The sequence below is a fragment of the Massilia mucilaginosa genome (assembly GCF_011682145.1).
Classification (GTDB): domain Bacteria; phylum Pseudomonadota; class Gammaproteobacteria; order Burkholderiales; family Burkholderiaceae_D; genus Telluria_A; species Telluria_A mucilaginosa.
Window position 1 is genome coordinate 1 of the sequence record NZ_WHJH01000036.1, and the last position, 57671, is coordinate 57671.

General features: G+C 65.5%; 49 protein-coding genes, 1 tRNA gene and 1 pseudogene (1 of these 51 running past the window's edge). 22 read left to right on the forward strand and 29 right to left on the reverse strand.

The window, feature by feature from the left end:
• Nucleotides 1-100: 100 nt before the first annotated feature.
• The 8 genes from F2P45_RS23105 to F2P45_RS23140 all read right to left on the reverse strand — a co-directional run bounded on the left by F2P45_RS23105 (nucleotide 101) and on the right by F2P45_RS23140 (nucleotide 5359).
• On the reverse strand, nucleotides 101-472 hold the full coding sequence (locus F2P45_RS23105; protein WP_166880320.1) for a contractile injection system protein, VgrG/Pvc8 family: 372 nt from the start codon (nucleotides 470-472) through the stop codon (nucleotides 101-103).
• Between the two features lie 408 nt (nucleotides 473-880).
• The gene (locus F2P45_RS23110; protein ID WP_166880322.1) at nucleotides 881-1621 is read right to left on the reverse strand and encodes a DUF4142 domain-containing protein; all 741 of its coding nucleotides are present in this window, start codon (nucleotides 1619-1621) and stop codon (nucleotides 881-883) included.
• Between the two features lie 299 nt (nucleotides 1622-1920).
• Nucleotides 1921-2283: a response regulator gene (locus F2P45_RS23115; RefSeq protein ID WP_166880323.1), complete on the reverse strand. Its 363-nt coding sequence runs from the start codon at nucleotides 2281-2283 to the stop codon at nucleotides 1921-1923.
• The gene (locus F2P45_RS23120; RefSeq protein WP_166880324.1) at nucleotides 2267-2725 is read right to left on the reverse strand and encodes a hypothetical protein; all 459 of its coding nucleotides are present in this window, start codon (nucleotides 2723-2725) and stop codon (nucleotides 2267-2269) included. Before F2P45_RS23120 ends, F2P45_RS23115 begins: the two co-directional genes overlap by 17 nt.
• A gap of 39 nt (nucleotides 2726-2764) precedes the next feature.
• Nucleotides 2765-3106 (reverse strand): Hpt domain-containing protein, encoded by a 342-nt coding sequence (locus F2P45_RS23125; protein ID WP_166880325.1) that lies wholly within the window; start codon nucleotides 3104-3106, stop codon nucleotides 2765-2767.
• A gap of 113 nt (nucleotides 3107-3219) precedes the next feature.
• Nucleotides 3220-3489: a response regulator gene (locus F2P45_RS23130; RefSeq protein ID WP_229505250.1), complete on the reverse strand. Its 270-nt coding sequence runs from the start codon at nucleotides 3487-3489 to the stop codon at nucleotides 3220-3222.
• Entirely contained in the window at nucleotides 3486-4652 is a 1167-nt protein-coding gene (locus tag F2P45_RS23135) for a sensor histidine kinase (protein WP_166880326.1), read from the reverse strand. The genes F2P45_RS23130 and F2P45_RS23135 overlap by 4 nt, the downstream gene beginning before the upstream one ends.
• Nucleotides 4649-5359, reverse strand: a complete 711-nt coding sequence (locus F2P45_RS23140) for a GAF domain-containing protein (protein ID WP_166880327.1) — start codon at nucleotides 5357-5359, stop codon at nucleotides 4649-4651. The genes F2P45_RS23135 and F2P45_RS23140 overlap by 4 nt, the downstream gene beginning before the upstream one ends.
• A gap of 314 nt (nucleotides 5360-5673) precedes the next feature.
• Here F2P45_RS23140 and F2P45_RS23145 point away from each other — a divergent pair, with 314 nt between their 5' ends.
• From F2P45_RS23145 to F2P45_RS23175, 7 genes are all read left to right on the forward strand, one after another.
• A complete protein-coding gene (locus F2P45_RS23145; protein WP_166880328.1) occupies nucleotides 5674-6261 on the forward strand; it encodes a hypothetical protein in 588 nt (195 codons plus the stop codon).
• A gap of 124 nt (nucleotides 6262-6385) precedes the next feature.
• Nucleotides 6386-6459, forward strand: a tRNA-Cys gene (locus F2P45_RS23150).
• A gap of 35 nt (nucleotides 6460-6494) precedes the next feature.
• On the forward strand, nucleotides 6495-7643 hold the full coding sequence (locus tag F2P45_RS23155) for a DUF1565 domain-containing protein (RefSeq protein WP_166880329.1): 1149 nt from the start codon (nucleotides 6495-6497) through the stop codon (nucleotides 7641-7643).
• A 368-nt stretch (nucleotides 7644-8011) separates the two neighbouring features.
• The gene (locus F2P45_RS23160; protein WP_166880330.1) at nucleotides 8012-9898 is read left to right on the forward strand and encodes a carbohydrate-binding module family 20 domain-containing protein; all 1887 of its coding nucleotides are present in this window, start codon (nucleotides 8012-8014) and stop codon (nucleotides 9896-9898) included.
• Between the two features lie 122 nt (nucleotides 9899-10020).
• Nucleotides 10021-11325: a cation:proton antiporter gene (locus tag F2P45_RS23165; protein WP_166880331.1), complete on the forward strand. Its 1305-nt coding sequence runs from the start codon at nucleotides 10021-10023 to the stop codon at nucleotides 11323-11325.
• 133 nt (nucleotides 11326-11458) lie between these two features.
• Entirely contained in the window at nucleotides 11459-12115 is a 657-nt protein-coding gene (locus F2P45_RS23170; protein WP_223164813.1) for a hypothetical protein, read from the forward strand.
• A 37-nt stretch (nucleotides 12116-12152) separates the two neighbouring features.
• Entirely contained in the window at nucleotides 12153-12593 is a 441-nt protein-coding gene (locus tag F2P45_RS23175) for a hypothetical protein (RefSeq protein WP_166880333.1), read from the forward strand.
• Between the two features lie 53 nt (nucleotides 12594-12646).
• On the opposite strand, the pseudogene F2P45_RS23180 reads toward F2P45_RS23175, so the two are convergent.
• Together F2P45_RS23180 and F2P45_RS23185 are read right to left on the reverse strand one after the other, a co-directional pair.
• Nucleotides 12647-12922: pseudogene (locus F2P45_RS23180) on the reverse strand (transposase); the annotation flags it as partial.
• Nucleotides 12923-12977: 55 nt separating this feature from the next.
• Complete coding sequence (locus tag F2P45_RS23185; RefSeq protein ID WP_166880337.1) at nucleotides 12978-14369, reverse strand: thioredoxin family protein; 1392 nt, start codon at nucleotides 14367-14369, stop codon at nucleotides 12978-12980.
• Nucleotides 14370-14479: 110 nt separating this feature from the next.
• On the opposite strand from F2P45_RS23185, the gene F2P45_RS23190 reads away from it, so the two are divergent.
• A complete protein-coding gene (locus F2P45_RS23190; protein ID WP_166880340.1) occupies nucleotides 14480-16348 on the forward strand; it encodes an AsmA family protein in 1869 nt (622 codons plus the stop codon).
• A 114-nt stretch (nucleotides 16349-16462) separates the two neighbouring features.
• Nucleotides 16463-17281 carry a hypothetical protein gene (locus F2P45_RS23195; RefSeq protein ID WP_166880341.1) on the forward strand — a complete coding sequence of 273 codons (819 nt, stop codon included), beginning with the start codon at nucleotides 16463-16465 and terminating at the stop codon, nucleotides 17279-17281.
• A gap of 160 nt (nucleotides 17282-17441) precedes the next feature.
• Here the strand turns inward: F2P45_RS23195 and nudC are convergent, their stop codons facing one another.
• Nucleotides 17442-18254, reverse strand: coding sequence for an NAD(+) diphosphatase (gene nudC, locus F2P45_RS23200; RefSeq protein WP_166880343.1), 813 nt, complete (start codon nucleotides 18252-18254; stop codon nucleotides 17442-17444).
• Nucleotides 18255-18470: 216 nt separating this feature from the next.
• Here nudC and F2P45_RS23205 point away from each other — a divergent pair, with 216 nt between their 5' ends.
• On the forward strand, nucleotides 18471-19472 hold the full coding sequence (locus F2P45_RS23205; protein ID WP_166880345.1) for a glycosyltransferase family 9 protein: 1002 nt from the start codon (nucleotides 18471-18473) through the stop codon (nucleotides 19470-19472).
• Between the two features lie 128 nt (nucleotides 19473-19600).
• Here F2P45_RS23205 and F2P45_RS23210 read toward each other — a convergent pair whose 3' ends face one another.
• The 4 genes from F2P45_RS23210 to F2P45_RS23225 form a co-directional block, all read right to left on the reverse strand.
• Complete coding sequence (locus F2P45_RS23210; RefSeq protein WP_370663301.1) at nucleotides 19601-20689, reverse strand: glycosyltransferase family 9 protein; 1089 nt, start codon at nucleotides 20687-20689, stop codon at nucleotides 19601-19603.
• On the reverse strand, nucleotides 20686-21492 hold the full coding sequence (locus F2P45_RS36370; protein WP_166880346.1) for a glycosyltransferase family 2 protein: 807 nt from the start codon (nucleotides 21490-21492) through the stop codon (nucleotides 20686-20688). The genes F2P45_RS23210 and F2P45_RS36370 overlap by 4 nt, the downstream gene beginning before the upstream one ends.
• Entirely contained in the window at nucleotides 21489-22106 is a 618-nt protein-coding gene (locus F2P45_RS36375; RefSeq protein ID WP_166880348.1) for a DUF4254 domain-containing protein, read from the reverse strand. The genes F2P45_RS36370 and F2P45_RS36375 overlap by 4 nt, the downstream gene beginning before the upstream one ends.
• Nucleotides 22107-22263: 157 nt before the next feature.
• The gene (locus tag F2P45_RS23225; RefSeq protein WP_166880349.1) at nucleotides 22264-23490 is read right to left on the reverse strand and encodes a pyridoxal-phosphate-dependent aminotransferase family protein; all 1227 of its coding nucleotides are present in this window, start codon (nucleotides 23488-23490) and stop codon (nucleotides 22264-22266) included.
• A gap of 780 nt (nucleotides 23491-24270) precedes the next feature.
• Between F2P45_RS23225 and F2P45_RS23230 the strand changes: the two genes are divergently transcribed.
• The 3 genes from F2P45_RS23230 (at nucleotide 24271) to F2P45_RS23240 (ending at nucleotide 29952) form a co-directional block, all read left to right on the forward strand.
• The gene (locus tag F2P45_RS23230; protein WP_166880351.1) at nucleotides 24271-25623 is read left to right on the forward strand and encodes an FAD-dependent oxidoreductase; all 1353 of its coding nucleotides are present in this window, start codon (nucleotides 24271-24273) and stop codon (nucleotides 25621-25623) included.
• A 198-nt stretch (nucleotides 25624-25821) separates the two neighbouring features.
• A complete protein-coding gene (locus F2P45_RS23235; protein ID WP_166880353.1) occupies nucleotides 25822-29061 on the forward strand; it encodes a DEAD/DEAH box helicase in 3240 nt (1079 codons plus the stop codon).
• A gap of 357 nt (nucleotides 29062-29418) precedes the next feature.
• Nucleotides 29419-29952 carry an isochorismatase family protein gene (locus F2P45_RS23240; protein ID WP_166880355.1) on the forward strand — a complete coding sequence of 178 codons (534 nt, stop codon included), beginning with the start codon at nucleotides 29419-29421 and terminating at the stop codon, nucleotides 29950-29952.
• Nucleotides 29953-29960: 8 nt separating this feature from the next.
• Here F2P45_RS23240 and F2P45_RS23245 read toward each other — a convergent pair whose 3' ends face one another.
• Nucleotides 29961-30815, reverse strand: a complete 855-nt coding sequence (locus tag F2P45_RS23245; protein ID WP_166880357.1) for a DUF2306 domain-containing protein — start codon at nucleotides 30813-30815, stop codon at nucleotides 29961-29963.
• 141 nt (nucleotides 30816-30956) lie between these two features.
• Here F2P45_RS23245 and F2P45_RS23250 point away from each other — a divergent pair, with 141 nt between their 5' ends.
• The gene (locus tag F2P45_RS23250) at nucleotides 30957-32000 is read left to right on the forward strand and encodes a sensor histidine kinase (RefSeq protein ID WP_166880358.1); all 1044 of its coding nucleotides are present in this window, start codon (nucleotides 30957-30959) and stop codon (nucleotides 31998-32000) included.
• Nucleotides 31997-32773: a LytR/AlgR family response regulator transcription factor gene (locus tag F2P45_RS23255; protein WP_166880360.1), complete on the forward strand. Its 777-nt coding sequence runs from the start codon at nucleotides 31997-31999 to the stop codon at nucleotides 32771-32773. Before F2P45_RS23250 ends, F2P45_RS23255 begins: the two co-directional genes overlap by 4 nt.
• Nucleotides 32774-32811: 38 nt before the next feature.
• Here F2P45_RS23255 and F2P45_RS23260 read toward each other — a convergent pair whose 3' ends face one another.
• From F2P45_RS23260 to F2P45_RS23280, 5 genes are all read right to left on the reverse strand, one after another.
• Complete coding sequence (locus F2P45_RS23260; protein WP_166880362.1) at nucleotides 32812-34080, reverse strand: type II toxin-antitoxin system HipA family toxin; 1269 nt, start codon at nucleotides 34078-34080, stop codon at nucleotides 32812-32814.
• A gap of 2 nt (nucleotides 34081-34082) precedes the next feature.
• Entirely contained in the window at nucleotides 34083-34613 is a 531-nt protein-coding gene (locus F2P45_RS23265) for a helix-turn-helix domain-containing protein (protein WP_166880363.1), read from the reverse strand.
• Between the two features lie 125 nt (nucleotides 34614-34738).
• Nucleotides 34739-35101 carry a glyoxalase superfamily protein gene (locus tag F2P45_RS23270; protein WP_166880365.1) on the reverse strand — a complete coding sequence of 121 codons (363 nt, stop codon included), beginning with the start codon at nucleotides 35099-35101 and terminating at the stop codon, nucleotides 34739-34741.
• Between the two features lie 54 nt (nucleotides 35102-35155).
• A complete protein-coding gene (locus F2P45_RS23275; protein ID WP_166880401.1) occupies nucleotides 35156-36472 on the reverse strand; it encodes an aminopeptidase P N-terminal domain-containing protein in 1317 nt (438 codons plus the stop codon).
• Nucleotides 36472-37347, reverse strand: coding sequence for a DMT family transporter (locus F2P45_RS23280; protein WP_166880366.1), 876 nt, complete (start codon nucleotides 37345-37347; stop codon nucleotides 36472-36474). Before F2P45_RS23280 ends, F2P45_RS23275 begins: the two co-directional genes overlap by 1 nt.
• Nucleotides 37348-37444: 97 nt before the next feature.
• Between F2P45_RS23280 and F2P45_RS23285 the strand changes: the two genes are divergently transcribed.
• Together F2P45_RS23285 and F2P45_RS23290 are read left to right on the forward strand one after the other, a co-directional pair.
• A complete protein-coding gene (locus F2P45_RS23285; RefSeq protein ID WP_166880368.1) occupies nucleotides 37445-38311 on the forward strand; it encodes a LysR substrate-binding domain-containing protein in 867 nt (288 codons plus the stop codon).
• 109 nt (nucleotides 38312-38420) lie between these two features.
• Nucleotides 38421-38843: a hypothetical protein gene (locus tag F2P45_RS23290; protein ID WP_223164814.1), complete on the forward strand. Its 423-nt coding sequence runs from the start codon at nucleotides 38421-38423 to the stop codon at nucleotides 38841-38843.
• A gap of 120 nt (nucleotides 38844-38963) precedes the next feature.
• Here the strand turns inward: F2P45_RS23290 and F2P45_RS23295 are convergent, their stop codons facing one another.
• From F2P45_RS23295 to ssb, 4 genes are all read right to left on the reverse strand, one after another.
• Entirely contained in the window at nucleotides 38964-39416 is a 453-nt protein-coding gene (locus F2P45_RS23295; protein ID WP_166880372.1) for a hypothetical protein, read from the reverse strand.
• A gap of 308 nt (nucleotides 39417-39724) precedes the next feature.
• Complete coding sequence (locus tag F2P45_RS23300) at nucleotides 39725-40414, reverse strand: glutathione S-transferase family protein (RefSeq protein ID WP_166880374.1); 690 nt, start codon at nucleotides 40412-40414, stop codon at nucleotides 39725-39727.
• A gap of 247 nt (nucleotides 40415-40661) precedes the next feature.
• Nucleotides 40662-41192, reverse strand: coding sequence for a DUF6622 family protein (locus tag F2P45_RS23305; protein WP_166880376.1), 531 nt, complete (start codon nucleotides 41190-41192; stop codon nucleotides 40662-40664).
• A gap of 238 nt (nucleotides 41193-41430) precedes the next feature.
• Nucleotides 41431-41937 carry a single-stranded DNA-binding protein gene (gene ssb / locus F2P45_RS23310; RefSeq protein WP_166880378.1) on the reverse strand — a complete coding sequence of 169 codons (507 nt, stop codon included), beginning with the start codon at nucleotides 41935-41937 and terminating at the stop codon, nucleotides 41431-41433.
• 378 nt (nucleotides 41938-42315) lie between these two features.
• On the opposite strand from ssb, the gene uvrA reads away from it, so the two are divergent.
• From uvrA to F2P45_RS23330, 4 genes are all read left to right on the forward strand, one after another.
• Complete coding sequence (gene uvrA, locus F2P45_RS23315; protein WP_166880380.1) at nucleotides 42316-45162, forward strand: excinuclease ABC subunit UvrA; 2847 nt, start codon at nucleotides 42316-42318, stop codon at nucleotides 45160-45162.
• A gap of 10 nt (nucleotides 45163-45172) precedes the next feature.
• Entirely contained in the window at nucleotides 45173-45658 is a 486-nt protein-coding gene (locus F2P45_RS23320; RefSeq protein ID WP_166880382.1) for a P-loop NTPase family protein, read from the forward strand.
• A gap of 140 nt (nucleotides 45659-45798) precedes the next feature.
• A complete protein-coding gene (locus tag F2P45_RS23325; protein ID WP_166880384.1) occupies nucleotides 45799-47532 on the forward strand; it encodes a vWA domain-containing protein in 1734 nt (577 codons plus the stop codon).
• A gap of 11 nt (nucleotides 47533-47543) precedes the next feature.
• On the forward strand, nucleotides 47544-50792 hold the full coding sequence (locus tag F2P45_RS23330) for a VWA domain-containing protein (RefSeq protein ID WP_166880385.1): 3249 nt from the start codon (nucleotides 47544-47546) through the stop codon (nucleotides 50790-50792).
• Between the two features lie 67 nt (nucleotides 50793-50859).
• On the opposite strand, the gene F2P45_RS23335 is transcribed toward F2P45_RS23330, so the two are convergent.
• The 4 genes from F2P45_RS23335 to F2P45_RS23350 all read right to left on the reverse strand — a co-directional run bounded on the left by F2P45_RS23335 (nucleotide 50860) and on the right by F2P45_RS23350 (nucleotide 57280).
• Nucleotides 50860-52236, reverse strand: coding sequence for an efflux transporter outer membrane subunit (locus F2P45_RS23335; RefSeq protein WP_370663302.1), 1377 nt, complete (start codon nucleotides 52234-52236; stop codon nucleotides 50860-50862).
• A complete protein-coding gene (locus F2P45_RS23340) occupies nucleotides 52233-53423 on the reverse strand; it encodes an HlyD family secretion protein (RefSeq protein ID WP_166880387.1) in 1191 nt (396 codons plus the stop codon). Before F2P45_RS23340 ends, F2P45_RS23335 begins: the two co-directional genes overlap by 4 nt.
• Before the next feature lie 2 nt (nucleotides 53424-53425).
• Nucleotides 53426-55090: an MFS transporter gene (locus tag F2P45_RS23345; RefSeq protein WP_223164815.1), complete on the reverse strand. Its 1665-nt coding sequence runs from the start codon at nucleotides 55088-55090 to the stop codon at nucleotides 53426-53428.
• Nucleotides 55091-55414: 324 nt separating this feature from the next.
• Nucleotides 55415-57280: a phosphoenolpyruvate carboxykinase (GTP) gene (locus tag F2P45_RS23350; protein ID WP_166880388.1), complete on the reverse strand. Its 1866-nt coding sequence runs from the start codon at nucleotides 57278-57280 to the stop codon at nucleotides 55415-55417.
• A 381-nt stretch (nucleotides 57281-57661) separates the two neighbouring features.
• Here F2P45_RS23350 and F2P45_RS23355 point away from each other — a divergent pair, with 381 nt between their 5' ends.
• Nucleotides 57662-57671, forward strand: the 5' portion of a protein-coding gene (locus F2P45_RS23355; RefSeq protein ID WP_166880389.1) for a D-2-hydroxyacid dehydrogenase family protein. 1025 nt of this gene lie beyond the right edge of the window; 10 of the gene's 1035 nt are visible here — the first part of the coding sequence; the start codon lies at nucleotides 57662-57664; the stop codon falls past the right edge of the window.

Consider the following 57671-nt stretch of genomic DNA (forward strand, 5'->3'; position numbering starts at 1 on the left):
ACATTTCTGCGTCATCCGTTCTTGCCTCGATACCCTGCGAAAACAGGGCCACAACATGCTCGCAGTGCTACAGCGCGCATTTGTCGGCGCGCCTATCCCATCAGTTGCATAGCGGCTGAATAGTTACGTTATACCAAGGTCCCAGACGAGCTTCGTAGTACGACACACCGCCGTCCACCGTCTTCAGGCTGAACCCGAAAACAAGCCCGGTGAAATAGCGCATGCTGCCATCCTTGCGCACCAGCTGGACGCACAGCATCTTTCCCTGCACGCTTTTGAGAGGGATATTCGGTTCGTCCGACAGCAGCTCGACAATGTAGTCGAATGGCCGGGACAATCCTTCCGATGCCTCGATCGCGTTGACCAGCAACTGCGCCGCCGGTCCGTCGTCGTGCGGAAACGAGAGCCGCAGCAGGCGGTCGTGCTGGCGATCGCTGATGAGGTCGCGCAGGGTGTTCGGCGCTTCGCTCATGCCGGCGTCCTCCCCTGCGTCAGCTCATGGAGCGGGCTACGACAGGGAGCAATGATGATGGCGGCTGACATGAGTATCCCGAAAATGTGAACGATTGGCGATTGCTGATGTCTGACTTTAGTCTTCGCATTTCATCGTTCAGATGATCGAGCGCAACGTTTCTATATGGAATTTAAATTGCGCCTGCCGTACTTGCCAGCGGGACTCAAACAGGAGGGGGTTCGTGCGATAAATACGACAAACAGAAGGCGCGCCAAGCTTGGCGATGACACGCTTGGGGATGAAGTAAAGCGAACAACAGTGAGGAATGGTGAACGGAAAATAGTGCGTGCCAGCGTTGAGTGATGCAAACGGTCTCACAGCACGCACCGGCGCTTGCTGCACCGGCGCGCACTGATGGTCAATGCCTTAGCGCTTGCCCGCGTTCTGCTCGTTCGCCGCGCCCACCACCGGCGGCTTGACGCCAGCGGCCGGGGCCGGTGTTTTGGCGCCGACCTTGGCTGCGCCATGCCCCGCGCCGTGGGCTGCACCGGCTGGCGACGTGTGATCATTCGCTTCGCCCGTCACCAGGGCTTTGCTGCCTTTGGCGCCGCCCTTGGCGCCGGCGAGGTCGCTGGCGCTGTGCAGGTGCTGTTCGACCGTGGGCAGCATTTTGGCGGCCAGGGCTTTGACATCCGGATCCTTGGCCTGGGCTTCGAATTTTTTCAGCGCCGCATGTACGGCCTTGTGGTCGCCCACGCCGGCCTGGGCCATGTAGGCCTTGTCGAAGGCATCGCCCTTCAGCTTGGCCAGCTTGGCCGCCATCGCCTTGTGCTTGCTGTCGAGTTCGGTTGGGAGCGTGACGCCTTTGGTTTGCGCCAGTTGCGTCACATCGTTCAGCGCCTTGGTGTGGTCGTCAATCATTTGCTGGCCGAAGCTGATCACTTGCGCATTCTGGCTGTTGGACAGCGCCAGCTTGCCTGCTTCGATTTCAGCCATGTTGGCACGTGCCATGTCGGCCACGATTTTCTGGTCCGCCTTGTTCAGCGCGCTCGCTGCGGGGGTGTTCATGGTCGCCGCACCCGTCTGGGCGTAGCTGCTTACCGGCATGGCGAACGCGGTGGCAACGGCGGCGCCCAGTACACATTTGATCAACGTCGTTTTCAGCATGGGATCTCCTCGAATAGATATAGTGTCATTGAAACAATAACGCTGTGAAGCCAGTCTAGCCGTGTAGGCGTTTTCCGAGCGCTCGGTAGCCAACACGCAAGCTTACTTTCTGGCTGGCGATGAATCGCAGCGAGCGCTATGTTCGCAAGGGGACAAACGCAGAGACGACGAAGAGATGAACAGCGAGAATGGGATGAGAGACGGTGCGCGCTGGCGGTGATGAAAGGTCTGCGCTGCCGCGCGCGGGTGACAAGCCGGCCGGCCCGCCGTGGCGGCAAGCCGGCCGTTTTTTGGCAGCCTCAGATCCCGACCACGCTCTGGATGCAGGAATACAGCGTTTCCCATTTGAAGGGTTTGAAAATGTAGGCATCGGCACCGGCCTTTAAGCCTTTCATGACCTGGTCGTCGGAGACTTCCGAGGTCACCATCACCACCGGCGCCTTGGCCCAGCCCTCGTTGCGGCGGATCGCGGCCAGCAGGTCGAAGCCATCCTTGCCCGGAAGACCGGGCAAGACGATGTCGAGCAGCACCAGATCGGGCGCCATCGCGGTTTGCACCACCGCCAGCGCATCGTTCATGTTGCCGGCCGCGTGCACGGTAAAGCCCTTCTCGCTCAGCAGCACCACCAGCAGTTCCGCCAGTTCCTCATCGTCTTCGACCACCAGGGCGGTCAGCGCATGTTTGCTTTCGCCTAATTGCGCCTTGTTCCCGTACGAATAGAAGCCGGTATTTTTCAACTCGGCCGCGCCGCGCCTGGGCCCAGTCTTCCACGCTTTCTTGCGGGCTCAGCTCGGTCACTTCGAGGGTCGGCAGGGTTTCCGAAAAGTCGAACCCGTCATCGTGCAAGGCCACCTGCTGCCGGGCCGCGGGCAGGGTTTGCTGAGAGCCGCCGAACACGCGCACCAGGCACTGCCTGGTGCGCGCGTCGAGTTCGCTGACGAGCTTGTCGAGCGGCATCCCGCCGAGCGCGAGAAAATCGCGCACGCTCGAGCGTCCGTTAATCATCGATAGCACGCGGGCCGGATCGCGGGACAGATTCTTGCACCCGTTTTTCAGCTCCGTCATGCCTTTGGAAGTCTTGCTGTAAATCGTCGATGTATCCATGATGTCCCGGTCCTGGTCCTGTTACCGCCTGATCTGTCTTTACGATGCCGGCGCAGGCGGCGTCATTTGCACAAGGGCTGCCAGAGCGGCGCCGATGTCATTCAGATTTTCAATGCTGCAATCGTTTTGGGCAAGCACCGTTTTGATTTTTTCTTCGATGCGGCGCGCCGCCAGACCCATGTGGGGCGCGCCGAAGGTGCCGGCCGCGCCGCCCAGCGAGTGTAACAAGCGGTACAGTTCCTGCCAGTGCGCGCTGTCGGTCGCATCGTTCCGGCATAGCGCATAGGCGGCATGCATCTGCTCGAAACGGGCCGGCAGGCGCGTGCGGAATCCCTGCGCCAGCAAGGCCAGCTTCGCTTGCAGGTCGCCTGGCGTGCTCATGCCATGGCCTCGTCCCACAATGCGCGCACCTGCACCGGCAACTGCATCGGATCGAACGGCTTGGCGATCACGCCGATGGCGCCCAGCGAGCGGTAATGCGCCACTTCGCTGGCCTACACCTTGGCGGTCATGAAAATCACCGGGGTGGTGCCGGTATTGGGCAGCTTGCGCAATTCGGCCAGGGTCGTCGGGCCATCCATCCCCGGCATCATGACGTCGAGCAGGAGCAGGTCCGGCTTGCATTCGGCGGCCGCCAGCAGCGCTTCGCGCCCGGAGCCGCAGGTGCGCAAGGTGAAGCCGCCGACCATTTCGAGCGCCATCCGTGCCACGGTCTGGATATCGGCATCGTCTTCGACGTACAGGACAAGGGAGAGGTCGGTCATGAAAGGGGCGTCCTGGAAGAAGGCGCTGATGGCGCCGGCGCCGCGAGCGGCAGTTCAAAGAAAAATTCGGTGCGCACGCCGCATTCGCTGACGAAACCGATGGGCCCGCGGTGCCGTTCGATGATCGCCTTCGAGATATTCAGACCGAGGCCGGTGCCGCCTTTCGGGCGGCTGTCCGAGCCATCGGCCTGGGCGAATTTCTGGAAAATGCGGTCGCGGAACTCAAGCGGAATACCCGGGCCATGATCGGTGACCGACAGGCGCGCATGGCCCGGCAGGCGCAGCAAGCGCACCCCGACCACGCCGCCGGCCGGCGCGAATTTGGCGGCATTCGAGAGCAGGTTGACGATCACCTGGATCAGCCGGTCGGAATCGGCGGCGATCATCAATTCGCCGTTTTCCGAGCGCAAATCGAAACTGACGCGGAAGGGCGAGGCAAAGGCGTGGGTGGCGGCGATGGCTTGCTCGACCAGCGGCAGCAAGGGTTGCAGCACCGGCTCGAAACGCATGTTCCCGGATTCGATTTTCTCGACATCGAGAATGTCGTTAATCAGGCGCACCAGGCGGTCGCAATTCTTGCTGGCGATATCGAGCAGCACCTTGGCGCGCACCGGGATCTCGCCGGCCGCGCCGCCCGCCAGCAGTCCGAGCGAGCCTTTGATGGAGGTCATCGGGGTTCTCAGTTCATGCGAGACGGTGGAAATGAATTCATTTTTCATGCTTTCCATTTTCTTGCGTTCGCTGATGTCCTGCGCAATGCCGACGAAGCCGGACAGCGCATGTTCGTCATCCCAGACGGCGGAAATCGACAGCAGCACCGGCAGGCGGCTGCCATCCTTGCGGATATACGTCCATTCCGCTTCATCGGGAATGCGCTCGCGCGCCTTGGCAATGAACATCTCGGGGCCGGGGCGGATCGGGCGCCCCAGTTCGAGGGAGAGCGCATGCACGCGCGCTTCCAGTTCGGCCGGGTCGTGCAGCACCAGCAGCGAGGCCTGGGTGCGCATCTCGGCTTCGGAATAGCCGAGCATGCGCTGGGCGCCGTCGTTGAACATGATGACCTGGCCATGCGCATTGACGTAAATGATGGCGTAGTTATTGCTGTTCAAGATCGCCTGCTGCAGGCTGAGCGTTTCCGCCAGGCGCCGGTTCAGGCGTTTCATTTCATCGGCATTGCGGCGGCGCGGTAATGGCGCGCGATCAGCATGCTCAATGGCTTGCCGATAATCTGGTGCGGCCGGTAAGCGAACAGGCGCTGCGCCTCGGGATTGAAGGTTTCGACCAGGCCGTGATCGTCGATGGTGATGATGGCGTCGCCCGCGTTTTCCACGATGGCCTGCAGGCGCGCTTCCTTTTCGCGGCTGATCCGGGTGGCCTGCGTGATGGTGTAGACATTCAGTTCGAGTTCGGCCCATTGCGCCAGGTCGCACAGGGTGGCCAGATCGTCGTCGGAAAAGCTGCGCGGCACGCGGTCGATCAGGCACAGGGTGCCGACCAGCGCGCCGGTATCGGCGCGCAGGGGAATGCCGGCATAAAAGCGGATATGCGGCGCACCGAGCACCAGCGGATTGTCGGCAAAGCGCGGGTCGGCGGCCGCGTCGGGAATAATGAAGGGAAATTCGCACAGGATCGCGTGGCCGCAGAACGAGATATTGCGCGGCGTTTGCGGCGCATCGAGACCGATCCGAGATTTGAACCACTGGCGCTCGCTGTCGACCAGGGTGACCAGGGCGATCGGGCAGTCGAATGCGCGCTGCGCGGTGCGCGTGATGCGGTCGAAGCGCTCCTCGGGGAGCGCATCGAGGATATTCAGGCCGCACAGCGCAGCCATGCGCGCGCTTTCATCGGCGCGGACTGGGGCATCAAGCAAGATAATGGTTTCCAGGTATGGCGCCGGCCCCCGGACAATCCAGCCAAGGGCGTTCAATACACGTCTGGCGCAGTCCCGCCGCTATCTTCCGCTTACGATTCCGATAGCTATCGGTAACAATGAAATATACCTGATTCTCTTGGTCCATGGTGTCGCTTACACCCGCCCGTACCGGCACCCGCCCGCCTTGCCCGGACCCTGTGTTGTGTTTCCGTCAGGAAGTTATATATTAGGGAATGCTGATGGGTTTACTATATTATCGCCACTGACCGCACCTGCCGGCCCTGACAAAAACGACGACTCGAAGGAATCACATGAACATCACCTCCAAAGCATTGCTGTTGGCTTCATGCCTGTTTGGTGCGGCATTGCTGCAAGGCTGCGGCGGCACCAGGATCAAGGCGTCTTCGACCAGTAATCCGCCGCCATCCGAAGCGTTTTCGGCATTCGCCCGGATCGAGGTGCGGCCGGTGCTGTTCGGACCCGATGTCAAGCCCGATCCGGATGGCCTGCACAAGATCGAAGCGAATATTCAAAAGGACTTGTCGGCGTCGCTGCTGGAGTGGAACGCGCGCAAGGCCAACGGCCGCACCCTGGTGATCCAGCCGGTCATCGAGCAGATGAGCTTCAAGCGCGGCGCCAAGCGCTTTTTCCTGGGGCCGCTGGCGGGCAGTTCCGGCGTGCTGCTGCGCCTGAACATTACCGACAACAAGGGCCGCACGGTCGCCAATCCCGAATTCTTCCAGCGCGCCAGCGCCATGGCGGCCGGCTTTGCCTTGGGCGTGCACGACAACCTGATGCTGACCCGCGTGGCCAACCTCGCCAGCGGCTATGTGATCAACAATTACAGCCGTGCCGAAGGCGGCGCCACCGGCGCCGACGACAAGGCCGTCGCGCAGTAGGCGGCAGCTTGTCAAGCCGGCACAAGCGGCCCCGCGAGGGCCGCTTTTCTTTGGCTGCAGGACAAACAGTTTGTTTGATCCAGTCGGCACAGCGGGGAACGGCGCGGGTGGACACTAGCTTCATGGCGGAGTAGCAAAATGGCAATGCACCAGTCTGCAACGCTGGGGAAGCCGGTTCGATTCCGGCATCCGCCTCCACCTTCCAGCACGATCCGGCGAAAAGGACTTTGTTGATGAACCGATCCAGGCCCCCCCACCCACTTCTGCCGGCCGCGCTGCTTGCCGGCCTGGCCCTGCCGCTGGCCGCGTCCGCCGCCCCGGCCGCGGCGCCCGTCCCCACCAGTTACAACTACTACGTCGCGAGCAACGGCTCCGATGCCAATCCCGGCACCGCGGCCCAGCCTTTCGAAACCATCGTGCGCGCCTCCAGGGTGGCCCTGCCCGGCACCACCGTGCACGTGGCGCCGGGCCTGTACTCGGGCGGCTTTCGCACCACCATGAGCGGCAGCGCGGGACGGCGCATTGCGTACGTCTCCACCGTTCGCGGCGGCGCCCGCCTGGTGCCGCCGCGCGGTTCGCTGACCAAGATGGCGTGGGAAAACCGCGGCAACTTCGTCGACATCGTCGGCTTCCAGATCGACGGACGCAACGCCCACGGCGGCGTGCGCTGGACCTACGGCATCTACAGCGCCGGTTCGGACTCGCAGATCCGCAACAACCACGTGCACCATGTCGGCCAGGACGTGCCCTGCACCAGCGCCGGCGCCGCCGGGATCAGCGTCGACAGCTACTACAAGGGCCACCTGGGCACGGTCAGCGGCAACCTGGTGCACGATATCGGCCCCACCGACTGCCGTTTTGTGCAGGGCATCAACATGAGCACCACCGGCAGCGTCACCAACAATGTGCTGTACGCCATCGGCGGCGCGGCCATCCAGATGTGGCACGACGCCACCAGCGTCGTCGTCAGCCACAACACCATCGCGCGCTCGATGACCGGGATCCTGGTCGGCGGCGGCGACCCCTACTACATCAAGGGGCCGAACGATTTCACCAACGTCCACAACAACATTGTCTACGACAACAAATACGGCATTTCGGAACAGGGATCGACCGGCCCCAACAACAGCTACCGCAACAACCTGGTGTATCTGAACGCCGCCGCCGACTGGCAGTTGAACAATGGCCTCAAGCATCTCGGCACGGTGGCGCAAGCGCCCCAGTTCATGCGCTACGGCAAAGGTGGACTGCCCGACTTCCGCCTGCGCGCCGGCTCGCCCGGGGTCGGCCACGGCACCAGCGAACATGCGGCCGCGGCCGACATCGCCGGCAAGCCGCGCGCCAGGAACGGCGCTATCGATATCGGGGCTTTCCAACGCTAGCGAGCGCGCCACAAATCCATGTACGGCGTGGCGCAAGCCGGGGATGAGTCCCCGGCTTTTTTGTTTTTGAAAGTGATGTGCTGATGTAGATTTGCTACACAAAATCACGAATTCATTCAAAAACCGCCGTGAATCGCCAAGCAAATGAAACATCTCATCGATTGCAGTTTACCTTCAATGTAGTTGTGCTACATTTTCAATTGAGAGATCAAGCGGGCAAAGCCCGCCGCCTGCTGACGGCGCCCACCCGGCGCCGCATCGCCGTCCTCGTTTCAAACGGCCGTATCCCATGCAAGGAGACAGATGGGTACGCATACCGTCGCTGTAGCTGTTGTGCATTCCACGACCAAAAACCATAAGGAAGCAACATGACATCACCTCGCATATCCCCGCTGGTCCGCTCCCTCATCGCCGCCGGCATCCTGTGCGGCGCAGCCGTCGGCCAGGCCGGCGCGGCCGTTTTCAACGCCCCGGACACCTCGGTTCAAATGTTCCGCTGGAAATGGAATGACATTGCCCGGGAGTGCAGCAACTGGCTCGGCCCGCAGGGCTATGGCGCGGTCCAGGTATCGCCCCCGCAGGCGTCGGCCAGCCTCGGCACGTGGTGGGATATCTACCAGCCCGTCAACTTCACTTCGCTGAACAGCAATATGGGCACCGAAGCCGAATTCCAATCCATGATCAACAGCTGCCACGCCGCCAAAGTGCGGGTGTATGCGGACGTGGTGGTGAACCACATGGCGGCCGGCGCCGGCAGCGCCACCAATGGCTCGGTGTGGAGCGCGACGTCGCTGACGTACCCCAACTTCAGCGGCCAGGATTTCCATCCCGCCTGCGACATCCAGGGCGGCGACTACGGCGCGCCGGGCAACCGCAACAGCGTCACCAGTTGCCGCCTGAGCGGCCTGCCCGACCTCAAGACGGAGAGCAGCTACGTGCAGGGCCAGGTGCGTACCTTCTTCAACAAACTGGTGGCGATGGGCGTCGATGGACTGCGCGTCGACGCCGCCAAGCACATGGCGCCGGGCGACATCGGCGCCATCCTGGCCGGCACCCAGCGCACCACCACCTCGGGCGAAGCACTGTGGCTGACGCAGGAGGTCATCCCCGACAGCAACGTGGTGCGCTCGGGCTACTTCGGCAATGGCACGCTGAACGAATTCCAGTACGCGTACGCCCTGAAGGCGGTGTTCCGCAACGAAAATGGCGCCAGCCTGGCGCAGATCCGCAACCTCATGGGCACGCCCGGCAACTGGGGTGGAAGCTGGGGATTTGTGCCGAGCGACAAGGCGACCGTGTTCGTCAACAACTGGGACACCGAACGCAACGGCAGTTCTCTGGTCGCCAGCAACGATGTAGCGGGGCAGCCCAACGATACCCAAGGCAGCAAGCGCTATGACCTGGCGAATATTTTCATGCTGGCATGGCCGTACGGACACGCGCAAGTGCATTCGGGCTTTCGCTTCAACAGCTACGACCAGGGACCGCCGGGAGCGAGCCCGTTCGATGCCAACGGCAATCCGCTGATCAACCAGTCGTGGGATTTCATCCACCGCTGGTCGGATATATCCAATATGGTCGGTTTCCGGGCGACCACGAGCGGGCAAGGCGTCGACCATTTTGTCAACGGCACGCCGAACCAGATTGCCTTCGCGCGCGGCAGCAAAGGGTTTGTCGCGATCAACAATGATGGCGCAGCGTGGAATGCGTCCCTGCAGACGCTACTGCCCGTCGGCACCTACTGCAACGTCGTGACAGGCAAGCTCAATGCCGCGCAGACAGCGTGCAGCGGCGACAGCGTGACGGTAGGCAGCAACGGTATCGTCACTGTGAGTATCGCGGGCAATGGCGGCGCCAGTGTGCCGGCCCTGGCCCTGCATGTGAACCAGAAAGTGGGCGGCGGCGGCACCACGCCGCCGGCCTGCGTCACGGTGGCGGTGACCTTCCGCGTGGCCAACGCCAATACCGTGCCCGGACAGAACCTGCATGTGACGGGCAACCGCAACGAACTCGGCAACTGGAGCGCGACCAACGGCAACCAGCTGGCGATTGTCGGCACGGGCGCGAATGCGGCATGGGCGCGCACGATCATGCTGCCGCCATCGAGCGCGATCGAGTACAAGTTCCTCAAGCACGGCACGCTGGCCGACGTGTGGGAACGCAAGCAAGCGAGCGCCAGCGGCAATCGCCAGGCGACTACCCCGGCGTGCGGTGCGGCGGCGCTGGTGCTCGATGCCGGGAGTTTTGCGTTTTAAAAGCCCGAGCTAAGGCAAGGAGGGCGCGAGGGCAATCCGTACGGCAACAGGGCGAGGGGAAACAGTAGTAGTCTGTAGAATCGGCCCACGCCTCTCCCCTCACATGCGCGCCGAAGCTCCCCATGACAACTATCCACTGGTTCATCCTGATCGGCTGCCTGATGCTGGCGCGGGGCCTGATGGCCACCAGCATCGCGCGCCTGCCGTTCACCTCGGCGATCGTCTACCTGGGCGTCGGGCTGGTTCTGGGGCCGATGGTGCTGGGCATCTTTTCCTTCAGTCCGGTCGAGCAGTCGCACCTGCTCGAAACCCTCACCGAAATCGCCGTGCTGGTGTCGCTGTTCTCGGCCGGGGTCAAGATGCCGGTGCCGATCTCGCGCCAGCGCTGGATGCCGGCCTTCCGCCTGGCCTGGGTCTCGATGAGCCTGACAGTCGGCCTGATCGCCGCCTTCTGCTACACCGTATTGAACTTGCCGCTGGGCGCCGGCGTGCTGCTCGGCGCCATCCTCGCCCCCACCGACCCGGTGCTGGCGACCGACGTCCAGGTGCGCCATCCGGACGACCGCGACAGGCTGCGCTTCACCCTCACCAGCGAAGCGGGCATGAATGACGGCTCGGCCTTTCCGTTCGTGATGCTGGGCCTGGGATTGCTCGGCGCCCATGAACTGGGCGACTTCGGCTGGCGCTGGGTGCTGGTCGACGTGCTCTGGGCCACCCTGGCCGCGATCGCCATCGGCACCCTGGGCGGGGCGGCGCTGGGCCGCATCGGATGGATGCTGCGCGGCAAAGACCCGAAGCACGAAGTGCTCGACGACCTGGTCGGCCTGGGCCTGATCGCGGTGGTCTACGGCCTGAGCGTGGTGCTGGTGGCCTGGGGCTTCCTGGCCGTGTTCTTCGCCGGCGTGGCCTTGCGCCAGACCGAACTGGTGTTGTCGGGCGCCCACAAGGACCGCCAGGGCTTGCTGGTGGCCGAAAAAGCCAGCGACGACCCGGGCGCCGAAGCGCCGCCGGTCGAGGTGCCGCTGACCGTCAGCGCCGAATCGCTGGTGTTCAAGGAGCACCTGGAGCGCCTGTCGGAACTGACCCTGGTGCTGCTGCTGGGCGGCATGGTGTCGATGCACGACTGGAACTGGCGCAGCGTCGGCACGGCCGTATTCCTGTTCGCCGTGGCAAGACCATTGAGCGTGATGATCGGCCTGGCCGGCTCGGACAGCTCAATGCGCATCCGCGGCATCACCGCCTGGTTCGGCGTGCGCGGCATCGGCTCGCTGTATTACCTGATGTACGCCCTCAACCATGGTCTGCCGGCCTCGCTCTCGCGCGAGCTGATCCAGATTACGGTGGTCGTCATCATGCTCTCGATCCTGGTGCACGGCACCAGCGTCAAGCCGCTGCTCGAGCGCTTCTGGAAGCGCAAGCGGGGGTAAGGCCAGCCCATGCGCCAGGCCAAACCGGGCCGGCGCGCCCGGCCTACAATCGAACTCCTCCGTAGTATTTTTTCACGAGGCGGCGACGGTCATGGCTACTTTACCCAGTGCATCTTTAGCGTGGCTGGCCGCCATGCTCACCCTTTCCTGCGGCGCCGCGATGGCGCAGCCGCGCTTCGCCGACGACCTGGCCCGCTTCGGCATCGCCGACAGCGCCTGGCTGAGCGAGCCGCCGCGCTACTACACCGGCGCGGCCACCCGCATCACCCGGCCGGCCGCAGTCGGACTCGGACGCGACCTGCGCCTGTCCACCGGCGCCTGGTGGGGCATGGCCAACGGCAACGACAGCAGCTACGCGGTGGGCGGCCTGGCCGTCATGCTCGGGGCCGACGCAGCCTCGGCCGCGCCGCTCGACATGGCCCGCCTGCTGGCGCGCGACGCCCTGGACACGCCCCGGGCGCCGTTCGCTTCCTCATCGCTCCCATCGTCCGCGTCCTGCATGGTGCCGTGGCTGCAATGCGCCGCGTTCGGCAGCCTGGAAGCGCGCATGCGCGAACAACATGCCTTCCTGAACGGCCGCCACGCCGGCGACGACGCCATGGCGGGCCGGCGCAATATCGTACGCGCCCTGAGCGCCGGCATGCGCTTCCATTTTCCTTACACGCGCACCGCGCAGCACGGCCCCTGGTTCCTGCAACTGCGCGTGTCGCGCCGTTCGTCGGAGTTCAAAAGCACGCTGCCCAGGCCGCGCCGCGCGGGCGTTTCGTTGACCATGGGCACCGAGTTCTGATCTATACTTGCTGGCATTACTCCACAGGGAAGCGATCATGCGCAGGTTCGCGATTGTACTGACGCCGTTGCTGCTGGCCGGCTGCATCAAGGGCTCGGCCACCTACTACATTACCGAGAGCAGCAACGAGCACGTGATCACCGTGCGCGCCGAGCAGGAATATTTCTGGAACAAGGAAATGACGCTCACGCTGGTGACCTCGCACATGCCGGAATGCCAGCGCGCGTTTCCGATGGAAAGCGTAGCGCTCGACGAGGTGTCGGTCGAACTGTTCTCGAACGGCGACGATGTGTATTCGGTGCGCTCGAGCGGCGAATTGATCCAGATCGACACGCTCACCTGCACCCAGCTGGCCGAGCCGAAGCCGGCCGCGCTGGGGCAGCCGGTCGGCACCTTTTTCATCGATGAAAAAACAGTGACGTTCGAAAAGGCAGCCGCAGCGGCACCCGCGGCGCCTGCAAGCGCTGCGGGTGGCTGAGCCAGCTAGCGGCGCCCCAGTACCTTGTGCAGGGCCGCGACGGTGGCCGGGCGGCCGACCTGCTCCAGCGCAAGCTCCAGCAACATCGGTTCGCCGGGCCGCACCGAGGTCCACTGGGTAAAGTATTCATGCACCGTGCGCCAGGGCGGGAAGCCCTGCGGCACGCCGCGCCAGGCGCTGCCGGTTTCCAGCAAGTACAGCACGGCGCAAAACACATCGTACAGATCGTGCTTGCGCGGACGCGTCTTGCGCCGCGCCGCTTCCAGCATGCCGCGTACTTCTTCAAACTCTTCGCGCGAAACGTCGCTCGCGAACTCGGGTCGTGCCATCGTCTTTCACCTCAAATAGCGTTTGAGGGTCTGATCTGGAACAGGTTCCCCAAATTTATCGCTTGACGTGCGCCGACAAGGATATTTTTAACGCTTCGACTTGCTCGCTGGCACCATTCCAGCCGATCAGCTTGTTCAACATGCGGTTGAGCTGGGTGCCGTTGCGGCGACAGTTGGCGTCAAGCATGCCGTCCAGCTCGGGCAGCAGCGCGGCGCAAGCTGCCCCGATGCGGGCCGCGTCGGCCGCTGTGGCATCGAGCAGCGCCAGCAGGAAGGTGGCGCCCCATTGCAGGCGCGTGGCGGGGCCGCTGCTTTGTTCCCAGGCACGCTGGTACCAGTCGAGCATGGCTGCGGTGTCGCCGCGTTTTTTGGCGATGCCCGCCAGGTTGTGCATGAAGTAGAACGGTGCATGCGAACTGGCCAGGGCCGCGTGCAGGACCGCGTCGGCGTCCTCCAGCAGGCCGGCGTCGACCAGCATGCCGGCGCCGGTGTTGAGCACCTGATGGCGCAGCGCGGGTTCCTGCGCGGCCGCCAGTGCGGTGCCGACGCGCGCGCGCAGCGACGCTTCCAGCCCGGCAACAGGGCTGCCGAGGCGCGCCATGCGCACCCGTACGCGCAAGGCGGACAGCCGATCGTCCGGACTCAGGGCGTCGGATGATTCCAGCTGCGTCAGCGCGTCCGCCCATGCCGCCGTCAATGCCAGGCGCGGCGCCGACTGCGGCGCCGTCAGCGCGCGCACCAGGTCGACCGCGTAGCCGGTCACCAGGTCGGCCTGCGCCAGCACCGTCTGCGGATCGGCCAGCGTGCGCAGCAGCATGGCGGTGGCCTCGTGCGGGTCCGGCGCGGCCTTGGCCGACAGCGCCGCGTGCAGCGCGTGCCAGGCCAGGCGCAGTGCCGACACGGGCTCGTCGCAGGCCGCGCGCAAGATGGCCAGCGTGGCGGCCAGGTCGCGGCCGGCCAGCAGCTGGCCTTCGTCGGTATCCCAGGAATAGCACGCCAGCAGGCGCCATTCGTCGGCCGACAGGGCGCGCTGGCCCGACAAGGCAGCCTGCAGCGATTGCGACGCGGTGAACGGTGCCGCCAGCGCCAGTTGCAGCAGGTGAAGAAAGCGCGGCCCCGTCAGTTCGCACGGCAGGCGCGTGATTTCGGCGCCGTCGGGGCGGTACAGCACCAGGGTCGGGTAGCTGCGCAGTTGCAGGCGATCGGCGCCGCGCTGCGCGCCCGGCGCATCGCCATCGATGTGCAGCGGCACGAAAGAAGGCGCCAGCGTGGCAAAGCCTGGCTGCGACAAGAGCGCCGCCTTGAGCCGGTTGCAGGGTGGACACCACACTGCGCCCCAGTACAGGAACACCGGCCTGGCCGTGGCGCGGGCCTGGGCAAAAGCGGCGTCGGCATCGTGATGCCAGCCGATGACGGTGGTTGTCTGCGCGTTAGCGTCGTTCGCCATATTCCGCTTCCGGGAGTGTTGAAAATGGCGAGAGTATATCGAAAACAGGGGCATGCCATCGGGCTTGCCCGGTGCTACACTCGACGCCTCTCCAGCCTCCGAGTTTCGTCATGCAAGCACGCATCAGGTTCGCCGTCATCGCGCTGGGCGCCACCGTGCTGGTGCTGGGCAGCGCCCTGGGCATCGTGGCGGCCCGCTTCGACCCGAACGCCTACAAGAGCGCCATCGTGGAGCGGGTGCACGAAAAGACCCGGCGCACGCTGACCATCGGCGGCGATATCACACTGGCGCTGTACCCGCGCCTGGGCGTGAACTTGGGCAAGGCCAGCCTGTCGGAACTGGGCGGCAAGGGCGAATTCGCCGCGCTCGACAGCGTGCGCCTGTCGTTCGCGCTGGTGCCGCTGCTGCTGCGCCAGGAAGTCGTGGTCGACCGCATCGAACTGCGCGGCATGCGCGCCACCATGGTGCGCCAGATCGATGGCAGCATGAACATCGACGATCTGACCGCCGCGCGCGTGAAACATCCCGGCCAGCAGGCGGACGCCGCCGGCAATGCAGGCGCCGGCCCGGCCAAGGTCCGCTTCGCGGTCGACAGCATCCGGGTCGACAACGCCCACCTGCGCTTCGACGACCGCAAGGCCGGGCGCATCGTTGACATTGCGCGTCTGAACATCGATTCCGGGCCGATCGCGCACGGGGTACCGAGCCGGGTCGCGCTGTCGGCCAATATTGGCGTCGACCAGCCGGCGCTCAACACCGTGCTCATTTTCGAGAGCGGCTTTTCGCTCGACCGCGACACGCGCCGGGTGGCGATGACGGAGCTCGACGCCAATCTCGACCTGTCGAGCCGGGCCGGTATCGAGTCGCGCGCCAAATTGAAAGGCAGTATCGAGATCGATTTCGGCAAGGAAGCGATTGTCGCCGCGCTCAAAGGCAAGATCGACGACAGCAGCGTGAGCGGCAAAGGCGCGCTGCGCGGCGGCCTGCTGCAACTCGACATCGATATCGACCGGGTGGACCTGGCACGCTACCGCGCGCGCACGGTGCCGGCGGCTGTGGAGGCGGCCTCGGCTACCGCGCCGGCTACCGCGTCGGCTACCGCGCCGGCTACCGCGTCGGACCAGCCCATCGACCTGTCGGCGCTGGCCCGGCTGCGCGCCAGCGGCACCTTGCAAGTGGGCGAGCTGAGCGTGGGCGGCGTGCGCGCCGCGAACGTGCACGCGGTGTTGCTGGCCGGCGCCGGCAAGACCACCATCAAGCCGCTCTCGGCCACGCTGTACGGCGGCAACGGCAATGGATCGCTGAGCATCGACTTCACGGACGATGCCAGCGCGCCGCGCATGGCGCTGGTGCAAGACTTGCGCGGCATCTCGCTCGGCCCCCTGTTGCTCGATGCCACCGGCAAGACACCGCTGACCGGGCGCGGCGATGTCCAGCTCGACCTGCACACGCGTGGCGCCGGCACCACCGCCCTGCGCCAAGCGCTGGGAGGCACGGCGGCGCTGCGCCTGCGCGACGGCGTCATCGCCGGCATCGACCTGGGCCGGCTGGTGCGCGAGGCCAGGGCCGCCGCCGGCGTGGGCAGCGACGCGGAATCGACCGGTTTCAGCGAACTGGGCGCGAGTTTCCGGATCGAGCGCGGCGTTGCCCACAACACGGATTTGTCGGCGAGCACGGCGCTGCTGCGCATCGGCGGCGAAGGCCGGCTCGACCTCGCGCACGACACCATCGACTACCGCTTGCGTTGCACCGTGGTGCCGAGCCTGACGGGGCAGGATGGTCCCGCCATTGGTACGCTGGACGGGCTGACGGTACCGGTCGCGCTCACCGGCCCGCTGACGCAAATGACGTGGCAGGTCGATGTGGCCGCGCTGGGCAGCGAAGCGGCGCACAAGATGGGTGCGCGCATCCCGGCTGGCGGCAAGGAAAAACTGAAAGACCGCGTCAAGGACGCGCTCGGCGGGCTGTTTCCGCATTGATCGTGGCGGGCGCACCACGGCGCCTCCTTTTGTTGAGCAAACCTGTGCCGCACAGGCCGGCTTTGGGCTAGCGTCGGACATGGCAAACCCCTTGCAAACTCATCGGGAGGATCTATGTTCGGCAGCACAGTCCTTGAAGTGGCGATTGGCCTGACCTTTTGCTACGCGACAGTGGCATTGATTGTCAGCACGGTGCAGGAAGCGCTGGCTTCGGCGCTCAAGATGCGCGCACGCGGGCTGCTCGAAGGCATCAAGAGCATGCTCAACGATCCGGATTTCACCGCGTTGGCGCGCACCCTGTACGCGCACGCGCTGGTCAATCCGCACGGCAATCCGGCCCAGCCTGGGCAGGAACACATCGGCGCCAAGCCCTCGTATATCAAGCCCGAGCATTTCGCGATTGCGCTGATCGACGCGGTGCAGTCGATTCCGGGCGACTACGACCAGCTCGGGCGCGACATCGACGCCCTTCCCGACCCGCAGATCAAGCGTGCGCTGCAGAGCATCTACCAGCGCGCCGGGGGCGACATGGCGCGTTTTCAAGCCTCGGTGGAAGGCTGGTTCGACAGTGCGATGGAACGTGTGTCGGGCGTCTACAAACGGCGCTCAATGCTGATCAGCGTGCTGCTGTCGCTGCTGCTGGCGGCGCTGTTCAATATCGACAGCATCCACCTGTTCCGTACCTTGTGGGCGCATCCCTCGCTGGCGGCGCAGATCGGCGCGGCGCCGGCCACGCTGAACCCGCAGGCGCTGCAGATGCTGTGGACCTTGCCGATTGGCTGGGAACAATTTCCGCCGGCCCTGGACCGGCACTTCGCCCTCAGTATCGCCGGCTGGGCGCTGACCGCCTCGACGGCGCTGTTCGGCGCCCCCTTCTGGTTCGACCTGATGAAGCGCACGGTGCAGATACGCGGTACCGGGCCCAAGCCATAGGGCCGGTGTCCAACGCTGGTGTCAGGTCTGACATTCGGACACGGAGTCATCTGTAAAAACCGGAGCAACAGGTTTGCAATGTTCAGCTCGTGTCCGAAAGTCAGACCTGACACCAGATTAATGTCAGACCTGACACCAGATTGACAGCCAGGATGGTGGCTCAGGTCGGGCGGTGGGCATCGACCAGGATGGTGGAGACGGAGAAGTGCGGCACGCGTTCGGGCCATTCGTCATGCGGCCCGAACCAGCGCGCTTCGATGATTTCGCTCGGGTCGACCCGGATTTCGCCGTCGAGATAATCGGCGGTGAAGGCAATCATCAGGGAGTGCGGAAATGGCCACGATTGGCTTGAGAAATATTGCAGGTTGTGGACCCGCAAGCCGACCTCTTCGAACACCTCGCGGTGCACCGCTTCTTCCACCGATTCGCCCGCTTCAAGGAAACCCGCCAGCGGCGTGAAGCGCTTGGCGGCGGACGCTGCGTGCAGCGCCAGCAAGACATGGTCGCCCTTGCGGATGAGCACCATCATCGCCGGCGAAATGCGCGGATACGCCATCATCCCGCAAGCGCTGCACACATAGCAGCGCTCGCCCGCTTTGAGCTGCATCGGCTGGGCGCAGGCGCCGCAGAAACGGTGCGTGCGCGCCCATTCGGCAATCTGGCTGGCACGGCCGGCCACACTGAGCAGGTCCTCGTCGAACGCGCCGAACAGGGAGCGCATGCTGCGCCAGGCGTAACCCGGCAAGGCCAGCTCGTCATTGTCGCGCCAGAAAGTCTGGCAATATCGCTCGCCCAACAGGCCAACCGGATGCGGCGTGCCTGCGATCTCCAGCCGGACCAGCTCTTGTGCGGAAGGAAGCGCCAGCTCGCCCTCGCGCAGCAGCAGGCGGCTGCCGTGGAACACAAACGTGACCGGATCAGGATGGGATTGCGCCGTAATCAGCGGCGTAAACGATGAGGGCATTTGAAGCATGCGGCCAACCTTGTGGATGTTGTGGATTGCAGGCAGCATACCGCATTTTTTAGAGCACAGATTACGCGGCCATGGTAATGCCACGCGCACCAGATGCGATCTGCATCAAGCCGCTGCGCGCCGCAGTGAACGCAAGCGATAGCGCTGTGTCATATCCATACCATCAGCGCTGCCGCGCAACGGCGGCACAGATGTTCACATGAATGACATCGACCCATGACCTCTTCCTGGCTGAATCAGCACGACAGCACCACCGTGGTCATTTTCCGCGCGCTCCAGCTTGGCGATATGCTGTGCGCGGTGCCGGCCCTGCGCGCCTTGCGCGCAGCCATGCCTCGGGCGCGTATCAGCCTGGTGGGTTTGCCCTGGGCGGACCAGTTCGCCCACCGGTTCAGGCGCTATATCGACGAGTTCATTGTCTTTCCCGGTCACGCAGCGTTTCCCGAACAAGCGGTCAGGCCTGAGCTGCTGCCTGATTTTTACGCGGGCATGCGCGCGCGCCGCTTCGACATGGCGCTGCAGATGCATGGCAACGGCCAGCACAGCAACGCCGTGGTGCGGGCGTTCGGCGCGCGCGCGATGGCGGGCTTCGGCCCCGGTCCCGGCGGCAAAAATGACTATCTGATTCCCTTTCCGGACACCGGCGCGGAACCGCTGCGGCTGCTGGCGCTGACCAGCGGGCTCGGTGCGCCGGCCTGTGGTCCGCAACTCGAATTTCCGATCACCGAGGCGGACGAGCGGGAGCTGGCAGCGAGCGGCGTGACGCGCGGATTGGCGCCGGGCAGCTACGTGTGCATTCATCCCGGCGCGCGCGCGGCCGACAAGTGCTGGCCGGCCGCACGGTTTGCGGCGGTGGCGGACCAGCTTGCGATCCGGCCGAGGCTCACAACGGTGCTGACCGGTTCGCCCGCCGAGGCGCCGCTGACGGCGGCCGTGGGGCGTCTGATGCGGCGGCCACCGGTCGATGCCGCCGGGCCGCTGTCGATCGGCGCCATGGCGGCCTTGATGAGCCGTGCGCGCCTGCTGATTTGCAACGACACGGGTGTGTCCCACATTGCCGCCGGGCTCGGACTGCGCAGCGTGGTTATCTTCAGCAAGGCCGATATCCGCCGCTGGGCGCCGCTCGACCAGCAATTGCACCGCTGCCTGTGGGACCCGTTCGGCGAGCAGGCGAAGAGCGTGATCGATCAGGCGAGGGCCTTGCTGATGTTGCGGTAAGCGAAGACAGACGGGAGCGCATCCGCATGGAGTGCGATGGGACGTCGATCAGCTTCGCCTGTTGTCGTCACGGGCGTCATTCCTGCCACCACCCAAGTCGCTCCTGCGGCAATACGCGTCCACATCCCTTACGCTGCAAGATCCATGCGTCCTCCTTCACGCAGCAACTCCAGCGCCAGCGCATTGACCTCTTCCTGCGGCACCTCGTCGACAAAGCTGGCGTCGTGCGCACAGCGCGTCTTGATGTTCGCTTCTCCGCAGACCGGACAATGCACACGCAGCGACACCACCGCCCGATGTCCCTCCTGCCTGAGCGGCCCCGATTCGATCAGGTTGGTCAGCCAGTAAATGCCGACGGCAGGCGTGCCGAGCGCCAGCGCAAGGTGCAGCGGGCCGGTATCGTTCGATACCACCAGCGCACTGCGCGCCAGAATCCCGCACAGCGCAGCGAGCGAGGCCTTGCCGCTCAGATCGATCACCGGATGACGCATCGCCGCAATGAGCTCGCGCACCAGCGCTCCCTCCTCGGCACTGCCGTTGACCGCCACCAGCGCCCCTTGCCCCGCCAGCAGATCGCCGAGCGCCGCGAAACGCCGCACCGGCCAGCGCCGCCGAGGGTCGGTCGCGCCCGGCTGCAACAAGACCAGCGGCCGCTCGCTCTCAGGCGGCAGCAAGCGCGCCGCCTGCGCCAGATCGTCGCGGGTCGCGTGCAGCTCGCGCCGCATCGGCCATGCCGACGCACCGGCCAGGGCCGCCACTTCCAGCAATTGCAAGCGCCGGTTGACCAGGCCCTCGTGGCGGACATTGCGCTCCAGCGGCTCGGCGTCGCGGGCGCACATGCCCACCGTCAGGCGGGCGCCGAGACGGCGCACAAAAGGGTTGGCGTGGCGTCCGCCTCCGAACAACTGCAGCGCCAGATCGATGTTGGCTGCGCGCAGCTGGTCGACAAAGGCCTCGACGGCGCGCGGATCGGCATCTCCCTGCATGCCCATGCCGGGAGTGGGCGGCATGACCGCCACCGCATCGACCGGCCCCGCGCGCCCGTCCAGAAACGCCGCATGCCACGCAAGACCGATGTACACCAGGCGTGCCGCCGGATAGCACTGCTTGAGCGCATGCAAGGCCGGCAGGCAAAACACAAAGTCGCCCAGCGCGTTCGGCCGCAGCACGGCAATGGTGCGCACGTCGGCCAGCGGCGCGCGTTCCGCGCCGATCACAGCAGCACCCTTGGTGCGTCGACCCGGCGCGACGTCACCGTGGTCGGCAATTCCATATGATAGGCGCCCGATGGAATGATGCCGCAGCCGCCCGAGCGCGCCATCACGCGCAGTTGTGCCAGCACATCTTCGCCGCAGTGTTCCGCCGGCAGCGCGTTCCAGAAATCGAAGCCGCCCGCCGCCCGCAATTTATCCGTATCGAACAGAACGCAACCGCCGATCCACGCGACCCGGTAGGCGCGCGTGGCATCGCGTCCGATGTCCAGCCGCCGCTGCACATGGAACAGATTGGCCGCGCTGTGCAGGTGATGCCGCTCCCACGCGCTGCCGCCAGGCGCCACGACTTCCGGCTCGACCTGTCCATCCCAGAAGTCGATGGCTTGCTGATGCGGGCGGAAGTCATCCGCATGGCTGAGCCCGTGCAGGGCGCTGCCGACGAAGCCGCAGCGCTGTTGCCGCATGGTGCGCGCCATGCGTTCGACCAGGTCGCTTTCGATGATGACGTCGTCGTCGAGAAACAGGCAGCAAGGCGCCCTTGCCTGCGCCAGCAAGAAGGCGCGCTGCTCGGCCATGCCGCGCCGCGGCAGGTGGCGCAGCAGGTCGACGCGCAGTCCTTGCGCCGCCAGGTAGCGCAGCACGGCGCGCACCTCGCCGCTGGCGGCGGCGCCCTCGCCATCGGACTGGTCGGACACCACGATGCGCAAATGGCGCTGCGTCTGCGCCCCCAGCGCCGTCAGGGTCACCGCCAGCGCCGCCGCGCGATTGCAGGTCGGTATCAGCACGTCGATGGTGGCGTCGTTCATGGCGCCGCCCCGCTGCGCTGCTGCGCGGGCGCCGCGCCGTACAGCCAGGGGTTGAGCGCGGGATCGTTGTACATCTTGAACTGGCGGTAGACCTTGAAGTAGGCATACCCGGTGGCGGCTTCGAACAGCAGGCGATCGAGACAGCACGCCAGGTCATGCCGCTGCGCCACCAGCCGATGCAGCCTGGCCGTGCATGTGGCCACATGCACGGCGCCCGCTTCGCTGCGCCGTGTCTGCGCGTGCATATGAAAAATCTTCAGCGCGAGGATGGACAGCCGGTCGATCATGGCGCCCGCCGTCTCGCTGCTCAGGCGCGCATCGGCGTGCAGCTCGATGCCGCCTAGCTGCGCAAGCAAGGCTTCGTCGATGAATTCGACCGCGTCGTTGCGCAACTGGTTGTGCTGGTCGATCAGGCGCTTGCTGGCGGCAATGGCGGCGCTGCCGGCATCGGTGCGGCGGGCGCGGTCTTCTTCATCCCACAGCAGGCAGTTGTGCCGGTGATTGGACTCGATCCAGCGCCACAAGGGGCTGTGGGCCGGCACCGGCAGGCCGGCGTCTCCCAGCCTGGCATCGTGCCACTGCAACAACGAGACGGCGTCGACGTCCTTGAGCATCGCAACTCTCCTTGGGGAAACCTCCGGATGCCAGCGCAACCGTATGTAGCTTGGAGCGGTGCGGCACGCGCAAAGTTCCCCGCGCAGCTTGAATCGTCGTCAATGTCTGCTTCAAATGCCTGCTGCACGCCGGCCGGCCCAGGTTCACCCCGATTTGTCAGCCTTGCTGGGCCGGCTGCGCGACCGCATGGCGCGACAGCGAGCGCTCCAGTTCGGCCATGCCGGCCGGAAGGTCGAGGCTGGCGCCGCCGGCCTGCATGCTGGAACCGAAGGCGTGCAGGGTGCGGAACAGGTTATGCGCGCGGCTCTGCTCGCCCATCTGGCCGATGCGCAGGATGTTCAGGCCGAAGGCGCCGGAAATTTCCACCTTGTGCACGCGCGACATGTGCGCCCGCACCACATCGGACGAGACGTGAGCCGGTGTGACGATGCCGATCACCGAATTGAGCCGGTGCTGCTTGGGCACCAGCAAGTCCAGCCCGAGCGCTTCGATGCCGGCCTGCAGCGCTTCCGAGCATTGCTGGTGGCGCGCAAAGCGGCGCGGCAAGGTTTCGGCGCACACCAGGCGCAGCGCTTCGTGCAGCGCCAGGATGCCGGACACGGGCGCGGTGTAGTGATACGACTTCTGGTTCCAGAACTGGTCGGCCAGCTGGGCGTCGAGGCACCAGTGAAACGGCTGGTGGCTGCGCGTGGCGATCTTTTTGGCCCAGGCATGTTCCGAGAACGCCAGCAGCGATACGCCCGGAATCGAGGACAGCCCTTTCTGCCCGCCGGTAATGACGGCGTCGACTTGCCAGGCATCCATGTCGAGCGCCATGGTGCTGAGCGTGCAGACGGCGTCGACGATCACCAGGCAGCCGTGCCCGTGCGCCATGCGGGCGATGCTGCCCAGGCTGTGATTGCAGACCGTGTTCGAGGTCTCGCCCTGCACCAGGGTAATGGCCGCATAGCCGCCCTTGGCCAGTGCGCGCTGCACCAGCTCGACGCTGGCGCTTTCGTTGTTGTCGATGTGCAGCAGGGTCGGCTCGCCGCGCACGCGGCTGACCATCTCGGCCATGCGCTTGCTGAAGTAGCCGTTGCAGATGCATAAAACCTTGTCGCCCGGATGGACCAGGTTGGCGATCGCCATTTCCATCGCCGCCGAGCCCGGCCCGCCGACGCCCATCACGTGCGAGGAACTGGTCTGGAACACGTAGCGCCCCATCTCCTTCACCTGCGCGATGACCTGGTTCATGGTGTCGCCGAGGTGGTTGATGACGATCGAATTGGCGGCGGCCACGGCGGGCGGAATCGGTACCGGGCCCGCGCCCATCATCAGCAAGGGTTCATCCGGCAGGATGTGTTCGAGCGGGACTATGTCGGGAACGCGGATTGCCTCAACCATGCGGTAACTCCTCAAAGTGTGTGTAACGGATCATTCATCATAGCCTGCAATCGATTAACAAGTTTCCGGCGGGGATTTTTGGCGCTGGAAGCGGGCGCCGCACTGTCCGTTTTATGCAAACCGGATCATTTTTCCTTCTCCCATATGATTCAGATCAATAGTTTGCCGAATATGCGTAAAGACAACCATTAAATGTGTCTTTTGGCATAGCGCTCCCGTTTTTTCATGACGCTCCGGATTATTTAATCGGAATCAGCACAATAAACAGGCACAGGATTATGACGCGCGAATGACAAATATGGTCTTTTTGCCATAACAATTAATGTTCAATTAATTAATCGCGCATCCTTCCGAGCTCTGCAACTACGGGCCTGCGCCGCTTCCCGCCGATGTGCGAATTTTCAACATCTCAATTGGCGCAACAACAACAGCCAGAAATAGAAGCAAAAACCAAAATCGTTTAAATTCAATCACTTATCGCACTTTCTTATGCGACACAAATTGTCATCGCTAATACCTTCGCAATATTGATTGACACTCCGATGGCAAATCGTTTTTAATCGCCCCGACGAAATAACAATATTTCGTAAAAATGCCGGATCCGGCATTAACAACGCATTCCCGGCATGCGCAAACCGCATGCCGCTTTCATTGATCCGTCCTGCGAGTGATGAATACGATGTCGATAATTCGATCTGTTGATGAGTCCCGATCCGGGCAATTGTCTTTGCCACATTGTGACGCGGCGCCGCCGGCCGGGCGGCGCGCGGGGATGCGCCGATGAGCGCCGCCCTGCCCACTTTTGCCGACCTGGCCGCGCGCGTGGCCAGCGGCGTGATGAGCCGGCCGCGCATCGCCATCATCGGCGCCGGCAGCAGCGGCATGGCGGCCGCCGCCGAGATGCTGCAGCGCGGCCTTGACCCGGTGCTGTTCGAAGCGCGTTCCGAACCGGGCGGGCTGTGGGGCAAGGCCCCGCTGTCGACGCTGTATCCGGACCTGGGCCGCAGCGCCGCAGCACAACTGGCGCTGTCGCACCCGAGCGCCGGCAGCTGGGCCGCGTACACCGAGCAATGCCTCGACACCATCAAGCGCCAGGGCCTGGCCTCGCGCATCTTCACCTCGACCAAGGTGCTGTGCGTGACGCCCTCGCTGCATGACGCCGGGGCCGACCTGCTGATCGCCAGCGCCGACCAGGCCGCCGCGCCCCTGCTGCGCCACTTCGAACACGTGGTGTATGCGGGCGGGCTGTACCACACGCCGCAGTTGCCCGTGATTGCCGGCGCGGCCCACTTTGCCGGGCGCATCCTCCATTCGTCCGACGTGCGCGACCTGAGCCGCTTCGCCGGCCAGCGCGTGCTCATCGTCGGCCTGGGCAATGCCGCGATGGCGTGCGCGGCAAAACTGTTTCCGGTGGCGCAGCAACTGGTGCTGTCGGGCCGCAGTCCCACCTGGCTGGTGCCGCGCCTGATCCACGGCAGCCCGATCGACGCCGCCATGCGCGCGCTGAAGGAAACCTTCCGCCACAGCTACCAGGCGCGGCTGTGGGATGCCTGCCGCGAACACGGCGCCATCGGCCATGCGGTCGACCCGTCCAGCCACGAAATCGACGTCGGGCGCCAGCGCATCACCGTCAGCGACAGCATGCTGGGACCGATGCGCAGCGGCATGGTTCCCTTGCGCCCCGCGCTCGCGCACGTCGACCAGCGCAGCGCCTGTTTCGCCGACGGCAGCAGTTGCGAGGCCGACGTGATCGTCTGCTGCACCGGCTACCAGAGCCAGGCCATCCTGGCCGAAGGCAGCGAGCAGCCGCAGCAGCTGGTCGGCAACGTGCTGCACGCGCGCTATCCCGGCCTGTGGTTCACCGGCGCGCCGGCGCTGTGGGGCAGCCCGGCCCCGATCGCCAAAAAACAGGGCCGCCTGATCGCCCATGCCATCGCCATGGGCTGGCGCCGCGACGAGCTGGCCCAGGCCGTGCGGCCCTACGTCAACTACGACAAGGCGGCCACGCGCCTGCCGTTCGGCTTCGAGGCGGCCGACTTCAGCGGCTACGCGCACATGGTCGACCAGGCCAGCGCCGACCCCAGCGGCGAGTACGCGCCGCTGGCGGGCGATCCGGTCGACTACGCCGGATAGTGCCACGGGGAGCGCCGCGCATCGGCACGGATGCGCGGCGCGCGCAAGTCATGCCCGATGCGTACGGCATTGTGAAATCAAGGGTTTTTTTGCGGCGAGTGAAGTTACAATTCCGCCTTGTCAAATGATCGCCAGCACGGTCATGCAAGATGGCCGGCCCGCGCGTTCAGCGCCCGGCCACACTCCCGGAAAAATCCTATGCCTGCACAGTACGTCAACACGCTGCGATATTGGTTCGATGTCGAAGCACTCATGTATCCGGATATTCCCAAGGCAGGCAAGCGGCCCGCGCTGTTCAAGCGCTACGACGAGCCGCTGCCGTGGCTGCCCGCGCCGCGCGGCACCCTGGGCGCCGATGCCGTGCACGGCCAGCACAAGTATTTCGTCTGGTTCGGCCTGGTCGAAAAGAGCGTGCTGGAAGCCGAACTGGCCGAGATGTTTCCGCTGGACCCGAATGCCGACACCTTCGGCGGCAACCACCAGCGTCCGGCCAGGGGCAACACCTTCCTTTGCGCTATCGAAATCGGCTCGGATGGCCGGCCCGACGTCGACACCCTGCAGTTGGGCGCATTCGCGGTCGCCTTTGCGGAAAAGAAAAACAAGACCACGATCGGTTACAGCAGCACCCTGTCCGGCCTGCAAAACAAACTGCACGAACTGGCCATGGGCAACCACGACATCGCCGACGCCGCCTGGTTCGACCAGGTCACCGGGTATCTCATCACCGAGCTGGACTGGCAACCGCGCAGCCTGCTGGCGCGTGCGCAACTGTGCGCGCACGAAGTCGCGCTGATCGACCGGCGCGGCAAGAAGTTCGCGCGCGAACCGGAGATGGACCCGATCAACTCCTTTTACCTCGACGACCTCGAGCGCATGCGCCAGGACGCCGAAACCGGTCCCGGCTCGCCCCAGATCCAGGCTTACCTCGACGGCCACGAGCGCAGCGCCGCGCGGCGCGACATCACGCGCCCGGGTTCGGTCAACGCCGCGCTCGCCCCGCGCCGCTTGCCAAACGGACGCTGGCCGAGCGCCTTCCCGCTGTTCCTGATGCAGCAGGTGGCCGTCAACATCGGCCTGGAAACCCTGGCCGCGGGCGGCATCTTTTCGGTCAACGGCCCGCCCGGCACCGGCAAGACCACCCTGCTGATGGACGTGATCGCCGCCCGCGTGGTCGAGCGCGCCAAAATCCTGGCCGAGTTCGCTAATCCGGAAGCGGCGTTTGCGCGCAGCCCGCACCAGATCACGTATCCGGCCAACAGCAATGGCGTGTCGCTCAAGGGCAACTGCTACCACCTCGACGAACGCCTGCTCGACAGCGGCATCGTGGTTGCCAGCGCCAACAACAAGGCGGTCGAAAACATCACGCTCGACCTGCCCAATATCAAGAAAGTCGCGCCGCAGCCGCTGCTGTTCAACGGCGAACCGTTCGACTACTTTGGCGCCAGCGCCGAATCGATCCTCAACGAAGAAAAGAAGAAAATGCCGGGCGAGGCGGACCAGGCCGACAGCGAGGCCAGCGCAGAAGACAAGGACGATGACGAGCACGGCAAGATCCGTTGCTGGGGCCTGATCTCGGTCCCGCTCGGCAAAAAAGCCAACCGCAGCCTGGTCGCCAACCGCCTCGGCTTTTTCAAGGAGCTGGGACTGGCCAAACAGCTGGCCGGCGCCGGCGCCGCGCTCAACTGGGAAACGGCGCGCGCGCACTTCAACAGCGCCGTGGCCAGGGTCGAAGCGATGCAGGCCGCCATCCTCGAATACGACAACGCGCTGCCGCAACGCAAGGCGGCCGACGCCCTGTGCGCCGCCGCCGATGCCGCCGCCGACCTGGCCGGCCAGCGCAACGCGCAAGCGAGCGCCGCGCTGGCCGCGCTCGACACGCAATCGTCCGGCAACGCGGCCGCCATCGCCGTCAACCTGCGCGAGCGCGAGCTGCACGCGGCCGAATGGCCGGCCTGGCGCCAGTTGCTGGCGCGCTTCTTGCGCAAGGCACGCTACGCCGGCTTCGTGGCGCGCCAGCAGGCCCTGTCGGACGAGTACGACCACCTGCGCAGCGAACGCGCGCGCCTGGCACTGACGCGCCTTGAAGCGAGCACCAGCGCCAGCAACTGCGCCGCCCACTGGCAGGCGGCCCAGCTCGACGCCAGCGCCCGCGCGCAGGCGCTGCACACGCTTGCCGAACGCGTGGACGCGCTCGCGGCCAGCCTGGGCGAAGCCGCGTTCGACCCGGCCGCGTTCGCCGCGCTGCCGGTCGAACAACAGCAGAAGACCCTCCCGCGCAGCAACCCCGACTACCATGCCGCGCGGGCCGACGTGTTCATCGCCGCGATGCACCTGCACAAGGCCTTCCTCAAGCACGCCGGCAAGCCGTTCGAGACCAACTTCCGCCTGGCCCTGTCCATGCTGGCGCAGGAAGGCCACATCCAGCCGCATTTGCCGGCCATGGCGCGCCATCTGTGGGCCAGCTTCTTCCTGGCGGTGCCGGTGGTGTCGAGCACGTTCGCCTCGGTGTCGCGCTGCTTCGCCGACCTGGGCGAAGGAGACATCGGCCTGCTGCTGGTGGACGAAGCCGGGCAGGCGGTGCCATCGCACGCGCTGGGCGCCATCTGGCGTTCGAAACGCGCGCTGATCGTGGGCGACCCGCTGCAGGTCGAACCGGTGCTCACGATGGACCCGAAGCTCGACGCCGGCATCCTCGCGTACCACGACGCGCCGCAAGAGCACCGGCTGACGGCGTACTCGGCGCAGCACCTGGCCGACCGCGGCAACCGCTTCGGCGCCAACGTGGTGCAGTACGACGGCAGCGACCTGTGGGTGGGCGCGCCGCTGCGCGTGCACCGGCGCTGCGCCGACCCGATGTTTTCGCTGTCGAACCAGATTGCCTACAACGCCAAGATGGTCTACGGCCCGGCGCGCGCCGAGGAAGAACAGGCCAGCGCCAGCCGGCCGCTGCTCGGACCGTCGTGCTGGCACGACATCGGCGCGGGCGAGTTCGACGAGCACTACAACGAACGCGAAGGTGCGCTCGCGGCCGACATGGTGGTGCGCTACGCCAGCGAAGGCTGGGTTGGCAAAGCGCACGGCTTGCCGGAACTGTTCCTGATCACCCCGTTCAAATCGGTGGCGCAGGGGCTGGCCGGTTTGCTCAAGGCGCGGGTGGACGAATGGGCCGGCGCGGCCAGCGACGAGGCTGTGGCCGCATGGCTGCAAGGGCACGTCGGCACGCTACACACCTTCCAGGGCAAGGAATGCGAGACGGTGCTGCTGGTCCTCGGCGGCAAGAGCGACGGCGCGCGCCAGTGGGCGGCGGGGCGGCCCAACATCATCAACGTCGCCGCCACGCGCGCCAGGCGGCGCCTGTACGTGATCGGCAACCGCCAGCAATGGTCGCGCACCCCGTTCGGCAGCAAACTCGCCGACGCCCTCCCCGCCATTTCCTAACAGTGTAGGACGGCCCCCCAACCGGGGTCAGAGCTCTGACTCGAAACATATTCCCCGGCGCACAACCGGGGTCAGAGCTCTGACTCGAAACATTTTTCTTGCACCACCGGCGTCGGCCCCCGATTCGTCACGTTTTCTGTGCCGCAAACGCGCTTGGGGGTCACGCAAGCGTTTTGTCGTTCTTACTGGAATTTTGTTTCTAATTAAAGCTCTGACCCCGGTTGTAGGGGGATGCTGAGTGGCGGGTCGGGGGATTCGCAACCCGAGGTTCGGAATCTGCGAACCCGGCGCCAGTTTATCTGAGGCGATGTCTGGGGGACACTGATGCTTCTCTCATCACTGTTTCCAAGGGTTTCAATGAAAACGCTCCTGATCATCGATATGCAAAACGCCTGGCTGGCCGACCCTGCCAGTCCCTGTACCGACACCGATGGCGTGGTCCAGCGCATCAATCACGCCGCCAGGCACATCCGTGCGCAGGGCGGCAAGGTGATCTTCGTCCAGCATGCGAATGCGGATGTCCCGATCGGCTCGGCCGCGTGGCAAGTCATCCCGGCGCTGGAACAGGCCGCCACCGACAGCACCGTGCACAAGCTGGCCGCCGATGCCTTCGCCGCGACCGATCTGGCGGCCCAGCTGGCAGCGAGCGCAAGCTCGACCTTGTATGTCAGCGGCTTCGCCAGCGAGTTCTGCGTCGATAGCGCCGTGCGCGCGGCCGCCTCGCGCGGCCTGCAGGTGGTGGCCCTGTCCGACGCGCATACCACCGCCGACCGCCCGCACATGGATGCGCCGGCCATCATCGCGCACCACAACTGGGTCTGGGCAGGGCTGCCGCCCCCCGCCGGCAGCACCCTGGCGGTGCGCACGACGGCGCAGGCGTTCCCGGACTAAACCGGCGGTCACAGATGCGGTAGCCACAGGATCATCGTCGCCGCAGCCACGCCGGCCGCCGTCGCCACGCTCAGCACCAGCATGGCGGCGGCCATCATGATGCGCGCCTTTCCCTGGCCGCTCGCCTGCACGCGCGCAAACAGTTCCAGCAGCGCCAGCGGCAGCAGGTACTGGGCAAACGACAGGAAACTCAGGAACGGCCCCTGGAAGGTCACCGGATCGAACCCGGCCGGCCCGCGGTTGGCGACGATCCATGCCATCAGGCCGATCCGGAAGAACCACACGCCGCTGACCGCAAGGTACAGGCGCAGCGCCCAGCGCCGGTGCTGCGCGATGCGGCCGGCGCGCGCATGATGGACGGCATATGCCGCGCACACGACGATCAGCACGGCGTTGCCGCTGATGCCCACGTGCTGCGCCAGGCCGCCCACCGCGCCGCGAAACCACACCATGTACAGGCCGATCAGGCTGGACGCCACCGCCAGCAGCACATACACGCGCCCGTTCCAGCGGTGAAACGCGGGCGCCAGCCGCCGCAGCGGCGCCAGCAGCTGGAGCGCGCCGCCGACGGTGATCACCACCGCCGCCAGCAGATGCAGGCCGATGGCGGCATTGCCGGCCGTGTCGCCAGCGATATACCCGCGCGGCATCACCTTGTTCCATTGCGCCAGGTCGCCTTGCGCCAGCGCGCCGCCGTAGAAGGCGGCGACATACCAGGCAAACAGCAGTTGCCCGGCCACGGCCACGGCGAACCACAGGCGCGCCGACCACGCCAGGGCGCGTGCGCCGGTGTCGCTCGGCGCGGGCGTGCCCGTATCAGCCGATGCCGTGGGCGGCCGCTGTGCGGCAGTTTGCAAGATCATGGGAGGCTCCTTTTGGTGTGATGGTCTTTGCATGCACAGTAGAAGGAAGCGGCCGCGCTGGCGAGCATGCGCGGCGAACGGCGCGACGGGCGGCGGTTTTCCGGGCTTGAACGACGGTCGCCGAACGGTTATCGTGGCGGGATGACCAATCCACCGCTCCGCGCCGCGTCCGCGCGCCATCCGGCCCTGCCGACCCCGCGCCAATGGCTGGTGGTGCTGCTCATCACGCTTCAGCTGTCGTGGGTGCTGGCGGCCTTGTCGTCCGGCCCGTTCCTGTCGGTGCTGTTGCGCATCGGGTTCATCGGCGTGCTCTTGCTGCTCACTTACACCGCGAGCGGCACCCTGCGCCGGCGCTGGCTGCGGCTGCTGGCGGTGGTGCTGATGGCGCCGCTGGCCACGCTGGCGATTTTCCTGCTGACCGAGCCGGTTCCGGCCAAGCGCGCGCTGGTGTACGGTTACATCATGCTGGCCATCCTGTCGAGCGTCATCGGCACGCTGGCGACGCTGGTGGCGCTGCGCCTCGAACGCAAGGCGCACGAGCGCGCCTTGCGCCTGCGACAAGAACGCGAGCGCGATACGCTCGAACGCGAACTGACGGCCGCGCGCCTGCGCCTGCTGCAGGCGCAGATCGAGCCGCACTTCCTGTTCAATACACTGGCCAATATCGCGGCGCTGGTGGAGACCGGGTCGGACAACGCCGGCCCGGTGCTGCGCCACCTGATCGCCTATCTCAAGGCCGCCATGCCGCGCCTGAACGACGCCGACGCGACCCTCGACACCGAACTGCAACTGGTGCGCGCCTACCTGGAGCTGATGCACATGCGCATGCCCGACCGCTTGCAGTTCAGCGTGCGGGTGGCGCCGGAACTGCACGGCCTGCCGTTTCCGGCGATGGCCCTGCTGACCCTGGTGGAAAACGCGGTGCGGCACGGTATCGATCCGAGCCTTGAGGGCGGGCGCATCGAGGTTGGCGGCCAGGCCGATGCCGCCAGCGGGCGCGTCAGCCTGTGGGTCGGCGATAGCGGACAGGGGATGTCGGAATCGGCCCAGCCGGGCACCGGGCTGGCCAATGTGCGCACGCGCCTGCAAGCGTTCTACGGTCCCGGCGCGCGCCTCGATCTGCATGAAGAAACGCCGCATGGCGTCCACGTCGAACTGACTTTTACGCCACGGAGCGCCGCATGAGCCACCCCACCGCCCTGATCGCCGACGACGAACCGCTGCTGCGCGAGCACCTGCGCGCGCAGCTGGCGCGGCTGTGGCCGCAACTGGAGATCGTGGCGGACGCGCGCAACGGCGCCGAGGCGGTCGAGCTGTTCGACCAGCATCGGCCGGCGATCGTGTTCCTGGATGTGCACATGCCGGGGCTGAACGGGATCGAGGCGGCGCGCTCGCTGGCGCGGCGCGCGCAGATCGTGTTCGTGACCGCCTACGAGCAGTACGCGGTGCAGGCGTTCGAGCAGGGCGCCATCGATTACCTGGTCAAGCCGGTCGATGCGGCGCGCCTGGCCGACACGGTGCAGCGCTTGCAGGCGCGGCTGGACAAAGCGCCCGCCGCCGGCGCCGGCGCCGCCTTCGACGCGCTGCTCGAACGCATGGCCGGCGAACTGCGCCAGCGTGGCGCGGCGCGCACCTGGCTGCAATGGATCAGGGCCTCGGTCGGCAGCCGCGTGCGCCTGATCCCGGTCGAGCAGGTGCTCTTCATGCGGGCGGAGGGCAAGTACACCTCGGTGGTGTGGATGGATGGCGCGGCGCTGATCCGCAAGAGCATCCGCGAACTGGGCGATGAACTCGATCCTGACTGCTTCGTGCAGATCCACCGTTCGGTGATCGTCAATCTGCATTACGTGAGCGACGTGGTGCGCGGGGTGAACGAGACCGCCGATGTGCACCTGCGCGGGCGCACCGAGGTGCTGCCGGTCAGCCGCAGCTATCTGCATCATTTTCGGCAGATGTAGCGCGGCTGCCGAAACGGCCAGGCGTAGCGCGCGCAAATTCACCCGGCCAGGCGGAATGCGCAGGCCATGTCGTTTTGCTCGCGATCCGGGAGCTTGAGCGCCGTTGCCACTTTGCGCCACTGGCCAACCACGCAGATACAGCGCCGGATGATCGTCTGCGCCTGGTCCTCGCTCACGCGAAAGTAAGGCGCTACCGAGACCACCAGGTCAAGGTCGAGCGCATTGTCGTGCTCGCTGATGTTCAGTTTCAGTGCCGACGATTCCGGTACCGGATTCATGTCGTACGCTGGCGACAAGCGCCAGCCACGCCCTGGTTCAAGTAGAAATCCGTGATTGCGCAAATGATCGTCCGTGTTCGATACAAGTACGTTAAACAGGATCCTGGTCCACAACTCGCGCAGGTCGACGTTGGTCCGGGCTCCATGGTCAATTAGGACCCGCGCCAGATCCAGGTAGCTGACACCGGTGTCGGCGTCATCACCGTCGTGGTGGCCGGTCAGCGTCATGGCGGAAGCGAAATGCAGACGGCGCCCGTCGACAGTGCGGTCGAAGCGCTTGACGAGAAAGGTGTGGTACGGGCTGGCGAACTGCCGTGCCAGGCTGTCCGGCACGGCAAGACCGCACTGTCTTGCGAGCGTTTGCGCCACCAGCTCCCATGCGCCGACATTGCGCTCATCCTGCAGGCTGGGGAATTTGGCGATCCACAGCCTGCCGTCGGGGTCCACCACGCTGGCCTTGGGCCGGGCGCCGCCCAGCGAGCCACCTGGAGCAATCAACATGTTTAACCAGTGCGCTCCGGCGCGAGCGGTATTGTCCCGGTCGCGCTCGAGCGCCGCGACGGCCGCTTCCAGTTCGCGCAGCTTGACGAAGGGCGGCGCGGCCAATTCCGACCTGCTGTCGAGAAAGTCGCCCAGGTCGCCGACGCGAAACCGCAGCGCCCCGATACGATATTGATCATGCACGCCGAGCAGATAATCCGATTCCAGCAGACGGCGGCGCGGGTCGGCCATGCCAGCGCGCTGCTCGCGCTCCAGGCGGCGCCGCATCAACATGCGCCCCCAGCGGTCGGGGCTGGCATCGGCGAACAAGCCAAATAGCTTGCCCTGAGCTGGATGTTGCCGGCCAGGGTAATACGCCAAGCGAGGATCCAGGGATACACCAGCGATCTGCGAATGGCTTAGTGCGCTTGGATCGAACTCGAACTCGAAAACTTCTTTTCCGGCTCCCAGGTGCGCGTGCAGGGTGCCTACATTGCTTGGGCCGGCAAGACCTTCCCAATCGGCATACACGGCGATGCTCCTGGTCACGGTCAACGCCCCTTCTTGACGGCCTGGCTATCCGGCGTGATCAGCTCCGCAAGCACTTCCGCACTGGAAAAGCCACCTTCTTCGATCCAGTTGCCGCCGGACGCCGGCGCCGGCGCGTGCGGCAAAGGCACATCTGCTTGCGGTACTGCATTCCTTATCTGTTTTCGTGGTGACGGCTCGGGAACTTTTTTCATCCGCTTGCCGGATGCATCGTGCAGTAATTGATCGACGCTTCGGCGCACCTTCGCATGCAGCCGCGCATCTTGAAGGTCTCTGCCCGCCTCATCCGCATTGGCAAGCAGGGTAAAGTCATTCTCGAGGCCAAGGATTTGCATGACCGCGAGGTAAGCACCGATGGTCACGCCCGCGCCGCCGCGCTCGACCGCGCGCAGCGTCATCGGCGCCATTCCCGCACGTTGCGCCACTTGCTTGGCGGTGAGCTTGCGGCGCTGGCGGGCCAGGCGCAAGCGTTCACCGAAGTCATGCAGCAGCGCATCGGTGGTGGGCAGTAAGGGGGAGATTGTCTTGGCCATGGCGCAGTGTATAGAGCAGCTTAACTACCCTGCTGAAAATAGTAGCACAACAGCGACATTAAGTAGCAGTGCTCTTATTTTAGATAATTTTTAACTAAATGGCTAAAATAATGGCACTTTTACCGTCATGCCGGCGGCTGGCAAAAGCGGATGCGGTTGCCGAAAGGATCGCCGACCTGCATCACCCTGCCCCACGGCAAATCGTCCACGCCCGGACGCGCATAGGCGTCATTCTTCGCGATCAGTTCCTGGTGCAGGGTGTCGATATCGCTGACGTGCACGAAAATGGTCGAGCCCGGCGTGGCGTCGCCATGGTGCCCGCTCAGGTGGATGACCAGATCGCCCCGCTTCACTTCCATATACAAGGGCATGCCCTCCTCGAAGCGGTGCTCCCATTCGCAGCTGAAGCCGAGGAAATCGAGGTAATGCTCGCGCGCTTTTTGCTCCGAGAAAATACGCAGGATGGGGATGGCCGGGGAAAACTGCATACGTCGCTCCTGATGGGTCTGATCCGGCCAGACTGCGGCATGCGGCGCGCCTTGTCAAGGCAGCAGCGCTTCGAGCTCGTCCACCGCCTTGGGCACGCCGGCGCTCATCACTTCCCTGCCCGCCGGCGTCACCGCGACGTCGTCCTCGATCCGGATCCCGATGTGCCAGTACTGCTCCGGCACGCCCGGCGCCGGCCGGATGTACAGGCCCGGTTCGACGGTGAGCGTCATGCCGGGGTGCAGGATGCGCCAGGCATCGCTGTCCGGCTCGCGGTAGCTGCCGACGTCATGCACGTCCATGCCGAGCCAGTGGCTGGTTTTACACATGAAGAACTGGCGCCAGGCGCCGCTGTGAACGACGTCGTCCAGCGCGCCGACACAATCGGCCTGCAGCAGTCCGGTATCGAGCATGCCCTGGGCGAGGATGCGCAGCGCCGCCTCGTGCGGCGCCATGACGTGGGCGCCGGGGCGGACCGCGTCGATGGCGCCCAGTTGCGCGTCCAGCACGATCTGGTAGATGCGCCTTTGCGCCGGCGAAAACCGCCCGCTGACCGGGAAGGTGCGCGTGATGTCGGCTGCGTAGCTGTCCAGTTCGCAGCCGGCATCGATCAGCAGCAGTTCGCCCTGCTGCAAGCGGGTGCGGCCGGGATTGTGGTGCAGCACGCAGGCGTTCGCGCCCGCCGCCACGATCGACGGATAGGCCGGCGCGGCCGCGCCCTGGCGGTGGAATTCGTACAGCAGTTCGGCCTCGACCTGGTATTCGGCGAGACCCGCGCGGGCCGTGCGCATGGCGCGCAGATGGGCCTCGGCCGAGACGGCGGCGGCGCGCCGCATGATGGCCAGTTCGCCGTCATCCTTGAACAGCCGCATCTCGTCGAGCAGCATGTGGACGTCGTGAATGCGCGCCGGCGCGCGCACGCCCGCGCGGCCCGCCTTGCGCACGCCGCGCAGCCATCCGTGAAGGCGCTCGTCGAACGCGGCGTTGCGGCCCATGCCGGCGAACAGGGACGGCGCGCCGGCCAGCAGGGCCGGCATGTGCTCGTCGAGCGCGGCCACGGGAAACGCCTGGTCGAAGCCGAAATGCGCGCCGGCTTGTTGCGGGCCGCGGCGCGCGCCATGCCAGATCTCGAGCGCCGGATCGTGGTCGCGGCAAAACAGGATGGCGCGCGGCTGCGCTCCCGCCACCAGCACGATCAGCGCTTCCGGTTCGGTCACGCCGGACAGGTAATGGGCATAGCTGTCGTGCCGGAACGGATACTCGACATCGTTGTTGCGCATGACTTCGGGCGCGGTAGGAATGACGGCGACGCCGCCGCCGTGCTGGTGCATCTGTGCGATCAGGCGCGCGCGCCGGGTGCGGTAGGGATGCATCATGCCCTCTTCATGGTTGGGAAGAACTGCCATTGCAGGTTGACGCCGAGCGTGGCGCAGGCGATCAGCGCAAAGCCGGCCAGTTGCAACGCGCCGATCGCGTGGCCGTAGACCAGGTAATCGACCACCAGTGCCGAGGCCGGATACAAAAAGGTGAGCACGGCGATGGCGGCCGTCGGCATGCGCGGCGTGGCGCCGTACACCATCACATAGGCGAGCGCGGTCGGGATCAGGCCCAGGCCGGCCAGCCAGCCCCACTGGGCAGCCTCGATGCCGCCCTCCGGCATGCTGAAAAACCCGGCCGTCAGCACGCTGCCGGTGAGGCAGTGGGTCAGGGCCGTGAGCTGGGGCGGCATGCTGCGGATGGCGCGCGTGGTGAGCGTGACGCCGGCATAGGCGATGGCGGCGCCGAGCGTGAAGGCGATGCCGGTCAGATACCCGGAATCGAGCGTCATGCCGCTTTTCAGTCCGCATGCCAGCACCAGGCCGGCGAATCCCACGCCAACCCAGCCGACGTTGTGGGCGCTCACCCGTTCCTTGAGCAGGAGAGAACCGAAGATCAGCACCAGGAATGGCTGCACGTGGTACACGATGGTGGTCATGGAAATGCCGATGCGGGCGATGGCTTCGAAGAACATGACCCAGTTCAGGCACATCAGGATGCCGCTGCCGAGCGCGAGTCCGAGCTTGTTGAGCGAGACGTTCTGTTTCGTGAGCAAGCCTTTGTAAGCGCAGTACGCTAGCAGGATGGCGGCTCCGAATGCGCAGCGGAAAAACACGGTCATGACCGGCGTTAACCCGGCCTCGTGAAAGAAAATACCGAGCGTGCCAATCATGATCATGGCGGCGGCGAACGAGACGGCGGGATTGGACATGCATGCTCTCCTGTGCGTGGTTTCGGGCTATCATCGGACAGCGCCACACATCAAACAAGCTGATTTATTTGATGAAATCCATTCGAAAATCGAAACCATGACCCCAGACCTGAACCTGCACCAGCTGCGTACCTTCGTGGCCGCGTCCGACAGCATGAGCTTCATTGGCGCGGCCGATACCGTGCACCGTTCGCAGGCGGCGGTGAGCATGCAGATCATGAAGCTCGAAGCCACGGTCGGCCAGGCCCTGTTTGCGCGCCACACGCGGCGCATCGAACTGACGGCGGCGGGCGAGCGCTTGCTGCCTTACGCGCGCCAGATGCTGGCGCTCGAAGCGCAGGCGCTGGCCGCGCTGCGCACGCAGGAAGTGGTCGGGCGCGTGGTGCTCGGCGCGCCGGACGACTACGTGGCATCGCTGCTGCCGCCGGTGCTGGAACGCTTCACCAAGCTGTTCGCCAATGTCGAGATCGAGCTGGTGTGCCTGCAAAGCACGCTGCTCAGGCCGCTGCTGCAAAAGGGCCAGATCGACCTGGCGCTGATGACGCGCGCCGAGGAACTGGAAGGGACCCTGATCCGGCGTGAGGAGATGGTCTGGGTCGGCTCGCAACGCCATGCGGTGTGGAAAAAATCGCCCCTGCCGGTGGCGCTGTTCGACAAGGGCTGCATGGCGCGCGAGCACACCCTGGCGGCGCTGGAAAAGAGCGGCAGGCCGTATGGCGCCAGTTACAGCAGCCCGAGCCTGCTGGGCATCGTGGCGATGGTCGATGCGGGCCTGGCGGTGGCGGCGCTGGCCGAGTGCAGCATCCCGCCGCACCTGGTGCGCCTGGGCGACGCCGAAGGCTTGCCGCCGCTCGCGCCGCTCGAGTTGGTGCTGCTGCGCGGCCGCGGCAGCAATACCCCGGCGGTGGCGTGCCTGGCGGGCGAAATCATGGCGGCTTTGCGCCCCTTGCGCACGGTGGCGTGATTTCGGGCAAGGACCGGCGCTAATGAAGAAAATAGTCGCTCGTTTTAATTAGTGGGCCTACTATTAAGGCGGCTTAACTAAGCAAGGCAGCTTAACCAAGGCCTTTACCGTGCTGATGAACATGCCTATCGCGGCGAACCGGGCTGGCAGATTCGTGTCCTCGGTTGCCTTGGGGGAACCGGTGAATGCGTTTGTTCCCGCACCGCTGCCGCCCGATCCCGCGCTTGATTTTTCCGCTTCCCTGATCGGCAAGTTGAGCGATGCCGACCGCGCCATCGGGCGTCTTGACGGCATCGCCATGATGTTGCCGGAACCGGGGCTTTTTCAGAAGCAGCCATGTGTGACAGCCAGGCAGCTGACCACCATGACAGGCCTGAGTACACCGACCGTCAACAACGTCCTCCATGCATTGGAACTGCTTGGGATTGTCAGGGAGATTAGCGGGAACTCGCGTTCGCGCGTCTACTGTTACCAGGCATTCCTGGGTCTCTTGGGGGGCGGAATGCAGAATGCGCGCAGCGCCGGCGCATAAACGCCCACGATTGAATGCCGCCAGCGTTGATGGACCCGGCCGCCCCGGTCGAAAAAAAGCCAGCCCCGAAGGCTGGCTTTTTTGCTGGCGGCAGCCGACAGGCGCCGCCGCGGGTGCGCATCAGCGGCGCAGCGACGGGAATTTCCAGAGCAGTACCAGGGTACCGATAAACGCCATGAACAGGCCGATGCCGGCCCCGGCCAGTACCGCGCTCATGATGCCTTCCTTGGGATCGCGCGTGTCGAATTCGGCCTTGAAAATGCTATCGTCCGGCTTGCCGGTGGCAAAGGCAATCTGCACCGGCGAGGCCGCCATTTTCTCGGCTTCCTCGACCGTATCGAACCAATCCGTGTCTTTCTTGAAGGTGGCGCCATCGACCGCGTAGGTGTAGTTCACCTGGAAGGTCTCGCGGCTCTTCTTGGTTCTCTTGGTGATGCCTTCCGGCGTGGCCAGCACGAAGACCGGCGACTTGGCGATGGCGTTATGGGTATCGATTTTCTTGATGTTCACCCAGGTGCAAAAGGCAAAGGCCAGTGCAAAGAGAACGAGGAAGGTAAGGAAGGGTTTCTTCATGATGACTCACGGATATTGTGTAGTTAAAAACGCAACAAGTATCCCATATCGCTCGTCAATACACCCGCTAATTATTGCAATTTTGCGATTCTTGTTTCATTATTGCAACGTAGCTTGTTTACCCACTATCGTACTTTCATCGCTCTTCTGCGCCTAAGACGCCATGAACTACGGCGCTCCGCACCGGCACCCTGGAATGTTTATCGAGTGCCGCCAGCGTGGCACCGTTGTAAATCGCTTTGTCCACGGCGAACCAGCGCATGCCGCCAATGGCAAGATTGTGAGGGCCATGACGGCTTGCAGGCGCCTCAGGCCGCGTCCGGGTCGAAGTAGCGCCGCGGCAAACCACTGCGCCCGGGAAAGAACTTGAAATAGGGCCGCGCCTGGTCGATGGTGAGCGCGACCGAGGGATGGCCCATCAGGCGTTCGACATACGCCGCCAGGCGCCCATGCTGCGGCGCCAGCGGCACGTAGGCCATGGCATAGAACAAGGCCGGCGCGGCGGCGCAGTCGGCCATGCTGAAGGCGTCGGCGGCGACCCAGGTGCGGCCTTCAAGCTGGCGTTCGATGAACGCGTAGGCCGACGCCAGGCCGGCGCGCGCCTGGGCCACGGCGCGTGCGTCGCGCTCGCCCTCCGGGCGCAGCAGGTCGGCGGTCAGCGCCTGCATTGGCGTCATCACGTACAGGTCGAACAGGCGGTCCCACAAGCGCACCTCGAGCGCGGCCTCGGGCGCATCGGGAATGAGCGTGCGGCCCGCGCCGGCATGGTGGCGCTGCAGATACTCGATGATGATGCTCGTTTCGGGCACCGCATGCTGGCCGTCCATCAGGAGCGGCATCTTGCCGGTCGGGCACAGCGCCAGGTGCGCGGCGCGCTCGCCGGAGTCGCCCAGGTTGAGCAGCTTTTTGTCCACGGCGATGCCCAACACGTCGAGCGCGATCAAGACCTTGTGGCAGCAGGAAGACAGCGGATGGTAGTGCAGGGTGAGCGCATGCATGGGATGGCCTGTGCGTTTTCCGAAGTTGGAAATGATGTGCCGGATGACGCGCAGTGTCAACATCGGCTCGGGCCGGATCGCCACCACATGTTCCAACTGCGCCCAGAACTTGTCGACAATAATCGCGTTGAGCGCATGTTCGGGACAGGGCGGCAGTGCTGACAGTTAACCGGGGACCGGCTATCCACAGTTCCCATCAACATCGTCGGCTTACTTGCCGGAGCTGCCGGCGTGACATACCCGCCATTCAAGCTGCGCTCGCCAGATAGCCGCGGCCCGTGGCCGATACGCGCAATGACTGCCAGGTCATCAGCTGGCCTGCCAGGCGGCCCAGGAAATAGCCGTTAAAGACGCCGAACAAGGCGCACACCAAGGCCGGCAACAGTGCATTGTGGCTGGCGCCAGGAGACACGGCCAGCGTCACGGCCGTAAGGTACTTGGTGAAGAAAATCGCCATCATCATTGCCAGCGGCACTGCGCTGCCATGGACGCGCATGCTGCCGGGCGTGGCGCCAGCGCTGGCCCCCGCGCTGCTGAACTTCCAAACAAGCAACATCACCGCCACCATGGCGCCCGCCCAGGCGCCCAACGGGAGCAAGGCGGCACCGAACTTTGCCGCGATGTCCTGCAGCGACAGTGCCAGCATGATGGCGGGAATGATAAACAGCTTGCGGATCGCCATCTCGCGATCGCGCATGGCAACGACGCCACGATAAACCAGCAAGGCCAAAATTGCCCAAACGTAGAGTGGGGTGTGGGTCAGGATCTGGATCAGCATGACGGGCTCCGCAAAGTTGGTTAAGTTGGCACCACTTTGCCGGGAACAGGAGCGCGCAGGGATGCTATGCGACGAATCGATCGATACAGGCGCGAGATGCAGCCTGGCGGCGCCAAATGCGCAGCAGCGCAATCCCGATGCCAGGGGCGAGCGTCGCCGGCGGCAACCGCCCGCCCATAAAAAACCTCTAACGTTAATTAGTTACAGGGGCTTTTTACAGAGAGGACGTTGGCCGGTCTTAGAACGGGATGTCGTCATCCATATCCGAGAAATTCGGCGCCGGCTTCGGTGCCGGACGAGCCGCTGGCGCAGGTGGCGCCGGGCGCTGTGGCGCCGGACGGCTCTGCTGCGGCTGCGAATCGTAGCCGCCGCCATCGTCCATGCCACCGCCGGCGTCGCCGCCCATGCCCTGGCGTCCGCCCAGCATCTGCATCTGTTCCGCGACGATTTCGGTCGCGTACTTCTCGACGCCATCCTTGTCGGTGTATTTACGGGTCTGCAGGCGGCCTTCGACGTAGACCGAGGAACCCTTTTTCAGGTACTGGCCGACGATTTCGGCAAGGCGGCCGAAGAACGAGATGCGGTGCCATTCGGTCAGCTCTTTTTGCTCGCCGGTGTTGCGGTCCTTCGACTTGTACGAGGTCGCGACGGCGATGTTGGCGATGGCGTCACCGCTGGGCATGTAGCGGATTTCCGGATCGCGCCCCAAGTTGCCGACGATGATGACTTTATTGACTGATGCCATGTATTACTCCTGTTGAACTGCTGCGGCGTGCGTCCCGCGGCGCGATGATTTTTTGCCAGACGAGGATTATATGCCAGCCGGGATGCCAAATGTATCTATCCCGCGCCGGCACCCGCCCCGTCCAGCCGTCCGGCCCCACAAACTGTCAAGTCAGACAACAAAACCGGCGCGGAGTTCAGCCCTTGTCGACTCGTCATGCGTTTGCTGGCGGCATGAATACTGGTATTATATACAGTAGAAACACCGTAAAAAGCTGCAAAATCCCTGAGCAAGATCAATACGCCCCTGGCGCAACTGCGGACGCGGCAATCGTCCCCGCAGACGTCGCTTTCGAAACACGGCTATAGTATGAGCTGACCCGTTTAAGGCAAACAACACATGGAACAGATCCGCATTCGCGGCGCACGTACGCACAACCTGAAGAACATCAATCTCGACCTGCCACGCAACAAGCTGATTGTGATCACCGGCCTGTCCGGCTCCGGCAAGTCGTCGCTGGCGTTCGACACCTTGTACGCCGAAGGGCAGCGCCGCTATGTCGAATCGCTGTCGGCCTACGCGCGCCAGTTCCTGCAGTTGATGGAAAAGCCCGATGTCGATCTGATCGAAGGCCTGTCGCCGGCCATCTCGATCGAGCAGAAGGCCACGTCGCACAATCCGCGCTCCACCGTCGGCACGGTCACCGAAATCCACGATTACCTGCGCCTCTTGTACGCGCGCGTTGGCACGCCTTACTGCATCAACCACCCGGACCACGCGCTGGCCGCGCAGACGGTGTCGCAGATGGTCGACGCGGTGCTGGCCATGCCCGAAGAGTCCAAGCTGATGATCCTGGCGCCCGTGGTGGCCAACCGCAAGGGCGAGCACAGCGACCTGTTCGAATCGATGCAGGCGCAGGGCTTCGTGCGTTTCCGCATCCAGAGCGGCACCCACGACGCCAAAATTTACGAGATCGACGACCTGCCCAAGCTGAAAAAAACCGAGAAGCACACCATCGACGTGGTCATCGACCGGGTCAAGGTAAACGCCGAAATCAAGCAGCGCGTGGCCGAAAGCTTCGAGACCGCGCTGCGCCTGGCCGACGGGCGCGCCGTGGTGCTCGATATGGAGAACGGGGCCGAACACGTCTACTCCAACAAGTTCGCCTGCAACACCTGCGGCTACTCGCTGCAAGAGTTGGAGCCGCGCCTGTTCTCGTTCAATAATCCGATGGGCGCCTGCCCCGAATGCGACGGCCTCGGTCACATCGAATTTTTCGACCCGCGCCGCATCGTCGCCTTCCCCAACCTGTCGCTGGCCTCGGGCGCGGTGAAGGGCTGGGACCGGCGCAACCAGTTTTACTTCCAGATGCTGTCGAACCTGGCGGCGCACTACGAATTCGATATCGACATGCCGTTCGAGCAGCTCGACCTGGCGTCGCAGCAGGCGGTGTTGTACGGCTCCGGCAAGACCTCGATCCCGTTCACCTACGTGAACGAGCGCGGTCGCACGGTCATCCGCGAGCACACTTTTGAGGGCGTGGTCACCAACCTGCAGCGGCGCTACCGCGAAACCGACTCGATGGCCGTCAAGGAGGAGCTGGCGAAGTTCATCAACGAGAAGCAGTGCCCGTCGTGCGAAGGCGCGCGCCTGCGCGTGGAAGCGCGCTACGTCAAGGTCGGCACCGGCAAGCAGCAGCGCGCCATCTACGAGGTCGCGCGCAAACCCTTGCGCGAATGCCTGGACTTCTTCGAGAAGCTGACCCTCAAGGGCGCCAAGAAAGAGATCGCCGACCGCGTGGTCAAGGAGATCGTCTCGCGCCTCAAGTTCCTCAACAACGTGGGCCTCGATTACCTGTCGCTCGACCGCAGCGCCGATACACTCTCGGGCGGCGAGGCGCAGCGCATCCGCCTGGCCTCGCAGATCGGTTCGGGCCTGACCGGCGTGATGTACGTGCTCGACGAACCGTCGATCGGCCTGCACCAGCGCGACAACGACCGCCTGATCGAAACGCTCAAGCACCTGCGCGACATCGGCAACAGCGTGCTGGTCGTCGAGCATGACGAGGACGCGATCCGCACCGCCGACTACATCGTCGACATGGGGCCGGGCGCCGGCGTGCATGGCGGCGAGATCATCGCCGAAGGCACGCTCAAGGACATCCTCAAGAACAAAAAATCGCTGACCGCGCGCTACCTGAATGGCTCGCTCAAGATCGCGGTGCCGAAGAAGCGCCACGAAGCGGACAAAAACAAGCAGGTGGTGATCACCGGCGCGACCGGCAACAACCTGAAAAAGGTCACGCTCAAGCTGCCGGTCGGCCTGATGACCTGCGTGACCGGCGTTTCCGGTTCGGGCAAGTCGACGCTGGTGAACGACACCTTGTACCCGGCCCTGTCGCGCCACCTGTACGGCTCGCAGACGGAACCGGCGCCGCACGATGCGATCAGCGGCCTGGAACACTTCGACAAGGTCATCTCGGTCGACCAGGCACCGATCGGGCGTACCCCGCGCTCGAACCCGGCCACCTACACCGGCTTGTTCACGCCGATTCGCGACCTGTTCTCGGGCGTACCGGCGGCCAAGGAGCGCGGCTACAGCGCCGGGCGCTTCTCGTTCAACGTCAAGGGCGGGCGCTGCGAAGCGTGCCAGGGCGATGGCGTGATCAAGGTCGAGATGCACTTCCTGCCGGACGTGTACGTGCCGTGCGACGTCTGCCACGGCAAGCGCTACAACCGCGAAACGCTGGAAGTGCAGTACAAGGGCAAGAACATCAACGAAGTGCTGGGCATGACGGTGGAAGAGGCGCACGAATTCTTCAAGCCGGTGCCGCTGATCGCGCGCAAGCTGCAAACCCTGCTCGACGTCGGCCTCGGCTACATCCGCCTCGGCCAGAGCGCGACCACCCTGTCGGGCGGCGAGGCGCAGCGCGTCAAACTGTCGCTGGAACTGTCCAAGCGCGACACCGGGCGCACCCTGTACATCCTGGACGAGCCGACCACCGGCCTGCACTTCCACGATATCGACCTGCTGCTCAAGGTGATCCACCGCCTGCGCGACCAGGGCAACACCCTGGTCATCATCGAACACAATCTCGATGTGATCAAGACCGCCGACTGGATCGTCGACCTGGGGCCGGAAGGCGGCGCGGGCGGCGGCAAGATCATCGCCGCCGGCACGCCGGAAGACGTGGCGGCCAATCCGGAGAGCGTGACCGGCAAATATCTGGTGCCGCTGCTGGCGTAAAGGAGCTGCGATGCGCGTTCTGATCATGGGCAATTCGGGATCGGGCAAGTCGTCGCACGCGCGGCAGCTGGCCGCGCAGCACCAGTTGACGCACCTCGATCTCGACACCATTTTCTGGGCGCCGGGCGAGGTGGCGGTGGCGCGGCCGGCCTATGAAGTGCTGGCCGACCTGTACGCCTTCGTGCGCAGCTATCCCGACTGGGTGGTGGAGGGCTGCTACGGAGACCTGATCGAAAAGGCGCTGCCGTTCTGCACGCAGCTGGTGTTCATCAATCCTGGCAAGGATGCCTGCATGGCCAACAACGCCCAGCGGCCGTGGGAGCCGCACAAGTACGCGTCCAAGGAAGAACAGGACAGCATGCTGCCCTACCTGATGAAATGGGTGGGCGAGTACGACGTGCGCGACGACACCTGCTCGTACGCTTTTCATCGCCGCGTGTACGACGCCTTCCCGGGCGCCAAGCGCGAAGAAGAGCGATCCTCCCACGGCGCCTGATTCGCTGCGCATGGCCCGGGCTGCGCCGTTCGCCGGCACGCTCCTTTCCCCTTGGCATTAGCACCCTGAGATTGAGCCGCGATAAATCCCCCGCCGGTCCCCAACCCTAAGCTGGAGGCTGCTTCGAAACGGGGGAAATGATGAACGCACAGTCTTATGCCGACAAGGCAGCGGCGCTTGCCGCCCAACGCTATCGCCTCAAGTCACCGATGACGATCGACAGCCAGCAGCTGGCGCAGCCGGCATCTTGCGCGCCGCTGCACTGCTTCACGGTGGTCGACGCGGCCGACGCCAACGGGCGCGCATACACGGTCATGTTCGACCAGCACGGCGTGGAGCTGAACGGCGCGGCGGACCGCGCGCCCGAGCTGCGCCGCCTGTTCGAGCGCGCCCGCAGCGTGCTGCACACGGCCGACGCGGTCCCGCTGGCGCCGGTCACGATCAATCCGGCCAGCAATGTGCTTACGCTCGATCCGGGCCAGGTCCTCGATGAAACCATCACCGTCACGATCCCGAAAAGCGCGGCGGCGGTCAAGGCCGATGTGTATTTCCTGGCCGACAGCACGGGCTCGATGGGCGCCATCCTCGGCGCCGTCCAGGCCGGCAGCGCGAACGTGCTGGCGGCCCTCAACGGGCTCGGCGTGGGCCTCGCCTACGGGGTCGGCAACTACAAGGATTTCGGCTCGGGCGACCCGTACGGCTTCCAGCACCAGCTCAGTCCGACCAATGCCGCGCCGGCCGTCAGCGCCGCGCTCAACGCCTGGTCGGCCAGCGGCGGCGCTGACGGCCCCGAGGCCGCCCTGTTCGCGCTCGACCGCCTGGCCGAAGCACCCGGCGGCGCCATCGGCTGGCGCGCCGGCAGCAAGCGCATCATCGTCTGGTTCGGCGACGCGCCCAGCCACGACCCGATCTGCGGCGCGGTGTCGGGCGCACCGGCCGCCGTCACCGAGGCCAGCGCCACCGCGAAACTGGTGGCCGAGGACATCACGGTGCTGGCCATTTCCACCGCCAACCCGGGCCTGGACGGCGACCCCACCGCCGGCGCCGTCAACTACGTGGCGCAGTGCGGCGCGCCCGGCGGCACGCCCGGCCAGGCCACCCGCATCAGCGGCGCCACCGGCGGCGCGCTTGCCATCGGCATCAACGCGGGCACCATCGTCGACACCATCATCGACCTGGTCACGGGGGCGGTCGGCACGATCCAGAACGTCAAGCTGGTGCCGTCGGCCAGCGTGGCGCCGTTCGTCACGTCGATCGTGCCGGCCGGCGGCTACGGTCCGCTGGCCGGCGACCAGGAGCACGTGCTGACCTTCCGCGTGCGCTTCACCGGCCTTGCCTGCGCCGCCGAAGACCAGGTGATCACCGGCACGCTCGACGTACTCGCCGACAGCAGCATCGTAGCCAGCAAAAAGGTGCAGATCACCGTGCCGGCCTGCGCCGTCACCTATGCGGTCAAGTTCCTCTGCGGCGTGCAGCCGGACTGCGGCTGCGAGTGCGTGCCGGTGCAGGCGGGCGCGTACGCCACCGAGATCAACATCCACAACTATTCGCTCAAGCCGGTCGTGCTGCGCAAGCGCTTCGTGCCGCTGGTGCTGGCCGGGGCCCCGGCCGGGCGCGAACCGCGCGCGGCCGCTCCGCGCGCCGAGGAACGCATGCAGTTGCCGGCCCAGGCGGCCACGATGGATGACTGCTGCCGCATCATGGAGCGCCTGCTCGGCGCGGCGCCGGCGGGCACCACGCCGCTGACCATCGGCATCCTGGAGATCACCGCCAGCGCCGCCGTCGCGGTCACCGCGGTCTACACCACCAGCGCCACGCAAGCCGGCGGCGGGGTGTCGATCCGCGTCGAACAGATCACGCCAAGCCGTCATTGAGGAGAAGCAGCATGTCCCACATTACAGGAACCATACAAGTCCTCGGCGCGCCGCTGGTGGTCGGGCCGGGCCTGACGGTGTTCAACCCGCCGGCCTCGCCGCAGCCGGGCGGCACCAAGCTGCTGATGCTGCATTTCCAGAACCTGGCCTTCGCGCCGGGTGACCGCTTGCAGGTCAACCTGGGCTACGACGTCGACACCTTCACGGCCGCCGACGGCCCCGCTTTCTGGACGCGGCCGATCAATGTCTACGCCTTTCCGGCCGGCGTGCAGATCACCTACATCGCCGCCGGTGCGCCCACCGGCAGCGTGCAGCTGGACCAGTACGGGCGCGGCGAGCGCCACATCGGCGAAGCGCCGGTGCATATCAGCTTTTCCAATAGCGACCCGTTCTACCAGGGGCCGTCGTATGAAGAGCCGGACTACGATCCCTTCTGGTATTGCAGCGAGCCGCCAAATTGGGAAAACGCTTCCTGCGCCACGCCGCCGGCCGACGTGCGCGCGCGCGTCGCCCGCAGCGCCGGCATGATCGTGTCGGTGCACGGCGCGCATCTGTCGACCTGCTCGGTCACCCTGGTCGACGGCGACAAGATCATCACCGCCGGCCATTGCCACACGCCGGCCGAAGCGCTCAGCAGCTCGGTGACGTTCGACTACCGCACCGAATGCGGCGGCGCCCGCCCGCCCGGCTACAACCCGCGCTTCTACAAGGTCAAGGCGGTGCTGGCGCACCGTTGGGACGGCAGCGACGACTACAGCCTGCTGCAGCTGGCCGAAGCCCCGCCCGGCGTGCCGTCGCTGCAAATGCGGCACGACCTGCCGCTGCCGAGCGAGCAGGTGTTCGGCGTGCACCACCCGAACGGCGCGGTCAAGAAACTGTCGCTGCCGCACGCGCAGGGCTTTGCCGGCGTCGAGGGCAGCGGCGCCTTTGCCATTACGGTGCCGACCACCTTCGACGTGACGGGCGGCAGTTCAGGCTCCGGCCTGTTCGACCTGGCCGGCCGCATCACCGGCGTGCTGTCGAAGGGCGACCCATGCCACGGCGGGCGCCTCGGCTATTTTCCCAGCGCGACCATCCTGCAGCGGATCGTGCCGACGCCGCCGCCGCCCATCACGCGCGACGTCATGCTGGTGTTCGACCGCTCGGGCAGCATGGCGCTGGACGACGGCAGCGGGCGCGCCAAGATCGAGTCCGCGCGCGACGCCCTGTCGCTGTTCGTGCAACTGGTCCGCAGCGGCACCGGCAACCGCCTCGGCCTGGTCTCGTTCAGCAGCGCGGCCAGCGCCCCGGTCGACTTTGCGCTCGCCCCCGTGACCGACGCCGCCAAGAACGCCCTGGTCGGGCCGCCGCCTTACATCGGCGGCAGGCTGCCCACGCTCACCCCCGGCGGCAATACCTCGATCGGCGCCGGCCTCGATGCCGCGCGCGCGCAGCTGGCCGCCGCCCCGGGCGCCAATCCGCGCGCCATCCTCCTGATGACGGACGGCCTGCAAAACACCGCGCCGTCGATCGCCAGCATCGAGCCGGCCCTGGCCGGGATCACCGTGCACGCGATCGGCTTCGGTGCCGAGTCGAGCCTGGATGGCACCCTGCTCAGCGCCGTGGCCACGGCGCACGACGGCCTGTACACGCGGGCCGGCGGCGCCCTGGCGCTGGAAAAATTCTACGCCACCGCGTTCGGGAACATCTTCGAGACCGGCATCCTGCTCGACCCGGAATTCGACCTGGGGGCCGCGCAACAAGCCGGCACCCCGGTGCCGTTCCGCGTCTGCGGCGAGGACGCCATCACCGCCATCGCCGGCTGGGACAACAGCGGCGCCACCCTGCAGGTGGAGGTGACCACCCCCAGTGGCGCCGTGCTGACGGCGGCGGTGCCCGGCGTGGCCGGCGAGAGCGGACGCACCTGGGCCTTCCTGCGCATCGCGCTGCCGATCGGCGGCGAACGCGATGGCCTGTGGCACATCAACGTGGTGCGCCCGCGCGCGATCCCGATCCCGCTGGCGCGCCAGGGGTGGCCGGCGCTGCGCTACTTCGTCAACGTCATTCCCAGCGGGGGCGCGCGCATGAGCCGTACGCGCGAACCGGTGTGGCAGTACACCGGCGACGAGATCAACCCGATGGTGCTGGTGCGCCATGAAGACGGCGGCTGGCCGCGCAATATGCAGGCGAGGCTGACCGTCACGCGGCCCGATACGGGTGTCGGCAACCTGCTCAGCGAGACCGGGCTGGGCGCGCCCGGCAACGTTGGCGGCGACCTGATCCCGCCGCGCCACGCCACCCTGCAGGCGCTGGAGAAAGCGCGCGGCCGGCCGGTGGTGGGCTACGTCCAGACCGAACTGGCACTCTCCGGCGACTCTTTCAACACCCGCGGCAGCTTCGAGGAAACCGCCACCGTCGGCCGCCGCCTGGCGGACTTCCTGACGGTCGAAGGCAACTACACCTTCCACGCCAGGGCCACCTACGGCGACGAGTGCACCGGCATGCGCGAGCTGACCTGGTCGGTGCATGTCGAGATCGGCATCGACGGCGGCCAGACCGACGCCACCATCACCGACCTGCCGCCGCGTCCGGACGGCGGAGCATGCTACCGGATGCGCTTCACGCCGCGCGACAAATACGGCAACCGGCTCGGGCCGGGGCGCGCCGACGGCTTCAGCGTGGAGGCCCAGCCGGGCAGCACGCCAATGGGAGCGGTGCTCGACGCCGGCGACGGCAGCTACCAGGTCGACGTCTGCACCGAGCCGGGTTCGCTGGAGCCGCCGCGCATCGGCCTGGCGCAGCCGGGCCGCCCGGCCGCCGTGGTCGCGCCGGCCGGGTTCACGCTGTACGCCTACAGCGTCAAATTCCTGTGCGGCGAGCAGGAAGACGGCTGCTGCGAGTGCGCCCCGGTGCGGCCGGGCCGCTATTCGACGGAGATCAATATCCACAACGGGTACGACAAGCCGGCACCGCTGCTCAAGCGCGTCATTCCGCTGGTGCTGGCGGGGGCGGTGCTGGGGCGCGAGCCGCACTTTGCGCCGGCCACCACGCTGGAGACGCTGCTGCTGCCGGCGCACAACGCGACGATGGACGACTGCTGCCGCCTGGCCACGCTGCTGCTGGGCGCGGCACCGGCCGGGCCGCTGCCGCTCACGGTGGGGATACTGGAGATCATCAGCACGGTGGAGCTGAGCGTGACGGCGGTCTACACGGCGGGCGACGTCCGGCATGCGCCGTCGATCGATGTGCAGCAGATCACGTCCAGGGTGCTCAAGCTGTAGGCGAGCCATGCAGAAGCGGCACAGTTCATATCCGCACGCGCCGTCTTTTGTTCCTGGCAGGCCGGGATCACGGCGCGCCAGCGCTCCAGCCGCCGCCGAGCGCGCGGTACAGCGCCACCATATTGTTCACCTGGTTCTGGCGCAGCGTCACCGCGTTAAGCTCGACCTGGTACAGGTTGCGCTGCGCATCGAGCACTTCCAGATACGAGGCATAGCCGGCCTGATAGCGGTCCCTGGCAAAGTCCAGCGTGCGCGTGAGGATGTCGCGGCGCTTTTGCGCGTGTTCCATCTGGGTTTGCAGGCGCGTCACGCCAGCGAAGGCGTTTTCGACTTCGCCAAAGGCCGTCAGCACCACGCCGCGGTAGGCAAACGCCGCCTGGTCGCGCTGCGCGGTGGCGGCATCGACCTGCGCGCTCAAGCGCCCGGCGGAGAAGACCGGCGCCAGCACGCTGGCGCCCAGGGTCCACAAGGTCACGGGATCGTAATCGCGCCCGTTGGTCAACAGGCTGCCGAACTTGGCGCTGATGGTCACATGCGGCAAAAAATCGGCGCGCCGCAGCGCCAGGTTGGCATCGCTCGCGGCCAGCAGCAACTGACCCTGGGCGATGTCGGGCCGGCGCGCCAGCAGACTTGATGGTATCGACGCCGGCGCCGGCAACAGCGGCAAGTCCTGGAAGCGGCGTTCGCGCGGCACCGCGCCGGGCAGCTCGCCCGTGAGCACGCGCAGCGCGTTCTCCTGGCGGCGGATGGCCAGTTCCAGTTCGGGAATCGCCTGCAGCACCGTTTCGTTTTCGTTTTGCGCCTGGCTCAGTTGCAGCTGCGAGGTGTAGCCCACGCGCGCCTGGTCGGACGCGAGGCGCAGCGCTTCGGCGCGCGAGGCCGCCGTCCCTTTGGTGATCCGCAGCTGGGCGTCCAGCGCCAGCAAACCCACGTAGGCCTGCGCCGTGCTGGCCGCCACCGACAGCGCCACGCCATCGCGTTCGGCCTGGCTGGCCTGGTACTGCAGCGAGGCCGCGCGCGACTGCTGGCGCAGGCGGCCGAACAGGTCGAGCTCCCAGCTGGCCTGCAGTTCCGGTTGCAGCGAGCGCGAATTGACCAGTGCCGCGCCGGCCGGCGCGCGCGCCGACGCCGCGCCCAGCACCGCATTCACGGCCGGCAGCGCCGCCGAATCGGCCACGGTCACGAGCGCGCGCGCCTGATCGACGCGGGCCACGGCGGCGAGCACGCTGGTGTTGTGCGCCAGCGCCGCTTCCACCAGCGCGGTGAGGGCAGGATCGCCGAAGGCGCGCCACCACTGCGGATCGACCGCGGCTGGTCCGGCCGGGCCGTCGCGCCAGGCATCGGGAAGCGTCACTGTCGAGAGCGGCGGCGCGGGACGCGGCGCCGGCATGCAGGCAGTCAGGCCGCAGGCCACGCCCGCGGCAAGGAAGACGCGGCGCCTCACGGCTGCTGCTCCGCCGCGCCGACGGTATCGACCTTGACGATCACCGACATGCCGGGCCGCAGGCGCTTGGCCAGCTCCTGGTTCGCATCGATGGCGATGCGCACCGGCAGGCGCTGGACTACCTTGGTGAAGTTGCCGCTGGCGTTATCGGCGCGCAGCACGGAAAATTCGGAACCGGTGGCCGGCGCGATCTGTTCGATATGACCGCTCAAGACAGCGCCGTTGAAAGCATCCACCGTGAACGTGGCGCGCTGGCCGATGCGCATTTTCCAGGTCTGGTTTTCCTTGAAGTTCGCCACGATCCACATGGTGTCGGGAACCAGGAACAACAGCTGCGAGCCGGCCGTGACGTACTGGCCGAGGCGCACCGACGCTTCGCTCACCTGGCCGTCGCGCGGGGCCATGACCACCGTATTCGACAAATCGATTTTGGCCAGCGCCAGCTGCGCTTCGGCCGTCTTGACCTGGGCTTCCAGGCCGCCGCGCGAGACTGTCGTAGCCTTGACGGTTTCTTCGGCGATTGCGATATCGGCCTTGGCCTTGAGGACATTGGCGCCGGCCAGCTGGGTCGTCATGCGCACGCGGTCGCGCTCATTGAGCGACACCGATCCCTTGGCCGCCAGTTCCTCGACCCGTCCCAGTTCGGCCGCTGCGCGATTGCGCTCGGCCTGCACCGCCACCAGGGTAGCGCGCGCGGCGCCGCCACGGGCGCGGTTCTGGGCCTGGGTCTGGGTGAAGTTATCGAGTGCGGCAATGGCGCCGTCGCGCTGGGCCTCGGCCTGCTGCACGCGCGCCTTGTAGATGCGGTCGTCGATGCGCAACAACGGCTGGCCCGCTTTGACGAACTGGAAATCCTTTACCAGCACTTCGGCCACGTAGCCATTGACCTGCGGCGCGAGCACCGTGATCTGGCCGCGCACGTAGCCGTTGTCGGTCTGGACCAGGGTGCTGTTGAAGGGACCGAGGCGCCAGGCCCACATGATCAGCACGATGCCGGCCAGGGCCACGACGGCCATCAGCACCACGGTCCACAGCTTGGGCTTGATGTACTTGGGCGGTGGTTCGGGAGCCACCGGCACGGCGGCCGGCGGGATCGGGGCGGCGGTGTTGCTGGAGTCGCCCGGCACCGGTGGATTGGCCTCGTCGGCCGTGGGTTCGCTGCGCGAAGGAGGAAGTGGAGTGCTCATATTTATCTGGCAGGGGCCTGGTTGAGTAAGGCTGCGGCTTCGCGCTTTTGCCGGCGCGCGAGGCGCACGGCGACAAACAGCGACCAGCCGAGGAACAGGATGGCGATCACGCCGCTCAGGGCGAAGACATCGTTGAAGGCGAGGACGTTGGCCTCGCGCCGGCTGATTTGCGCCAGCTGGCCCACGCCCTGGGCGGCGCGCAGGGCCGGGTCGGTGTTGACGCCCTGGTAGACCTGCTGCTGCAGGCGCAGGCGCTGCGCGACGACCGGGTCGGCCGGGTTGAGCTGGGCGTTGATCCCGGTCGAATGCACATGCTCGCGGTGCAGCTGGTAGGTACTGAGCGCGGCGGCGCCGGTAAAGCCGCCCAGGCTTTGCGTCATCGCCAGCATGACGACAAAGGTGACCACGTGGTCGGCGCCGAATTTGAGGGCCTGCATGATGCCGATCATGATCATCGGCCCCATGAACATGCCCGCGCCCAGCGCCACCAGGAACTGGCTCACAAAAAAGTCGTGCGGGCGATCGAGGCTGGTGCGGCCGTAATCGAGCCAGGCGGCCACGCCGAACAGCAGGATCGAGAACAGGATTTGCGGGATCACGGTTTTCGGGCTGAAGGTGATCGAACTGGCGACCATGCCGCAGATGGTCCCCGCCAGAATGACCGCGAACAGCGGCTGCATCTGGTCCGGCCCCATGCCGAGGGTACGCAGCAGGCCGACCGCGCCGTAGGTTTGTTCGGACGTCAAAAAGCGGATCAGGAAGGCGCCGATCATGAAGCGGATGGTGGGCCCCATCATCAGCCAGCGCGTCTGGATCAGCGGGTTGGCGCGGTGGTGTTCGATGAACAGCGCGATCGTGAGCAGCAGCACGGCGGCGATCAGCAGGTAGGCCAGCCAGGGCGTGTCGAACCACCAGCGCGTGAAGCCCTGGGCCAGCACCGCGACGATCATGGCGACCGCCGGAGCGACCAGCGCGAAGGTGAGAAAGTCGAGCGGCTCGATCACCTTGATGTGGATCCCCGGCGGCAGCTTGAGCACCACCACCGCGGCCAGCGAACAGAGGGCCAGGCCGGCTTCGAACAGGTACAGGTTGTGCCACTGGCCCATGTCGAGCAGGGCCGGCGACATCAGCCAGGCCAGCGGCGTGGCGATCTGCGCGATGCCCACCCCGAGCACCAGCATCTTGCCGGTGTATTTTTTGGGCGCGGCCTGCAGCATGTAGAGCATGGCCAGGGTGCTGGTGGTGGCGGCGGCCAGGCCGCTGGCGGCGCGCACCAGGATCGCCATCTCGAAGCCGCCGACCAGCAGGTGCAGCAGGGTGACGAAGGCGTACAGCGACAGGCCGATCTCGGCGAACAGGCGCAGGCCGTACTGCTGGCGGAACTTGAACACCATCAGGTTCGAGGTGACGTTGACCATGATGTAGGCGGCCGGCAGCCAGGCCGCTTCGGCAGGAGTCAGGCCCAGAGTGCCCTGGATGGCGGGCAAATTGGCCGACACCAGCGCATTGCCCAAGCCGCCAGTAATGCCGACCAGTAGCGCCACGCAGGCGTAGGCAAAGCGGATATGGGGCGGATGCCAGGGCATCGACGCCGAACCCGGCATGGTGGGTTTTTCGTGCTCTTCCCAGGCGGGAGTTGGTTTCAGGTAATGGGGCGCTGCTGCCATGCTGGCGGACTCCGGGCGACGGGCCGGCGATGTCGAGCGCATCGGCTTTGGGATTGATAATGGGAAAATTATAAGATAAATTGCACGCAACCGTAGTGCACCGGCAGTCAAGCGTGCGGCCCCGCTTGCTATCCCCCCAACTGGTGTCAGGTCTGACATTCGGACCCGGCCAGGAACGGCACGAATTGTGCTGTAAAAAGACGGCATCGCCTGGCGAATAGCCGAGGCCGTGTCCGAATGTCAGACCTGACACCAGAAGGAGACACCAGAAGGACGAAAAAAAAGCGCGTCCGGAGACGCGCTTTTCCATCCGGTCTTGGCCGGTTATGCAGCCAGGCGCTTCTCGAGCGTGGCTTTGGTCTCCACCAATTCTTGCGGCAGGTGATAGGCCAGCTTCTCGAACAGCTCGTTGTGCAGCTTGAGTTCTTCGTTGAAGGCGTCCTTGTCGATCGAGGTGATGGTGTCGAACTGCGCTTGCGTGAAGTCGATGCCGTCCCAGTTCAGGTCGCCGAACTCCGGCGTGGTGCCGAACACGTTCTCGGTGCCGCCCGCTTTGCCTTCGATGCGTTCCAGCATCCACTTGAGCACGCGCATGTTGTCGCCGAAGCCAGGCCAGACGAACTTGCCTTCAGCATCGGTACGGAACCAGTTCACACAGTAGATCTTCGGCAGCGCGGCCGGGTTCATGGCTTCGATCTTCTTGCCCATGTTGAGCCAGTGCTGGAAGTAGTCGCTCATGTTGTAGCCGATGAACGGCAGCATCGCGAACGGGTCGCGGCGCACGATGCCCATCTGGCCGGCAGCGGCAGCGGTGGTCTCGGAACCCATGGTCGCGGCCATGTAGACGCCTTCGACCCAGTTGCGCGCTTCGGTTACCAGCGGCACGGTGGTGGAACGGCGGCCGCCGAAGATGAAGGCCGAAATCGGCACGCCCGCAGGGTCGTCCCAGGCCGCATCGATGACCGGGTTCTGGGTCGCGGCAACCGTGAAGCGCGCGTTCGGGTGCGCGGCCTTGGTGCCGGACGCCGGGGTCCAGTCCTTGCCCTGCCAGTCGATCAGGTGCGACGGCGCTTCCTTGGTCAGGCCTTCCCACCAGACGTCGCCATCGTCGGTCAGCGCGACGTTGGTGAAGATGGTGTTCTCGGTCATCGAGGCCATGCAGTTCGAGTTGGTGCGGGTGTTGGTGCCCGGCGCCACGCCGAAGTAGCCGGCTTCCGGATTGATCGCGTACAGGCGGCCATCGGCGCCCGGCTTGATCCAGGCGATGTCGTCGCCGATGGTGGTCACTTTCCAGCCGCCGAAGCTGCTTGGCGGAATCAGCATGGCGAAGTTGGTCTTGCCGCAAGCCGATGGGAAGGCGGCCGCGACGTAGTGTTTCTTGCCTTCGGGCGATTCGACGCCGAGGATCAGCATGTGTTCGGCCAGCCAGCCGGTGCCGCCGGCCTGGGCTTCCTGGTGGCCCATGTTCGAGGCGATGCGCAGCGCGAAGCACTTCTTGCCCAGCAGCGCGTTGCCGCCGTAGCCGGAACCGTAGGACCAGATTTCGCGGGTCTCAGGGTAGTGAACGATGTATTTGGTCGGGTTGCACGGCCATGCCACGTCTTTCTGGCCGGCGGCCAGCGGTGCGCCGACGGTGTGCACGCAGGGGACGAATTCGCCGTCCGCGCCCAGCACGTCGTACACAGCCTTGCCCATGCGCGTCATGATGCGCATGTTGACCGCCACGTACGGCGAGTCGGACAGCTCGACGCCGATGTGGGCGATCGGCGAACCCAGCGGGCCCATCGAGAACGGCACCACGTACAGGGTGCGGCCGGCCATGCAGCCGTCGAACAGGCCGTTCAGGGTGGTGCGCATTTCCGCAGGGGCCATCCAGTTGTTGGTCGGGCCGGCCTGCTCTTTGGTGGCCGAGCAGATGTAGGTGCGGTCTTCCACGCGCGCCACGTCGGTCGGATCCGAACATGCCAGATAGGAATTCGGGCGCTTTTCAGGGTTCAGCTTTTTCATCGTGCCGGCGGCCACCATCTCGGCGCACAGGCGGTCGTACTCGTCTTGCGAGCCGTCGCACCAGACGATGCGGGCCGGCTTCGTCAGGGCAGCAATTTCACTGACCCAATTGATAAGCTTTTGATGTTTGATGTAAGCTGGGACGTTCAGTGTAGCAACGCCACCCATAACGGGCTGATTCATAGTACCTCCAATGCCAATAAGAATTCTTTCTTGTCCCGGCACGGCAGGATCGTCGTCAGCGTTTCAGCTTGCGCTCAAGAATCCATTCCCTAAGAAAGGTTCGGCGATACGGCGGTCATGTCGACAACCTCGATAACGGCGAGGCTGGTGGAACGGTAGTGCGGGGACTTGCGGGGGGCAGGAAACAGTGCCGCAAACCGCGGTCCAAGGACGCGAGCAAATCCCGAAATTAGGGGGCGATTGTACACCCGCTATTACTGCTTTTAAATGCTAAAAGGTCAAAAATGTAGGAATAATAGTTGAGCAATGTAGTAGGCTATTTCGAATATTCCGTATCCTGTTATTTACCTACGAAGATTTATTTAACTTCTGCCATCTCCCATGAAAATAG

Coding starts and splice junctions, on each gene's coding strand:
- F2P45_RS23265 (WP_166880363.1), bottom strand. CDS start 34,613: ATGGCCAAGACAATCTCCCCCTTACTGCCCACCACCGATGCGCTGCTG.
- F2P45_RS23170 (WP_223164813.1), top strand. CDS start 11,459: ATGCTCACCCTTTCCTGCGGCGCCGCGATGGCGCAGCCGCGCTTCGCC.
- F2P45_RS23145 (WP_166880328.1), top strand. CDS start 5,674: ATGAACATCACCTCCAAAGCATTGCTGTTGGCTTCATGCCTGTTTGGT.
- F2P45_RS23280 (WP_166880366.1), bottom strand. CDS start 37,347: ATGTCCAATCCCGCCGTCTCGTTCGCCGCCGCCATGATCATGATTGGC.
- F2P45_RS23240 (WP_166880355.1), top strand. CDS start 29,419: ATGAAAACGCTCCTGATCATCGATATGCAAAACGCCTGGCTGGCCGAC.
- uvrA (WP_166880380.1), top strand. CDS start 42,316: ATGGAACAGATCCGCATTCGCGGCGCACGTACGCACAACCTGAAGAAC.
- F2P45_RS23285 (WP_166880368.1), top strand. CDS start 37,445: ATGACCCCAGACCTGAACCTGCACCAGCTGCGTACCTTCGTGGCCGCG.
- F2P45_RS23165 (WP_166880331.1), top strand. CDS start 10,021: ATGACAACTATCCACTGGTTCATCCTGATCGGCTGCCTGATGCTGGCG.
- F2P45_RS36375 (WP_166880348.1), bottom strand. CDS start 22,106: ATGCTCAAGGACGTCGACGCCGTCTCGTTGTTGCAGTGGCACGATGCC.
- F2P45_RS23125 (WP_166880325.1), bottom strand. CDS start 3,106: ATGAGCACGCCAGGCGACCTGCAAGCGAAGCTGGCCTTGCTGGCGCAG.
- F2P45_RS23245 (WP_166880357.1), bottom strand. CDS start 30,815: ATGATCTTGCAAACTGCCGCACAGCGGCCGCCCACGGCATCGGCTGAT.
- ssb (WP_166880378.1), bottom strand. CDS start 41,937: ATGGCATCAGTCAATAAAGTCATCATCGTCGGCAACTTGGGGCGCGAT.
- F2P45_RS23250 (WP_166880358.1), top strand. CDS start 30,957: ATGACCAATCCACCGCTCCGCGCCGCGTCCGCGCGCCATCCGGCCCTG.
- F2P45_RS23135 (WP_166880326.1), bottom strand. CDS start 4,652: ATGAAACGCCTGAACCGGCGCCTGGCGGAAACGCTCAGCCTGCAGCAG.
- F2P45_RS23235 (WP_166880353.1), top strand. CDS start 25,822: ATGCCTGCACAGTACGTCAACACGCTGCGATATTGGTTCGATGTCGAA.
- F2P45_RS23105 (WP_166880320.1), bottom strand. CDS start 472: ATGAGCGAAGCGCCGAACACCCTGCGCGACCTCATCAGCGATCGCCAG.
- F2P45_RS23320 (WP_166880382.1), top strand. CDS start 45,173: ATGCGCGTTCTGATCATGGGCAATTCGGGATCGGGCAAGTCGTCGCAC.
- F2P45_RS23185 (WP_166880337.1), bottom strand. CDS start 14,369: ATGGCGAACGACGCTAACGCGCAGACAACCACCGTCATCGGCTGGCAT.
- F2P45_RS23110 (WP_166880322.1), bottom strand. CDS start 1,621: ATGCTGAAAACGACGTTGATCAAATGTGTACTGGGCGCCGCCGTTGCC.
- nudC (WP_166880343.1), bottom strand. CDS start 18,254: ATGCTTCAAATGCCCTCATCGTTTACGCCGCTGATTACGGCGCAATCC.
- F2P45_RS23340 (WP_166880387.1), bottom strand. CDS start 53,423: ATGAGCACTCCACTTCCTCCTTCGCGCAGCGAACCCACGGCCGACGAG.
- F2P45_RS23195 (WP_166880341.1), top strand. CDS start 16,463: ATGTTCGGCAGCACAGTCCTTGAAGTGGCGATTGGCCTGACCTTTTGC.
- F2P45_RS23305 (WP_166880376.1), bottom strand. CDS start 41,192: ATGCTGATCCAGATCCTGACCCACACCCCACTCTACGTTTGGGCAATT.
- F2P45_RS23345 (WP_223164815.1), bottom strand. CDS start 55,090: ATGGCAGCAGCGCCCCATTACCTGAAACCAACTCCCGCCTGGGAAGAG.
- F2P45_RS23230 (WP_166880351.1), top strand. CDS start 24,271: ATGAGCGCCGCCCTGCCCACTTTTGCCGACCTGGCCGCGCGCGTGGCC.
- F2P45_RS23255 (WP_166880360.1), top strand. CDS start 31,997: ATGAGCCACCCCACCGCCCTGATCGCCGACGACGAACCGCTGCTGCGC.
- F2P45_RS23155 (WP_166880329.1), top strand. CDS start 6,495: ATGAACCGATCCAGGCCCCCCCACCCACTTCTGCCGGCCGCGCTGCTT.
- F2P45_RS23175 (WP_166880333.1), top strand. CDS start 12,153: ATGCGCAGGTTCGCGATTGTACTGACGCCGTTGCTGCTGGCCGGCTGC.
- F2P45_RS23270 (WP_166880365.1), bottom strand. CDS start 35,101: ATGCAGTTTTCCCCGGCCATCCCCATCCTGCGTATTTTCTCGGAGCAA.
- F2P45_RS23300 (WP_166880374.1), bottom strand. CDS start 40,414: ATGCATGCGCTCACCCTGCACTACCATCCGCTGTCTTCCTGCTGCCAC.
- F2P45_RS23205 (WP_166880345.1), top strand. CDS start 18,471: ATGACCTCTTCCTGGCTGAATCAGCACGACAGCACCACCGTGGTCATT.
- F2P45_RS23190 (WP_166880340.1), top strand. CDS start 14,480: ATGCAAGCACGCATCAGGTTCGCCGTCATCGCGCTGGGCGCCACCGTG.
- F2P45_RS36370 (WP_166880346.1), bottom strand. CDS start 21,492: ATGAACGACGCCACCATCGACGTGCTGATACCGACCTGCAATCGCGCG.
- F2P45_RS23130 (WP_229505250.1), bottom strand. CDS start 3,489: ATGACCGACCTCTCCCTTGTCCTGTACGTCGAAGACGATGCCGATATC.
- F2P45_RS23325 (WP_166880384.1), top strand. CDS start 45,799: ATGAACGCACAGTCTTATGCCGACAAGGCAGCGGCGCTTGCCGCCCAA.
- F2P45_RS23225 (WP_166880349.1), bottom strand. CDS start 23,490: ATGGTTGAGGCAATCCGCGTTCCCGACATAGTCCCGCTCGAACACATC.
- F2P45_RS23275 (WP_166880401.1), bottom strand. CDS start 36,472: ATGCATCCCTACCGCACCCGGCGCGCGCGCCTGATCGCACAGATGCAC.
- F2P45_RS23120 (WP_166880324.1), bottom strand. CDS start 2,725: ATGGATACATCGACGATTTACAGCAAGACTTCCAAAGGCATGACGGAG.
- F2P45_RS23350 (WP_166880388.1), bottom strand. CDS start 57,280: ATGAATCAGCCCGTTATGGGTGGCGTTGCTACACTGAACGTCCCAGCT.
- F2P45_RS23295 (WP_166880372.1), bottom strand. CDS start 39,416: ATGAAGAAACCCTTCCTTACCTTCCTCGTTCTCTTTGCACTGGCCTTT.
- F2P45_RS23160 (WP_166880330.1), top strand. CDS start 8,012: ATGACATCACCTCGCATATCCCCGCTGGTCCGCTCCCTCATCGCCGCC.
- F2P45_RS23330 (WP_166880385.1), top strand. CDS start 47,544: ATGTCCCACATTACAGGAACCATACAAGTCCTCGGCGCGCCGCTGGTG.